The 43,121-nt window shown below is 64.4% G+C and carries 39 protein-coding genes; 23 read left to right on the plus strand and 16 right to left on the minus strand.

Going from position 1 to position 43,121, the window contains the following annotated elements; genetic code table 11:
- Positions 1–25 precede the first annotated feature (25 nt).
- Positions 26–1,351: an MFS transporter gene (locus AWB65_RS04470; RefSeq protein ID WP_087665981.1), complete on the plus strand. Its 1,326-nt coding sequence runs from the start codon at positions 26–28 to the stop codon at positions 1,349–1,351.
- A gap of 9 nt (positions 1,352–1,360) precedes the next feature.
- Here AWB65_RS04470 and AWB65_RS04475 read toward each other — a convergent pair whose 3' ends face one another.
- Positions 1,361–2,344, minus strand: a complete 984-nt coding sequence (locus AWB65_RS04475; protein ID WP_087665982.1) for a GGDEF domain-containing protein — start codon at positions 2,342–2,344, stop codon at positions 1,361–1,363.
- A 239-nt stretch (positions 2,345–2,583) separates the two neighbouring features.
- Here AWB65_RS04475 and AWB65_RS04480 point away from each other — a divergent pair, with 239 nt between their 5' ends.
- Complete coding sequence (locus AWB65_RS04480; RefSeq protein WP_087665983.1) at positions 2,584–3,669, plus strand: calcium:cation antiporter; 1,086 nt, start codon at positions 2,584–2,586, stop codon at positions 3,667–3,669.
- A 50-nt stretch (positions 3,670–3,719) separates the two neighbouring features.
- Here the strand turns inward: AWB65_RS04480 and AWB65_RS04485 are convergent, their stop codons facing one another.
- On the minus strand, positions 3,720–4,898 hold the full coding sequence (locus AWB65_RS04485; RefSeq protein ID WP_087665984.1) for a fumarylacetoacetate hydrolase family protein: 1,179 nt from the start codon (positions 4,896–4,898) through the stop codon (positions 3,720–3,722).
- Between the two features lie 246 nt (positions 4,899–5,144).
- The gene (locus AWB65_RS04490; RefSeq protein WP_087665985.1) at positions 5,145–5,915 is read right to left on the minus strand and encodes an IclR family transcriptional regulator domain-containing protein; all 771 of its coding nucleotides are present in this window, start codon (positions 5,913–5,915) and stop codon (positions 5,145–5,147) included.
- A 141-nt stretch (positions 5,916–6,056) separates the two neighbouring features.
- Here AWB65_RS04490 and AWB65_RS04495 point away from each other — a divergent pair, with 141 nt between their 5' ends.
- A complete protein-coding gene (locus AWB65_RS04495; protein WP_087665986.1) occupies positions 6,057–6,944 on the plus strand; it encodes a shikimate dehydrogenase family protein in 888 nt (295 codons plus the stop codon).
- Between the two features lie 261 nt (positions 6,945–7,205).
- A complete protein-coding gene (locus AWB65_RS04500) occupies positions 7,206–8,615 on the plus strand; it encodes an MFS transporter (protein ID WP_087665987.1) in 1,410 nt (469 codons plus the stop codon).
- Between the two features lie 77 nt (positions 8,616–8,692).
- Here the strand turns inward: AWB65_RS04500 and AWB65_RS04505 are convergent, their stop codons facing one another.
- Positions 8,693–8,932: a hypothetical protein gene (locus tag AWB65_RS04505; RefSeq protein WP_181505537.1), complete on the minus strand. Its 240-nt coding sequence runs from the start codon at positions 8,930–8,932 to the stop codon at positions 8,693–8,695.
- Positions 8,933–9,040: 108 nt separating this feature from the next.
- Complete coding sequence (locus AWB65_RS04510) at positions 9,041–9,871, minus strand: shikimate dehydrogenase family protein (protein ID WP_087665988.1); 831 nt, start codon at positions 9,869–9,871, stop codon at positions 9,041–9,043.
- Between the two features lie 220 nt (positions 9,872–10,091).
- Here AWB65_RS04510 and AWB65_RS04515 point away from each other — a divergent pair, with 220 nt between their 5' ends.
- The 4 genes from AWB65_RS04515 to AWB65_RS04530 all read left to right on the plus strand — a co-directional run bounded on the left by AWB65_RS04515 (position 10,092) and on the right by AWB65_RS04530 (position 14,864).
- The gene (locus tag AWB65_RS04515; protein ID WP_087665989.1) at positions 10,092–11,846 is read left to right on the plus strand and encodes an FAD-dependent oxidoreductase; all 1,755 of its coding nucleotides are present in this window, start codon (positions 10,092–10,094) and stop codon (positions 11,844–11,846) included.
- Between the two features lie 272 nt (positions 11,847–12,118).
- The gene (locus AWB65_RS04520; RefSeq protein ID WP_087665990.1) at positions 12,119–12,481 is read left to right on the plus strand and encodes a response regulator transcription factor; all 363 of its coding nucleotides are present in this window, start codon (positions 12,119–12,121) and stop codon (positions 12,479–12,481) included.
- Between the two features lie 222 nt (positions 12,482–12,703).
- Positions 12,704–14,206 carry a sensor histidine kinase gene (locus AWB65_RS04525; protein ID WP_087665991.1) on the plus strand — a complete coding sequence of 501 codons (1,503 nt, stop codon included), beginning with the start codon at positions 12,704–12,706 and terminating at the stop codon, positions 14,204–14,206.
- The gene (locus tag AWB65_RS04530) at positions 14,196–14,864 is read left to right on the plus strand and encodes a response regulator transcription factor (protein WP_087665992.1); all 669 of its coding nucleotides are present in this window, start codon (positions 14,196–14,198) and stop codon (positions 14,862–14,864) included. Before AWB65_RS04525 ends, AWB65_RS04530 begins: the two co-directional genes overlap by 11 nt.
- A gap of 90 nt (positions 14,865–14,954) precedes the next feature.
- Here AWB65_RS04530 and AWB65_RS04535 read toward each other — a convergent pair whose 3' ends face one another.
- Positions 14,955–15,275 carry a DUF4148 domain-containing protein gene (locus tag AWB65_RS04535; RefSeq protein ID WP_087665993.1) on the minus strand — a complete coding sequence of 107 codons (321 nt, stop codon included), beginning with the start codon at positions 15,273–15,275 and terminating at the stop codon, positions 14,955–14,957.
- A gap of 265 nt (positions 15,276–15,540) precedes the next feature.
- Positions 15,541–16,374, minus strand: a complete 834-nt coding sequence (locus AWB65_RS04540) for an NAD-dependent epimerase/dehydratase family protein (RefSeq protein ID WP_087665994.1) — start codon at positions 16,372–16,374, stop codon at positions 15,541–15,543.
- A gap of 167 nt (positions 16,375–16,541) precedes the next feature.
- Between AWB65_RS04540 and AWB65_RS04545 the strand changes: the two genes are divergently transcribed.
- Complete coding sequence (locus AWB65_RS04545; protein ID WP_087665995.1) at positions 16,542–17,537, plus strand: LacI family DNA-binding transcriptional regulator; 996 nt, start codon at positions 16,542–16,544, stop codon at positions 17,535–17,537.
- Between the two features lie 16 nt (positions 17,538–17,553).
- Here AWB65_RS04545 and AWB65_RS04550 read toward each other — a convergent pair whose 3' ends face one another.
- Both AWB65_RS04550 and AWB65_RS04555 read right to left on the minus strand, forming a co-directional pair.
- Entirely contained in the window at positions 17,554–18,843 is a 1,290-nt protein-coding gene (locus tag AWB65_RS04550) for an MFS transporter (RefSeq protein ID WP_087665996.1), read from the minus strand.
- Between the two features lie 291 nt (positions 18,844–19,134).
- Positions 19,135–19,434 (minus strand): hypothetical protein, encoded by a 300-nt coding sequence (locus tag AWB65_RS04555; RefSeq protein WP_087665997.1) that lies wholly within the window; start codon positions 19,432–19,434, stop codon positions 19,135–19,137.
- Positions 19,435–19,587: 153 nt separating this feature from the next.
- Here AWB65_RS04555 and AWB65_RS04560 point away from each other — a divergent pair, with 153 nt between their 5' ends.
- Entirely contained in the window at positions 19,588–20,436 is an 849-nt protein-coding gene (locus AWB65_RS04560) for an IclR family transcriptional regulator (RefSeq protein WP_087665998.1), read from the plus strand.
- Positions 20,437–20,439: 3 nt separating this feature from the next.
- Here the strand turns inward: AWB65_RS04560 and AWB65_RS04565 are convergent, their stop codons facing one another.
- Entirely contained in the window at positions 20,440–21,054 is a 615-nt protein-coding gene (locus AWB65_RS04565; RefSeq protein WP_087665999.1) for a helix-turn-helix domain-containing protein, read from the minus strand.
- A 199-nt stretch (positions 21,055–21,253) separates the two neighbouring features.
- On the opposite strand from AWB65_RS04565, the gene amaB reads away from it, so the two are divergent.
- The 7 genes from amaB to AWB65_RS04600 all read left to right on the plus strand — a co-directional run bounded on the left by amaB (position 21,254) and on the right by AWB65_RS04600 (position 27,424).
- Positions 21,254–22,753: an L-piperidine-6-carboxylate dehydrogenase gene (gene amaB, locus AWB65_RS04570; protein ID WP_087666000.1), complete on the plus strand. Its 1,500-nt coding sequence runs from the start codon at positions 21,254–21,256 to the stop codon at positions 22,751–22,753.
- 24 nt (positions 22,754–22,777) lie between these two features.
- A complete protein-coding gene (locus AWB65_RS04575) occupies positions 22,778–23,950 on the plus strand; it encodes an NAD(P)/FAD-dependent oxidoreductase (RefSeq protein WP_087666001.1) in 1,173 nt (390 codons plus the stop codon).
- Positions 23,951–24,199: 249 nt separating this feature from the next.
- Complete coding sequence (locus AWB65_RS04580; RefSeq protein WP_087666002.1) at positions 24,200–24,394, plus strand: hypothetical protein; 195 nt, start codon at positions 24,200–24,202, stop codon at positions 24,392–24,394.
- 230 nt (positions 24,395–24,624) lie between these two features.
- Positions 24,625–25,047: a ribbon-helix-helix domain-containing protein gene (locus AWB65_RS04585; RefSeq protein WP_087666003.1), complete on the plus strand. Its 423-nt coding sequence runs from the start codon at positions 24,625–24,627 to the stop codon at positions 25,045–25,047.
- Between the two features lie 42 nt (positions 25,048–25,089).
- Positions 25,090–26,172 (plus strand): extracellular catalytic domain type 1 short-chain-length polyhydroxyalkanoate depolymerase, encoded by a 1,083-nt coding sequence (locus tag AWB65_RS04590; protein WP_087666004.1) that lies wholly within the window; start codon positions 25,090–25,092, stop codon positions 26,170–26,172.
- A gap of 289 nt (positions 26,173–26,461) precedes the next feature.
- Complete coding sequence (locus AWB65_RS04595) at positions 26,462–26,926, plus strand: hypothetical protein (protein ID WP_125474067.1); 465 nt, start codon at positions 26,462–26,464, stop codon at positions 26,924–26,926.
- A gap of 195 nt (positions 26,927–27,121) precedes the next feature.
- Entirely contained in the window at positions 27,122–27,424 is a 303-nt protein-coding gene (locus AWB65_RS04600) for a DUF4148 domain-containing protein (protein WP_087654192.1), read from the plus strand.
- 46 nt (positions 27,425–27,470) lie between these two features.
- Here the strand turns inward: AWB65_RS04600 and AWB65_RS04605 are convergent, their stop codons facing one another.
- Positions 27,471–28,187 (minus strand): GDSL-type esterase/lipase family protein, encoded by a 717-nt coding sequence (locus AWB65_RS04605; protein ID WP_200821660.1) that lies wholly within the window; start codon positions 28,185–28,187, stop codon positions 27,471–27,473.
- A gap of 180 nt (positions 28,188–28,367) precedes the next feature.
- Between AWB65_RS04605 and AWB65_RS04610 the strand changes: the two genes are divergently transcribed.
- Positions 28,368–28,757, plus strand: coding sequence for a PaaI family thioesterase (locus tag AWB65_RS04610; RefSeq protein WP_087666006.1), 390 nt, complete (start codon positions 28,368–28,370; stop codon positions 28,755–28,757).
- Here AWB65_RS04610 and AWB65_RS04615 read toward each other — a convergent pair.
- Positions 28,738–29,622 carry a nucleotidyl transferase AbiEii/AbiGii toxin family protein gene (locus AWB65_RS04615; RefSeq protein ID WP_235007500.1) on the minus strand — a complete coding sequence of 295 codons (885 nt, stop codon included), beginning with the start codon at positions 29,620–29,622 and terminating at the stop codon, positions 28,738–28,740. The genes AWB65_RS04610 and AWB65_RS04615 overlap by 20 nt on opposite strands.
- Positions 29,603–30,616 (minus strand): type IV toxin-antitoxin system AbiEi family antitoxin, encoded by a 1,014-nt coding sequence (locus AWB65_RS04620; RefSeq protein ID WP_087666007.1) that lies wholly within the window; start codon positions 30,614–30,616, stop codon positions 29,603–29,605. Before AWB65_RS04620 ends, AWB65_RS04615 begins: the two co-directional genes overlap by 20 nt.
- A 115-nt stretch (positions 30,617–30,731) precedes the next feature.
- Between AWB65_RS04620 and AWB65_RS04625 the strand changes: the two genes are divergently transcribed.
- From AWB65_RS04625 to AWB65_RS04640, 4 genes are all read left to right on the plus strand, one after another.
- The gene (locus AWB65_RS04625) at positions 30,732–31,652 is read left to right on the plus strand and encodes a LysR family transcriptional regulator (RefSeq protein ID WP_087666008.1); all 921 of its coding nucleotides are present in this window, start codon (positions 30,732–30,734) and stop codon (positions 31,650–31,652) included.
- Positions 31,653–31,759: 107 nt separating this feature from the next.
- The gene (locus AWB65_RS04630; protein WP_087666009.1) at positions 31,760–32,953 is read left to right on the plus strand and encodes a CaiB/BaiF CoA transferase family protein; all 1,194 of its coding nucleotides are present in this window, start codon (positions 31,760–31,762) and stop codon (positions 32,951–32,953) included.
- Positions 32,950–33,891 (plus strand): hydroxymethylglutaryl-CoA lyase, encoded by a 942-nt coding sequence (locus AWB65_RS04635; RefSeq protein ID WP_087666010.1) that lies wholly within the window; start codon positions 32,950–32,952, stop codon positions 33,889–33,891. The genes AWB65_RS04630 and AWB65_RS04635 overlap by 4 nt, the downstream gene beginning before the upstream one ends.
- A 68-nt stretch (positions 33,892–33,959) precedes the next feature.
- Positions 33,960–35,291, plus strand: coding sequence for an MFS transporter (locus AWB65_RS04640; RefSeq protein ID WP_087666011.1), 1,332 nt, complete (start codon positions 33,960–33,962; stop codon positions 35,289–35,291).
- 30 nt (positions 35,292–35,321) lie between these two features.
- Here AWB65_RS04640 and AWB65_RS04645 read toward each other — a convergent pair whose 3' ends face one another.
- The gene (locus AWB65_RS04645; protein WP_087666048.1) at positions 35,322–37,703 is read right to left on the minus strand and encodes a phosphoketolase family protein; all 2,382 of its coding nucleotides are present in this window, start codon (positions 37,701–37,703) and stop codon (positions 35,322–35,324) included.
- Between the two features lie 215 nt (positions 37,704–37,918).
- On the opposite strand from AWB65_RS04645, the gene AWB65_RS04650 reads away from it, so the two are divergent.
- Positions 37,919–42,256 (plus strand): Lhr family helicase, encoded by a 4,338-nt coding sequence (locus AWB65_RS04650; RefSeq protein WP_087666012.1) that lies wholly within the window; start codon positions 37,919–37,921, stop codon positions 42,254–42,256.
- 75 nt (positions 42,257–42,331) lie between these two features.
- Here the strand turns inward: AWB65_RS04650 and AWB65_RS04655 are convergent, their stop codons facing one another.
- Positions 42,332–42,550 (minus strand): hypothetical protein, encoded by a 219-nt coding sequence (locus AWB65_RS04655; RefSeq protein ID WP_087666013.1) that lies wholly within the window; start codon positions 42,548–42,550, stop codon positions 42,332–42,334.
- Positions 42,551–42,735: 185 nt separating this feature from the next.
- Entirely contained in the window at positions 42,736–43,005 is a 270-nt protein-coding gene (locus tag AWB65_RS04660; protein ID WP_087666014.1) for a hypothetical protein, read from the minus strand.
- Between the last annotated feature and the right edge of the window lie 116 nt (positions 43,006–43,121).

Raw genomic sequence — 43,121 nt, forward strand, 5'->3', positions numbered from 1 at the left:
GGCCGCAACATAGGAGACAAAGAAAGTGGAAACCATATCGCCCGCCGCACCGCACGCGGCCCTCGCGCACGACGACGCCCAGCTCTACCGCAAGGTGTTCTGGCGCTTCGTGCCGCTATTCGTGGCCTGTTTCGTGTTCTCGTACCTCGACCGCATCAACATCAGCTTCGCGAAGCTGCAGATGCAAAGCGAGCTCGGCTTCAGCGATGCTGTCTACGGCTTCGGCGCAAGCGTGTTCTTCGTCGGGTACTTCCTCTTCGAGGTACCGAGTAACATTGTCCTGCATCGCGTCGGCGCGAAACGCTGGATCGCGCGGATCATGATCACGTGGGGCATCGCCTCCGCGGCGATGATGTTCGTGAAAAGCGATACATGGTTCTACTTGCTGCGCTTTCTCATCGGCGCACTCGAAGCGGGTTTCGTGCCGGGCGCACTCTACTTCTTCACGAAGTGGTTTCCATCGTCGCGGCGGGGGCGCATCAACTCGTTCTTCATGGCATCGATTGCGTTGTGCGGGATCATCGGGAGCCCGCTGTCGGGCGCGATCATGAAGTTCTGCGACGGTCTCAACGGCCTCGCTGGCTGGCAATGGCTCTTCCTGCTCGAAGGCATTCCGTCGGTCGTACTCGGGATCATCGTTCTGTTCATGGTCGACGACAAGATCGACGACGCCAAATGGCTCGATGCCGCTGAGAAGCGCGCACTCGCCGAGCAGCTCGCGCGCGATCCGAAGGTCGGCGAAGTGCATTCGCTGAAGGCCGCGTTCAAGGAGCCGGTCACGCTCGTGATGGCCGTGATCTACCTGTTCCTCGCGATGGGCATCTACGGCCTCGTCTTCTGGATGCCGCAGCTCGTGAAGACCGCCGGCACCACCGATACCTTCGCGATCGGCTTGATCTCGATGCTGCCTTACGCGGTGGCGGGCATCGGCATGATCCTGATCGGCAAGCACTCCGACCGCACCGGCGAGCGGCGCTGGCACCTTGGCGCGTGCGCATTCGCGGGCGCGGTTGGTTACGTGTTGTGCGGGTTCTTTCCGGGCAATACGGTGATGCTCGTGATCGGCCTGACGATCGCCGCGACCGGGATCATCACGTCGCTCGGCCTCTTCTGGATCCTGCCGACGCGCTTCCTCTCCGGCATCGCGGCGGCGAGCGGGATCGCGCTGATCAACTCGGTCGGGCAGTTCGGCGGGATCATCAGCCCTTACATGGTCGGCAAGGTGAAGATGATCACCGGCAGCGCAACGCCCGGCCTCTACGCGATCGCAGTGGCGTGCCTGCTGGGCGCCGTGCTGATCGTGTGGGGTTTGCCGAAGCGCCTGTACTTCCGCGAAGGCGCAAGCGACTAACGCGCGTTCTCAATGCCGCGCGTTGCCGCGCGCGGACTTCTGCGACTGCTTGTGCTCGTACATCCTGCGGTCGCTCGCTTCGAGCAGATCGGCGATCGACGCATGGCGCTGCGGATCGAAGTCCGTATGTCCGACGCTGAAGCGGATGTCGTAGCCGCGCTGCGCCTCCGCGTTGTTCTCGTCGAGCGCCTGTTGAAGGCGCTCGATCACCTTCTGCGTTTCGGCCGGCTGCGCGTCGGTCAGCAGCGCAACGAATTCGTCCCCTCCGATCCGGCCGATCACATCGCTCTCGCGCAACGCATTGCGTAGTACATCGGCGAAGGTTGCGAGCGCGCGATCGCCTTCGGCATGGCCGTAGGTATCGTTGATCGGCTTGAAATCGTTGAGGTCGAAGAAAAGCAGCGACGCGTGCTTGTCGAGCCGCTTGCACACGTTCAGCGCGTGCTGCGCGAGCGCCTCGAAGCCGCGCCGGTTCGACAGCATCGTGAGCTCGTCCATCGTTGCGAGATGGACGGCCGCGATCTCCTGCTCGGCCATGCGCGCGAGATCGTGCAGGAGCGCGCGGTCTTCGTCGTCGAGTTCGCGCGGACGCACGTCGATCAGGCACAGCGTGCCGAGTTTCGCGCCGTTCGGCACGGTGAGCGGACAGCCCGCGTAGAAGCGGATGCCCGGCTCGTGGGTGACGAGCGGGTTGTCGTGAAAGCGTTCATCGGCGCGGGCGTCGGGGATCATCAGGATGTCGTCGTGCGCGATCGCATGCGCGCAGAAAGACACGTCGCGCGGCGTCTCCGTCGCGTCCAGTCCGACGCACGACTTGAACCACTGGCGGTTCTCGTCGACGAGACTGACGACCGCGATCGGCACGCCGAAGAGGCGCTTCGCGAGACGCGTTAGACGGTCGAAGCGCTCTTCGGGCGCGGTGTCGAGGATGTTGAGCGAACGCAGCGTCGCAAGACGTGCGCTCTCGTTTTGAAGTTTTGGCGGGACGAGCATGCGTTTCCTTGGGTGTCTGGCTCGCGACGAGCCTTGGCGCCTTCTTGTTCCGAATGCAGGAATACAGCAGTAATTTCATCAGACTGTATCGAGTCGGATCGATGATAGGGCAAAAAGTGCCCGCGATTCTTTCGATTGGGCTCGCGTCGCTGTGTCGCGTGCGGGAAATGCGTGCGTATTGGTTATGATGCCCCGGTGTCCATGCGATCAACAGACAACAATCACGCCCGGGAGCGCCGATGAAATTCAAGCTGGACTGGACCGCTTTCTCGCCGATCGTCGCCATTGCGGTGCTCGGTCTCTCGCTCGTCGTGTCGGGGGGCATTCTGCTGGTGCTCGCGGCGGTCGCGCTCGCATTCGCCGTGTTCGCGGCCGTCCACCATGCAGAAGTGATCGCGCATCGCGTCGGGGAGCCGTTCGGCACACTGGTGCTCGCGGTCGCGGTGACAGTGATCGAAGTCGCGCTGATCGTGTCGGTGATGCTGACGGGCGGACCCGACAAAGCCGCGCTGCCTCGCGATACGGTTTTCGCCGCGATCATGATCGTATGCAACGGAATCGTCGGGTTGTGTCTCCTGGTCGGGGGATTGCGGCATCATGTGCAGGACTTTCAGTTGCAGGGCGCGAGTGCATCGCTTGCAATTCTTTGCGCGCTTTCGGTCCTCACGATGGTGTTGCCGAATTTCACGAGCACGGTGACCGGGCCGGAGTTATCCATTTCGCAACTGGTGTTCGTCGGCGTGATTTCGCTCGTGCTTTACGTGGTGTTCGTGTTCGTGCAGACCGTGCGCCATCGCGATTATTTTCTGCCGTTCGTGCCGGCGCGCGATCCCAACGCCGAAGACGAAGTGCATGCGCCGCCGCCGACTGCGGCCCATGCGTGGTCGGCGGTCGGGTTGTTGTTGCTGTCGCTCGTGGCGGTGGTCGGGCTCGCGAAGCTGCTGTCGCCGGCGGTCGAGGCGGGTGTCGCGAAGGCCGGGGCCCCGGAGGCTGTCGTCGGCGTGGTGATTGCGGCGCTCGTGTTGCTGCCTGAAGGGCTTGCTGCGTTGCGCGCGGCGCGGCTCAATCGCTTGCAGACCAGCTTGAACCTTGCACTCGGTTCGGCGCTCGCCAGTATCGGGCTAACGATTCCTGCGGTCGCGATCGTATCGATTGCCATCGGGCAGCCGATTTCGCTCGGCCTTGAGCCAAAAGAAATCGTCATGCTTGCTTTGACGCTTATCGTCAGCGTCATTACGCTTGGCACCGGCCGGTCGACGGTGCTGCAAGGCGTCGTGCACCTCGTGATCTTTGCGTCGTTTTTGTTTTTGTCCGTGGTGCCTTAAGGCGCCTTGATGCGCTTAGGAGCCTAGGCGCATCAAGCATCAAATAAGGCTCAGCCCTTCAACATCCCGCGCCGCGCAAGACTCGCATAAAGCGCGCGCACGCCAAAGTCCCAGGCCGGAATCTCGGTCGACTGCGCGACCGGATTGACGAGCGCGCCGATCGCCGGCGTAGCAATCGTCACCACATCTCCCGCGTGATGCGTGAACCCGCCACCCGGCGCATCGCGGTCCTTGATCGGCGAGAACATCGTGCCGAGGAACAGCATGAAGCCATCAGGATATTGATGGTGCGCGCCATGCGTCTGCCCGACGAGATCCGCCGGATCGCGGCTGATCTCGCGCATGTGGCTCACGCCATCGAGCACGAAACCATCGGTGCCGGCAATCTCGAGACTCACGCTCGACTCACGCACGGTATCCAGCGTGAAGCGCTCATCGAAGAGCCGCACGAACGGGCCAATCGCGCAGGAACCGTTGTTGTCCTTCGCCTTGCCGAGCAAGAGCGCACTGCGCCCTTCGATATCGCGCAGGTTCACGTCATTGCCGAGCGTCGCCCCGACGATCTCGCCGCGCGCGTTCACCGCCAGCACGATCTCCGGCTCCGGATTGTTCCACTCAGACATCGGATGCAACCCGACGCTCGCGCCGAACCCCACCGACGACATCGGTTGCGACTTCGTGAACACCTCCGCATCCGGCCCAATGCCGACCTCCATGTATTGCGACCACGCGCCGCGCCGTTCGAGCTCGGCCTTGAGCGCCGCCGCTGCATCCGAGCCCGGCTTGATCTGCGATAGATCCGCGCCGATCAGCTTGTGGATCGTCGCGCGCACTTCCTCGGCCTTGCTGGCGTCGCCGCCGGCCTGCTCCTCGATCACGCGCTCCAGCAGGCTCACGGCGAACGTGACGCCGCACGCCTTGATCGCTTGCACGTCGCACGGTGCGAGCAATTGCACCGCCGATGAAGACGCACCCTTCAACGCGCCTTCGATCAGCGCCTCCACGCGTCCGAGCGATTCGCCCGGCGCGTTACGCGCGATGTCGAGCATGTCGGCGCGATCGAAGAGGTCGGCGGTGGTGGGCGCGCTCGACGTGATGTCGAACACTTCGCCCCGGCGCACGGCCACGACCGAAGGGCCGTCGACGGGTGCCGCGCGCCACACTCGGCCGATCAGGAGCGCGTCGTCGAGGTCGCGGGGCAGGCAGGCGGAAGGGGCAATCGAAGCCATGTGGTGAAGTCTCCGTGATGTTTTGGGTTTTCGCATTGTGCCTTGATCGGGCAATCGATGAAACCGGTTCCGCGATCGTGTTTTGCGGCCCCACGTGGGTTTTTTTTTGCTAGGGGCGCGCCGAGCGAGCGCCTCTTTCTGTGATATTCGCAGCAAGTATCGAAGAAGGATGTTTCGCCAAAGGCGATCCCCGTCATTGCTCGCCGCGCGCGGGCGACCTGTTGGAGCCTTGAAGAAGCGAGCCGCCTAGATCACGTTCAGCATCGCGAGCGCGGTCTCCTGCAGCGGATGCAACACGCGCGCGAGCGCCGCCTCGGTCGTCTCCTTGCCGATCACCATGTTCGTGCTCAGCGCCGCCACCACTTGGCCGTGCCGGTCCTTCATCGGCACCGCGATGCCCCGTACTCCGATCTGCAATTGTTCCTCGATCACGGCGAAGCCATCCGCGCGCGCCTGACGGATCTTCTCGTGCAGCTTCGTCTTGTTGGTCATCGTGTGCGGCGTGAACGGCTTGAGTTCAGTGCCGTCCAGCCATTGCCGCACGGCGTCCTCATCGGGCTTGTACGCGAGCAGCACGACGCCCGGCGACGTCAGCGGCGCCGGCACGCGCGCGCCGAGCACGAAGCCCGTCGTCATGACGCGCGAGGTGCCGTTGCGCGCGATGAAGACCAGCTCCCCCTCGTCGAGCACGCTCACGTAGACCGATTCGTTGAGCGTCGCGCTCAGTTGCTGCAGATACGGCTGGACCGTGCGCGGCAGCCGCGCCGAATCGAAATACGACCAGCCGACGCGCAGCACGCGCGGCGTCAGCCCGAAGAGCTTCCCGTCCGTCTGCACATAGCCGAGATGTTCGAGCGTCAGCAGATAACGGCGCGCGGCGGTGCGCGTCATGCCGGTGCGCATCGCGGCTTGCGTCGGCGTCATGCGGGCGTGCTGGTCGTCGAATGCTTCGAGGATCGCGAGCCCTTTCTCCAGGCCGGCGATCCAGTCACGCTTGTCGAGCGGTGGCTTTGTCATCGGGAGTAACCCTCATTTCGTGCGATGAGCGATACAGTATGCGCGATTATCGATCGCGTTGCCGAGGTTCGCGTTGTCCGGGCGATGGCGCGGCTCCTATGCTTCGCACCATCCGACCCGACCCCACTGGACCCCGACATCATGCACATCACCGGCACGACCCGACTCTTCTTTTGCATCGCCGATCCGATCGATCAGGTGCGCGCGCCCGAAGTCTTCAACTCGATTTTCGCGCGCCACGGCATCGATGCCGCGATGGTGCCGTTGCGCGTGCCCGCCGCACGGCTCGAAGCGACACTGCGTGCGTTGCTCGAATCGCCGACGGTCGGCGGCGTCTCGCTTTCGATTCCGCACAAGGCGGCGGCGACGGCCATCGTCGATCGTCCGTCGGCCGCGGCGCGCGCGGCGAACGCGGTGAACGCCGTGCGGCGTAACGCGGCGGGTGAATTCGAAGGCGAACTCTTCGACGGCCTGGGCTTCATGCGCTCGCTTGATCGCGCGGGCATCGCCTACGCGGGGCGGCGCGTGCTCGTGATCGGCGCGGGCGGCGCGGCATCGGCGGTGACGACGGCGCTGGCCGCGTCGGGCGTCGGCGAAATCGCGCTCTTCGATCCGGATCGCGAAAAGGCGCGGCAACTCGCGGCGCTTTTACGGCGCGACTTCGGCATCGCCGCGAGCGATGCGCCGTCGAACGATCCGGCCGGATTCGACGTGATCGTGAACGCGTCGCCGCTAGGGCTCAAATCGACTGATCCGCTGCCAGTGGACGTCGCGCGCATCGCGGATCACGCCGCGCTCTGCGACATCCTGATGAAGAACCAGCCAACGCCGCTCCTGCGCGCTGCACGCTCCCGTGGCCTGGTCGCGGAACCGGGCTTCGACATGCTGATCCTGCAGACGCCGCTTTATCTCGACTTCTTCGGCTACCCGGAGCTGGCGGAGTCCGTCCGCGCCGAAGATTCGTACTTGCGCGCCTTGCTCGTGCCGCAAGCGCTGCGTGCAGAAACCGCCAGCGACCTGCCGGGTTAGTGCTAACCCGAAAAGCGATCGTTAATCGGACATGTGCGTTCGATAATCGCGCAATATTTTACAAACAGCATTGTGCGCCGCAACGCCGTCTCATATTCTCCACTCACCCCGACGCGACCCATTCACGAAGCACCGGAAAGCGTCGCCGGATGAGGCAATCGAAGTCCCGTCCGGCCCGTCTTGCCGTGTCGCTGGCGCGCCGTTCTGCCGCAGATCAAGCAAGTCAGGATTCAACCCGATTCATCAAAACTGGAGACAAACATGGCTGGTTCCATGGACCACGAAGAGCACGGCGGCCGTCAGGCGAAGAAGGCAACCGCGAGCGGCTGGATCGGCTCGGCGCTCGAGTACTACGACTTCTTCATCTACGCGCAGGCTGCCGCGCTGATCTTCCCGCAGTTGTTCTTCCCGTCGGGCGACCCGAAGATCGCGATCGTCGCGTCGCTCGCAACGTATGGCGTTGGCTACGTGGCGCGTCCGATCGGCGCGTTCGTCCTCGGCCACTGGGGCGATACGCACGGCCGTAAGAACGTGCTGCTGATCTGTATGTTCCTGATGGGCGCATCGACGATGGCAGTCGGCCTCCTGCCGACGTATCACCAGATCGGCATGCTTGCTCCGGCGCTGCTCGTGATCCTGCGCCTGGCACAGGGCTTCGCGGTCGCCGGCGAAATCTCCGGCGCCAGTTCGATGATTCTCGAACACGCGCCTTTCGGCCGACGCGGCTATTACGCGAGCTTTACGCTGCAGGGCGTGCAGGCCGGCCAGATTCTGGCGGCTGCGATCTTCCTGCCGCTCGCGTACTTCTTGCCGGAAGACATGTTCAATTCGTGGGGCTGGCGCATTCCGTTCCTGCTGTCCGCTGGCGTGCTGTTCGCGGGCTACATCATCCGCCGTGAAGTCGACGAAACCCCGGCCTTCGCGAAGGAAGCGGTTGCAGCGGAAGTGCCGAAGTCGCCGATCGCGGAAGCGTTCAAGTACAGCTCGAAGGACATGTTCCGCGTCGTCTGCATGGCGCTGATGAACGTGATCCCGGTCGTCACGACGATCTTCGGTGCGGCTTACGCGGTACAGGCTTCGTATGGCATCGGCTTCCACAAGAGCGTGTACCTGTGGATTCCGGTCGCCGGCAACATTCTCGCCGTGCTCGTGATTCCGTACATCGGCGACTTGTCGGACCGCATCGGCCGCCGGATCCCAGTGGTCGTCGGCGCGATCGGCTCGGGGCTGCTCTCGTTTGGGTATCTCTACGCGATCAGCATTCACAACATGCCGCTCGCGATCGTGATGTCGCTCCTGATGTGGGGCATCGTGTATCAGGGCTATAACGCGATCTTCCCGAGCTTCTACCCGGAACTGTTCCCGACCCGCTCCCGCGTCTCGGCGATGGCGATCTCGCAGAACGTCGGCACGCTGATCACGGCTCTGTTGCCCGCGCTCTTCGCACTGGTGGCGCCGCCCGGATCGACGAACATCCCGCTGACGGTCGGTTCGATCACCCTGGCTGTCACGATCATTGCGGCGCTCGCCGCCTGGAGCGCACGGGAAACGTATCGCGTGCCGATGAGCCAGCTCGGCGAACCCGACGCCGTTCCGCTCGACAAGGCCGAATACGACCGCCTGCGCGGACAGACGGTCGCCGGGGAAAAGCTGGCGAAGGCGTCTGCCTGATAGAAAAGTAATGTTGTAAATGCGAAGGCCACGCTTGATGCGTGGCCTTTTCTATTGGAGCCTCGCGTCGCGCGTGGCTATTTTCCCGCTGCTTCCTGATTCGGACCTGGAGGCGGCAACCCGTCGACGGTTGCCTTGCCGTATTCGATCGCGAAAGAACACGCGGCCGCGGCCGATCCAAACTTCCCGAGGGGACCCATCGCGCGCCGGATGCCGTTCGGTTTTTCCACGAGCAGCACGACGAGGAAGGCGTCTGGTGTGCGGGAGACGATGGGAGTGAGTCCCCATCCCTTGTATTCGACTGGAGTTCCGTCCATCGCTTGTCTCCTTGCCGCTTGCGGCACATTCGGGAGTCACAAATCTAGTCTTCCGAACGAACGTGCGAAACCCCGCATTAGCAGGTAGCCCAAAGCGATGGGTCGGTCTTATGCCTCGGTCAAAAACTCCACGATGCGATCGCACACGCGCCCGAACATCTGCGTGCCAGTGACGGTCGCGCAGCCGCGCGCGCGGGCCGCTTCGATGAACGGCGTGAGCGGCGGCTTGGTCACCACGTCGCCGACGAAGGTCGTCGCCGCGAGCCGCGAGACATCGACCGGCAAAGGATCGTCGGCGCGCATGCCCATCGGCGACGCGTTCACGACGACGTCGTAGGTTTCCGCGCGCACATCGCCGTCAGCGATGCTCACGCTTCCCAGCTTCAGCGCGTTCAGCCGCGCAACGAGCGCGTCGGTGCGCTCCGCGTCGTTGTCGCGTACTGCGAGCGAGGCCACGCCCTGGTTGACGAGCGCGTGGCCGATCGCCGAGCCCGCGCCGCCCGCGCCGACTAACAGCGCGCGCTTGGCCGGCAGGTTGCAGCCCGCATCGCCGAGTGCGGTCACGAAACCCGTGCCGTCGCACATTGTTCCGTGCCAGGTGCCGTCCGTGTTGCGGCGCAGCGTGTTGACCGCGCCAAGGAACGCCGCTTGATCACTGAACGAAGCGCAGAACTGCGCCGCGCTGAACTTGTGCGGCACGGTGATGATCACGCCGTCGACGTTGCGCATCGCCGTCACGGCCGCGAAGAACGCGGGGAGGTCTTCCGGCGCGACGTGCGCGGGAACGACGATCGCGTCGCGGCCGGCCGCGCGCAACGCCGCGGTCACGCCGGCGGGCGAGCGCACCTGCGCGATTGGATCGCCGACGATGAAATACAGGCGCGTTGCGCCGCTCAGGCCCGCATCGAGCGATGCGTTAAAAGCGTTGTCTTCGGTCATGTGTATTGCCTCCAGGATTTGTATTGAGACGAACTCTAGTCGAAATTGGAATTGTGTTCAACAATTTGATTTGACGAGTCGTCTGCCGTCTTCCGGCGATGACTTAAAAAGGACGTTTTCGCCGCGTGAAAGTTGCAAATTCAAGATAACTGGAATAGGATTCCAAAAACAAACATAAATCCAGAGACATCGAAAAGTCAACCGAAGGGCAGAACAGGCAATGAAACTCGAACCGATCCTCGAATGCGACGTGCTGGTGCTCGGCTCCGGCGCGGGTGGACTCTCCACCGCCGTGACTGCCGCCACGCGCGGCCTGCGCGTCATGGTCGCGGAAAAGGAAGATGTGTTCGGCGGCACGACCGCGTGGTCGGGCGGTTGGATGTGGATTCCGCGCAATCCTCTCGCGACGCGGGCCGGCATCGTCGAGGAGATCGAGGCGCCGCGCACCTATCTGCAGAACGAGCTCGGCGCGCAGTTCGACGCCGATAAGGTCGATGCGCTGCTCGAACACGGTCCGGAGATGATCGAGTTCTTCGAGCGCAACACGTCGATGCGTTTCGTCGACGGCAACCGCGTTCCCGACTTCCACACGTCGAACGGCGCGGCGAAGGGCGGCCGCTCGGTGTGCGCGATGCCGTTCGATGGCCGCGAGCTTGGATCGCTGATCGACAAGCTGCGTCCGCCGCTTGCGGAAGTGACGATCAAGGGTATGGCGATCGGCTCGGGACAGGACCTCGCCCATTTCTTCAACGCGACGCGTTCGCTGCGTTCGGCGTGGCACGTGACGCGGCGTCTTGCAGCGTTCGCGGGGCACAAGCTGCGCTACGGCCGCTCGATGCATCTCGTCAACGGCAACGCGCTCGTCGCGCGGCTGCTGAAATCGGCGGCGGATCGCGGCGTCGATTTGCGCACGCGGGCGAAGGCCGTCGAGATTCTGCGCAATGGCGATCGCGTGACGGGTGCGCGCGTCGAGATCGAAGGCGTGCTGCATGAAGTGCGCGCGGCGCGCGGCGTGGTGCTCGCGTGCGGCGGCTATCCGCACGACGCGGCGCGGCGCGCGCAGACGTTCGCTTACACGCCGACGGGGCGCGAGCACTGGTCAGCGGCGCCGCGCGCGAATACCGGCGACGGGATTCGCATGGGCGAAGCGATCGGCGCGCATTTCGACGACTCGCTCGATACGCCCGCCGCGTGGGCGCCGGTGTCGCTCGTGCCGAAGGGCAAGGGGCAGCCGGAAGCCGCGTTCCCGCATCTGATCGAGCGCGCGAAGCCGGGCGTGATCGCCGTGACGCGCGGTGGGCGCCGCTTCGTCAACGAGGCGTCGTCGTATCACGACTTCATGGGCGCGCTCATCGGCACGACGCAGCCGGGCGAGGAAGTGTGCGCGTGGCTCGTCTGCGATCATCGTTTTCAGCGGCGCTACGGACTCGGGTTTTCGAAGCCGTTTCCGTTTCCCGTCGGTCCGTACCGGCGTTCCGGCTATTTGAAGCAGGCGAACACGCTGCGCGAACTCGCGACGCAATGCGGCATCGATCCGCAAGGGCTCGTGGAAACGGTTGCGGCGTACAACGGCTACGCCAAGGACGGCTTCGATCCGCAATTCCACAAGGGCTCGACGCCCTACAACCGCGTGCAGGGCGACGCGCAGCACGGGCCGAACCCGTGCGTCGCGCCGATTGTCGATGGGCCGTTCTATGCGGTCAAACTGCTGCCCGGCAGTCTCGGCACCTTCGCGGGCCTTTCGACCGATGCGCAATCGCGCGTGCTCGACGAAGCGCATACGCCGATTCGCGGCCTCTACGCCGTCGGCAACGACGCGGCGAGCATGATGGGCGGCTGTTATCCGAGCGGTGGCATCACGCTTGGGCCCGCAATGACGTTCGGCTATCTCGCGGGGATCGCCCTTGCCAAGGCGCGAGAGGATGAAACGGTCGCGGAGGTTTCCGCCATGAACCGCGCCAGAACGTTGCAGTGACAGGGGCTACACATTCACGCCCGACGCCACTTCGCGCGGGCGGTCAGGTCTGATGTCCGCTGCGTCCCGCATGCGATGGACTGGCTACAATGCGCCTAACGCGGCAGCCGTCGAAGGCCACCTCAAGCACCGCGCCCACAGCGACCACCGGTTGCCCACCTATACCCACATATGATTTCCCCGCGTGCCCTTTGCCCCTAACATGGGGTTAACCGAGCGGTGAGCCAGCCCTTTACACCCGCCCACATTTACGTACGGTCGAGGACACGCGCTTGCATACCCGTTCAATAGTTTCCGTGGTCGATGATGACGAATCCGTTCGCGTCGCGACTTCCAGTCTGCTCCGGTCGCTTGGCTGGGACGTCTGTATTTATGCGTCCGCCGAATCCTTTCTGGAATCGGGCCGGCTGGACGAAGTGGCCTGCGTCATCTCCGACATCCAGATGCCCGGCATGACCGGCCTGCAAATGCAGCAGCGGTTGCGCGAGATGGGTCATGCGCTGCCGATCGTTTTCATCACGGCGTTCGCGTCGGAATCGGTGCGCAGGCAGGCGCTGGAAGGCGGCGCCGTGTGCCTGCTCAGCAAGCCGGTGGATGGCGCCGTCGTATCCCAATGTCTGGAGAAACTGCGCTAACGATCGAGGTTTCAGGAAAAATCAGTACCCGGGCCAAGCAGGATCGCGCATAGTTTCAGGCATTTGAAAGCATCGGCCGCCGCTGCTCGAATCTTGTCTGCGATGACGGCGATTCCGGCGAACAGGCGTCCGGTATTCGTCTAACCAACGTCTTCCAACCGCCTATGTCCGCAACCCATCGTGCCATCGTTCTCCGCTAGACGACTCGCTGAAGCGATCGTGATGAAAGATCGCCCACCCGCCGCCCGCGCGGTGCATCGTGACGTCCGCGTGCTGTTCGGGCTCGCCGCCGTGATCGCGCTCGTGGTGTTCGTGATCGACTCGCTGCCCACGCTCGACATCGCGATCGCGGTGTTTTACGTCGTCGTGGTGCTGCTGGTTGCGTCTACGGGCAGCCGTCGCGCGACGATCGCCGTCGCGTGGGGATGCATCGCCTTGACGCTCATCGGCTTCGTGTTGTCGCACGACGTGCATTACACGAACGGCGCGCTCGCGCGCTGCGGCGTCAGCCTGCTCGCGATCGTGACGACCGCCATCCTTTCGTTGCGCAACCTCGCCGCGACCGCGACGCTGCACGAGCAGGTCGAGGAGAGGAAGCAGGCGGAATACGCGCTCGAACGCAGCGAGGCGTTCCTGCTCGATGCGCAGCGCCTGAGCCGCACCGGCAGCATCGCGACGAGCCTGCCGAGCGGCGTGATGTGGTGGTCCGACGAGGCGTATCGCATCTTCGACTACGGGCGCGACGTCGTGCCGTCGATCGAGGCGATCCTCGCGCGCGCCCATCCCGACGATATGGCCCTCGTGCGCGGCGCCCATGAACAGGCGCTGGCCGGTGCGCCGCTCGTCGAGGTCGAGCACCGGCTTCTGATGGCGGACGGCAGCGTCAAGAACGTGCATTACGTCGCGCATCTCGCGTCGCCGCAAGCGGGCGGGCTCGAATATGTCGGCGCGTTGATGGACGTCACCGAGACCAAATGCGCGCAGGAAGCGCTCGCCCGCTCGACCGCCGAACTCGCGCACGTCACGCGTATCACGATGCTGGGCGAACTGGCCGCCTCGATCGCGCACGAAGTCACGCAGCCGATCGCGGCGATCGTCACGTGCGGCGATGCGTCGCTGCGCTGGCTGAACCGTCCGACGCCCGATCTCGTGGAGGCGAAGCAGTCGATCGCGCAGATGATCCGCGACGCGAAGCGCGCAAGCGACGTGATCAAGCAGATCCGGTCGATGGCGAAAAAGCGCGACCCGCTTCCGGCTAAACTCGATTTGAACGAGATCGTGGTGGAGTCGATCGAACTCGTGCGGCGCGAACTGGAGCGGCATCGCGTGGAGGTGAGGATCGAGCTGACGTCGCCGTCGCCGACGGTAAGCTGCGATCGCGTGCAACTGCAGCAGGTGCTGATCAACCTTGTTATGAACGGCGTGCAGGCGATGGCGGACGTTGCCGGCCCTCGCCGCGTGCGGATCGTGACGCGCCGTTTCGACGCAGGCAACGCGCAGGTCATGGTGCAGGACTCGGGCGCCGGCATCAGCCAGGACAACGTGAGCCGCCTCTTCAACGCATTTTTTACGACCAAAGCCGAGGGCATGGGCATGGGACTATCGATTTGCCGTTCGATCGTCGAGGCGCACGGCGGCCGTATCTGGGCCGAGTCGCCGGAAGAGGGCGGCGCGGTGCTGCAGTTCATTCTGCCTGTCGAGGAGGGGGAAAGTCATGAGCATTGACCTCGTGGGCAATGCGGGCAACGCCATCGTCTACGTCGTGGACGACGACGAATCGATGCGCCAGGCCGTCAGCACGCTGCTGCGTTCCGTGGGCCTGAGCGTCGAGACGTTCGCCTCGGCGCAGGAGTTCCTCGCGTTCGACATGCCGGACATGCCGAGTTGCCTGATCCTCGACGTGCGGCTGAAGGGGCAGAGCGGCCTTGCCGTGCAGGAACAGATCGCGGCGAGCCAGCTCGGCCTGCCGATCGTCTTCATGACGGCGCACGGCGACATTGCGATGACGGTGAAGGCGATGAAGGCCGGAGCGAAGGATTTTCTGGCCAAGCCGTTTCGCGATCAGGACATGCTCGATGCCGTCGCGCACGCGCTGAAGAGCGACGAGGACCGGCGCGAAGCGAACCGGTCGGTGGCCGATTTGCGGCGTTGCTACGAGTCGCTGACGCCACGCGAACGCGAAGTGATGGCGTTCGTCGCATCGGGGCTGATGAACAAGCAGATCGCGGGCGAATTGAACCTGAGCGAAATCACCGTGAAGATTCATCGCGGACAGGCAATGAGGAAGATGGGCGCGCGCTCGCTTGCTGATTTTGTGAAGAAGGCCGAAGCGCTCGGCGTGCGGTTGCCGGTGGACTCGGGGCCGCGTGCGTCTCGTGCCTGAAGGCTTTCAAACGCTCGCAACTGGCTCACACATAACAACGCCCCAAACCGTCATACGGTTTGGGGCGTTTTACATGGGTAACCCGGGCGATTACGAGTGGCTGTAGTCCACCGGATTTACCGCGCCGAAACCGCGCGCCGATCCGTTGCCCGAGGCCGAGCTTCCTTCGACCGACGCACCATACGACGATGCAGCCACGCCATTCTGCGCATCGACACGGCGTTGAGCCGCTTGCAGGTTCGCGGGGTACGTGACGCGATCGCTTGCCGGACTATAGCCCGCGCGTTCAAGCTGGATCAGTTCCGCCTTGACCTGCGCGCGCGTCACGGGACCGTTGTCCTGTGCGTTCGCGAACGTGGGAGCGGCGAGTGCGGTAGCGAGCACGACTGCGGGGATGAGTGCCTTGAACATGATGAACCTCCGAATATTTGTGTGAGAACGGAGCGTCGGATCGTCTTGCATGTGTTCCGTTGCTGCGTCGATGGAGGCAAGTCTAGGCGTCGCGCGGCTCGGTATAAACCCTCATCGGATGGAATCACAATTCGCCAAATCGCACTAATCGCATGGCTCGCGCGACGCTGTGTGCCGCGCGAGCAGGCGATGGCCGAATACGTCGCGCGCGTCATCAAGCTCAAGGCCACGCGAGGAGCGGACGGCCTGAGCGGCGCGCAGAAAGTCAGCGATTGTTTTCCATCGGCTCGCCGATCACGAACGCGCCGCCTTGAAAGCGCTGCGCGGGATCGTCACGATCCGCATTCGGCGCGGACGGCGGGAAGCGGTCCGCGAACTGCACGGAACTGTCTTGCGGATTGAAGCCGAGGAAGCCCGCCTTCGAGTTGTCCCACCACTTGACCGGATTGTCCGACGCGCCGTACACCACCGCGTGGCCGACCACGTTCGTGAACAGCGAACAGCGCACGAGTTCGATGAAATCGCGAAAGCTCAGAAACGTGACGAGCATCCGCGGGTTCTTGGGTTCCTCGAACGACGAACCGATCCGCAGACACACCGTCTCGATCCCGAAGCGGTCGTAGTAATAGCGCGACAGCGCTTCGCCGAAGCATTTCGTCACGCCGTAGAGGCTGTCCGGGCGTTGCGGCGCGTCGGTGTCGAGTACCTCGGTGACCGGGTGAAAACCGATCGCGTGATTCGAGCTCGCGAACACAACGCGCCGCACGCCGTGCCTGCGTGCCGCTTCGTACACGTTGTAGGTGCCGAGGATGTTCGCGCCGAGCAGGTCGTCGAACGGTGCGTCGATCGAGATGCCGCCGAGATGCACGATCGCATCGACGCCTTCGACCAGATGCATCACGGCCTGCCGGTCGGCGAGATCGGCGACCACCGTTTCCTCATGCGGCGCCGGTTCGCCCAGTTTGGCGATGTCGCTGACACGCACGACGTCGGCCCAGTCGGCGAGCGCGCTGCGCAACTGGCGGCCCAGGTTGCCGGCCGCGCCGGTCAAAAGCAGTCGCCGGAACGGTTTCTTCGACGTGGCTGTTGGCTGGTTCATCTAAAACTCCTCGAACAATATTTTGAGGTAAACGTTTTCCAACTATATCGATGGACGCAGGGCGCCGTCAATGGCGGCGCGACGACCTGAGCGGGACAGAGCACTGCTCCGTCGCAGCTTGTTTTCTGCGACAATCGGTTAACAAAAGAGAAAACGTTACCTGACGAATGAAAAAAAATTCCCCGACGATTCGCGACGTCGCCGCCGCTGCGGGCGTGTCGGTCGCGACCGTGTCCAAATACATCAACGGCGCGCAGCGCTTCTCGGCACCGGTCGAGGCCAAGCTCAAGGTTGCGATCGAGGAGCTCGGCTATCGCTCGAACCCGCTCGCGCGCTCCATGATCACCGGCCGCACGCGCACCATCGGGCTGACCATTCTCGACATCAGCAATCCGCACTTCACGAACGTCGTGAAGGGCGCGAACCGCGTCGCGCTGAGGCACGACTACACGCTGCTGCTCGTCGATACCGACGAAAACCAGGCGCGTGAGCGGCCGCTGATTGAAGCGCTCGCGCAACGCGTCGACGGCCTGATCGTCAGCTCGCGCATGCCCGACGAAGAAACGCACTGGATGCTCGACCTCAACAAGCCGCTCGTCCTTCTGCGGCGTAGCGAAACGCTGCCGATTCCGAGCGTTGGCATCGACAACCGGCTCACCACCTACATGCTCGCGCGGCATCTGCTGAACCTCGGCCACCGGCAGATCGCCTACCTCGGCTTCGGCCAGGCGCCGCGCATCAACGACGAACGTATTCGCGGGGCGCGCGAGTGTCTCGAAGAAGCGGGGCTCACGCTCGACGTCTACGATGCCCACGCGCCGACTTCGCACGCCGGCGAGCACGCGTGCTCGCGGGTGATGCTCGGCCCGCGCAGGCCGCAGGCGGTGATCTGCTACAACGACCTGATCGCGCTCGGCTTCATGAAGGAGGCGGCGTCGCTCGGGCTCAGGCTGCCGCAGGACGTCTCGGTGACGGGCATCGACAACGTTCCGTACGGCGAATTCGCGTCCCCGGCGCTCACTACCGTCGATATCCAGAGCGAGAAGATGGGCGAGCTCGCGATGCAGAAACTCATCGACGCGCTCGCCGGCCATCCGGATACCGAACATTCGATGTTCGAGCCGCGGCTCATCGTCCGTGAATCGACGGCGGCCGGCGGCTGAACCAAGGTTGCCTGGTTTATGCGTCGAGCTTAGCGGGCGTCATGCGCGGCGAGAGCAGATGCATTACACCGAACGCGACGAGGTAAGCCAGCGCGCCGATCGCGAACAGCACCCAGTAGTGACCGGTACGCTGCAACACTTGCCCGATCACTTCCGAGAACAGCACGCCGCCGATCGAACCCGCCATCCCGCCGATCCCGACCACCGCGCCCAGCGCACGCTTCGGGAACAGATCCGATGCGGTCGTGAAAAGGTTCGCCGACCAGCCCTGATGCGCCGCCGCCGCCAGACCGACGATCGCCACCGCGCCCCACAGGTTGTCCACTTGCGAGACGAACGCGATCGGCAGCACGCAGCAGGCGCAGATCAGCATCGCGGTCTTGCGCGCGCGGTTCACGCTCCAGCCGGCACGCAAGAGCGCCGAAGAAAGCCATCCGCCGCCGATACTGCCGACCGTCGTCATCGCGTAGATCACGACGAGCGGCAGGCCGATGTGCTGCATGTCCATGCCGCGCGATTCGTTCAGCCACTTCGGCAGCCAGAACAGGTAGAACCACCACACCGGATCGGTCAGGAACTTGCCGATCAGGAACGCCCACGTCTGACGCTTGCGGATCAGCACGCCCCAGCCGGGTGCGCGTGCGTTGACGTTCGCGGCGTCCATCGCTTCGACTTCGTCCTGCGCGTCTTCCAGTTCCTCGTCACGCGATTTCGGATCGCGCGACTTGTAGAGCGCGAACCACACCGCCAGCCACACGATCCCGATCGCGCCGATGATCACGAACGCCGCGCGCCACCCGAAGGCGATCGCGAGCGGCGGGATGATCGCCGGGGCGAACACCGCGCCGATATTCGCGCCGGAGTTGAAGATGCCGGTTGCGAGCGCGCGTTCACGGCGCGGGAACCATTCGGCCGTCGTCTTGATGGCGGCGGGGAAGTTGCCGCCCTCGCCGATGCCGAGCAGCGCGCGCACCATCGCGAAGCCCATCACCGAGCCGACCATCGCGTGCATCATGGCGGCGATACTCCAGATCAGCATCGCGAGCGCGTAGGAGACGCGGGTGCCGAGCCAGTCGACGACGCGGCCGAAGCACAGCAGGCCGACAGCGTAGAACGCCGAGAACGCGATCACGATGCGGCCGTACTGGATCTGGCTCCAGCCGATGTCTTTCTGAAGCAGGGGGGCGAGCAGACCGAGGATCTGCCGGTCCATGTAGTTGATGACGGTCGCGAAAAAGAGCAGCGCGCAGACCGTCCAGCGGTAGCGGCTGGCCGCGCGCACGACGCCGACGACAGCAGTTTGCATGAATGTCTCCGATACGCAGCTTCGCTCGTCGCGCTGCGCTTGTTTGTTCGTGGATGGCGACGAGCGCCGGGGCGGCCTGGCGTCCTGCGCGGCAACTTCGCTGCGCTGACGATCGACCTGGTTTGGAAAACGTTTTCCTATCTTAATAAAACTAGGGCGGCTTTTCCATCCCAAATTCTTAGGGGATTCCACGTATACGACCTGCGGAGCGAAGCGATGCTGGTGAAAATTTAGTTAATCGTTTTCCAGATTGTTTGCGTCGAGGGAAATAATGCGATAACGCGTTCTGGATCAGGCGAAGAGGGAAGCGACCACCGCGAGCCACATCGCGGTGACGCCCGCGAGGAATGCGTGGCGCGCGAGACGCAGCATGCGCTGGTCGTCGGCGTGCTCGATCGGGGCGGTGGCGAGCCACGGCACGGCGCCGAGGCAGATGAAGCCCGCAAGCGCGAGCACGGCGACAAGGACGTCGCCCGCGTGCCAACGGGCGGACTCGTGGACACCCCAGTAGCCGAGAAACACGATGCCGATGGAAAACACCGTCGATGAAGCCGAACTCAGAGCTGGCACCGAACCTGTCGGAAGTTGCATGGCGACCTCGTTATAGGCGTGTGATCTGAATCATAAAAGACGTAGACGGCGCTCGCGCACCAAATAAACAGCGTTACTGTCCCACTGAGCTATTGAGTTCCGCGCTGGAATCGTGTTCTCATCGAGAATCGACACTTTCTGCGGAACACCACGATGGCAGGGAATCTGGAACGCGCGCTGGGTATCATCGAGTTGCTGGCGAAAAACGGCGGACGCATGCAACTCGCGCAAATCGCCGACACGCTCAATATTCCGCGCAGCGGAACGCATCGTCTGCTGTCGATGCTGATCGACGAAGGCTATGTGCGCCAGGACGAAGAGCACGGCGAATATCTGCTCGCGCTCAAGCTGGTGTCGCTGGCGCTGATCTATCTCTCGACCGGCGGGGTGCTCGATGTCTCGCAGCCGGTGCTCGACCGGCTTGCAGCGGCGTCGGGGGAACTGGCGCGGCTCGGTGTCGTGGAGGGCGATCACATTACGTTCGTCGGCAAGGCGCAGGGCGCGAAGTCGGGCCTGCGCTACGACCCCGACATGGGCAGCCAGCCGCCGCTGCATTGCACGGCGAGCGGACAGGCGTGGCTTGCGTCGATGTCGGATGAGGAGGCGCTCGAACTCGTCTCGAAGCAGGGCGGTCTCGGCAAGGCGGGACAAAGCGGACCGAAGGCGCCGAAGACGATCCAGCAATTCCTGCAGGACATCGAGGGCGCGCGCCAGCGCGGCTACGGCATCGCGATCGAGACCTATGAGCCTGGCATGACGTCGATGGCGGCGCCGATTCACCATCCGATGACGGGTGTCGTGGTGGGCGTGGTGAGTCTCGCCGGGCCCACGAGCCGATTGCCCGAGTCGCGCCTCTCGGAACTGGCGCCGGCGCTGCTCGAAGCGGCATCGGACATGGCCGCGGCGACTTTGAGCTCGCCGTACTTCAAGGCGAAGCCGGCGGCCGTCGCGCCGGTCGCGAGCCTGCCTGCCGCGAAGAAACAGCGCCAGAAGGTAAGCTGAAGTTCAGCCGGGCGGTGACGGCACGTCGCCGCCTGTCGCCATCCAGAGGACTTCCGCGTCCTCCTCGCTCGTCGATACCGCCGCGTGCCCCGTGCGGCTGTCGAAATAGAGGCTGTCGCCGGCGTTCAGATGCGTCGGCGTGTAGAGCTCCGAATACAGGCACACGCTGCCGCTGATCACATACAAAAATTCCTCGCCTTCGTGACGGCCCCAGTCGTCGAAGGCGTCGAGCGTGTGCGCCGAAATGCGGATGCGAAACGGCAGCATCGCCTTGTGCGCGAGATCGGTGGCGAGCAGTTCCATCTGATAGCCGCGATACGCGTGGCGCTGCCCCTGGTCGCGGCGCGTGAGCGAGCGCCGGCCGCTCGCGCCAGGGGCGGGGGTCGAGCCGAACAGCGCGCCGAGGTCGATTTCGAGCGCGCGCACGATCTTTTGCAGCACGTCGAACGTCGGCGACATCAAGCCGTTTTCTATTTTCGAGAGCGCCGAACGCGAGACGCCGCACAGGCGGCTCGCGGTTTCGAGCGTCATGTCCTTCGCGAGCCGGGCGGCCTTGACGCGGCGTCCAAGGTCGGAGGTTTCCGCTTCGGCTGGGGGAATGGTGGTCTTCGTGGCCATATCGCGGGCGTCGTTTTGGGTTTCTTGTTTCCGATAGTAACATCGACGACAAGGCGAACGCGCGCGGCGCACGAATGTCCTATAACAAAGCGTCGTTGTGGTTTTCACCTAAACCGCGAGTTTGGATTTGGACTCTCGATGCGCTCGTGTATAGTCGCCTCAATGTTAAAGTTTCGTATCGGAAATAAAAGGAGTCACTGTGGACGCTAATTCGATTCTTGCTGAACTCGGCATCGCGAAGCTCGCCGACGGCGGCGACATGGATGTGGCCTCGCCGATCACCGGCGCCGTCATCGGCCGGGTGAAAACGCACGGCGAAAAGGACGTCGATGCCGCGCTTGCCCGCGCGCGCACGGCCTTCGCGCAGTGGCGCGACGTGCCCGCGCCGCGACGTGGCGAACTCGTGCGCCTCCTCGGCAACCGCCTGCGCGAGAAGAAAGACGCGCTCGGCCGCCTCGTATCGCTCGAAGCCGGGAAGATCCTGCAGGAAGGACTCGGCGAAGTGCAGGAAATGATCGATATCTGCGATTTCGCCGTCGGTTTGTCGCGCCAGCTCTACGGCCTGACGATCGCCTCGGAGCGCCCCGGCCACCGGATGGCGGAATCATGGCATCCGGTCGGCGTCTGCACGGTGATTTCCGCGTTCAACTTTCCGGTCGCCGTATGGTCGTGGAACGCGGCGCTCGCGCTCGTGTGCGGCAATGCGGTCGTGTGGAAGCCGTCGGAGAAAACGCCACTCACGGCACTCGCCGTCGATCGCATCATGCAGGACGCGATCGCTGAATTCGGCTCGGCGCCGGCGGGACTCACGTCGCTGATCATCGGCGGACGGGAAGCGGGCGCGCAGCTCGTCGCCGATCCGCGCTCGGACATCGTCAGCGCGACCGGGAGCACGGCGATGGGCCGCGCGGTCGGCGTGGAAGTCGCGCGGCGCTTCGGGCGCTCGATCCTGGAACTCGGCGGGAATAACGCGGGCATTGTCTCGAAGAGCGCCGATCCGGAACTCGCGCTGCGCGGCATCCTGTTCTCGGCGGTCGGCACGGCGGGACAGCGCTGCACGTCGCTGCGGCGGCTGTTCGTGCATGAGAGCGTCTACGACGATACCGTCGCGCGTCTCAAAACCTTTTATGCAAAGGTGCCGATCGGCAATCCGCTCGAAAAAGGCACGCTGATGGGCCCGCTGATCGACGCGCAGGCGTTTTCGCGCATGCAGCAAGCGCTGCAGCAGGCGAAGGACGAAGGCGGCACGGTGACGGGCGGCGAGCGCGTCGAGGTGAAGGGTTGCGAGCAGGGGTTCTACGTGCGCCCGGCGCTCGTGGAAATGCCCGCGCAGACGCCGGTCGTGCTCACGGAAACCTTCGCGCCGATCCTCTACGTGCTGCGCTACAGCGACTTCGACGACGCCATCGCGGCGAACAACGCGGCGTCGCACGGGTTGTCGTCGTGTGCGTTCACCAACGATTTGCGCGAGGCCGAGCGTTTCCTGTCGGCGGCGGGCAGCGACTGCGGCATCGCGAACGTGAACATCGGGCCGAGCGGCGCGGAGATCGGCGGCGCGTTCGGCGGCGAGAAGGAAACCGGCGGCGGCCGCGAATCGGGCTCGGACGCGTGGAAAGGCTACATGCGCCGCGCGACGAACACGGTCAACTATTCGTCGGAACTGCCGCTCGCGCAGGGCATCGACTTTTCGATCGGCTGATACTGCGCGCGAGGAGACCGGAACGTGGCTTCGAAGGTGGTGATCGTCGGCGGCGGGGTGATTGGCAGTTCGGTGGCTTACTTTCTTCGCGCGTCCGATCCGGGCGTGCAGGTGACGGTGATCGAGCGCGATCCGACTTACGCGCGTTCGTCGTCGGCGCTGTCGGCGGCATCGATCCGGCAGCAGTTTTCCACGCCGCTGTCCGTGCAGATGTCGCTCTACGGGATCGAATTCCTGCGCTCGATCGGCGAGCGGCTGGAAGTGGACGGCACACAGCCGTCGATCGATCTGCACGAAGGCGGTTATCTCTTCCTCGCGACGCCGGCGGGCGTCGCGACCTTGCGCGAGAACCACGCGCTGCAAACGAAGCTCGGCGCCGACATCAGCCTGCTCGATCAGGCGTCATTGCAGCAGCGTTTCGGGTGGCTGAACACCGGCGATCTCGCGGCGGGCGCGTTCGGCGAAACCGGTGAAGGCTGGTTCGACGGCTACGGTCTCGTGCAGGCATTGCGCAAGAAGGCGCAGTCGCTTGGGGCGCGCTATGTGGCGGCGGAAGTCGTCGGAATGACGCTCGACGGGCCTTGCGTGAGGGAAGTGCTCACGTCGAACGGCGAGAAGCACGCGTGCGACATGCTGGTGAACGCCGCTGGCGCGTGGTCGCGCAATATCGCGCGGATGCTCGGCATCGATATTCCGGTGTACGCGCGGCGGCGCAGTATCTTCAATGTGTCGTCGCCCGCGCGGCTTGCGGCGTGTCCGCTTGTCATCGATCCGTGCGGCGTCTACTTCCGGCCGGAAGGGCGCACTTATATCTGCGGAACGTCGCCGTCGCCGGACAACGATCCCGACGACCTTCCGCTCGACCAGGTCGATCACACGCTCTTCGACGATGTCATCTGGCCCGCGCTCGCGCATCGCGTGCCGGGGTTCGAGGCGCTGCGCGTCGAGAATTGCTGGTCGGGCTATTACGAGTACAACGTGCTCGACCAGAACGCGATCATCGGCGCGCATCCTGACGTCGATAACTGCCTCTTCGCGAACGGCTTCAGCGGACACGGCCTGCAACAGGGACCCGCGACCGGACGCGGCGTAAGCGAACTGATCCTCCACGGCCGCTACACGACGCTCGATCTATCGACGCTCGGCTGGCAGCGCGTGCTGGAGAATCGGCCGATCGTCGAAAAGAATGTCGTTTGATGCGGCGCAACTTAAGGAATCCTTTGGCGGTAAGCGTTTGCCCGGCTTCGGCCGGGCTTTTTTTTGCTCAAATAAAGTATCGACTTGTGTGTTTCGGGCAACACTTAACCTGCCGCGAGCGGCAAATGACCGAAATGCAAGCGTTATGAAATCGTCCATCGATGAAATCCACTAGAGCGTTCGTGCTTTTCTGCGCGCACTCTAAAGGTGAAAGCCAACAGCTTCCATCACTTCCACGAGGAGTAAAAAATGGATATCCACACGCGTGCGCACATCGCAACGTGGCTGGACGACGCCGACACCGCCGGCAACGAACAACCGATTTCCCATCATTCGAGCCAGGTTTGCGCCGAGCCGGAATATGTCGCCGAAGTCTGCGGACGTTTCGCGGGCGAAAACGCCGAGGAAGGACAGACGACCTGCGTCGTGCGCGGCTACAACTGATTCACTGATCGACCCATCTCCCGCTTTTTTCTAGCGAATCGCTCGCAGTGTGCATTCGGCAGCCATGACGGCCTGCCGGGCACCGCGCAGCGTCGTTTTCAGGCCGTCCGGCCGCTCTCTCCCGCCCCGATTTCGCCTCCGAAGCACGCGTTTTCACGCGTAAGCACACTTGACTCACGTCAGAAACCAGCCTATAACCATCCCATTGGATGTTATTTGGATGGTTTGAGATGACGAAAGCCCTGGTAGAAGCGCCGCGCCCGAAAGGCGGCGAGAGCGAAAAAATCACGATCAATCTCGGTCCTGTCGATCTGGGACAGATCGACTTGCTCGTGGAAGAGGGCTTTTACTCAAACCGGACCGACCTGATCCGCACGGCGATCCGCAATCAGCTTGCGATCCACGCGCAGGTGGTCAACGAGACGGTGATTCGCCGCGAACTCGTGCTCGGTCTGCAGCATTTTTCGAAGCGCGATCTCGAAGCGGCACTCGCGGCGAACGAACGCCTGAACATTCAGGTGCTCGGACTCGCCAGCATCGCCGCCGATGTCTCCGCGGAACTCGCATCGGCGACGATCGAATCGATCGTCGTGCTCGGAGCGTTTCACGCTTCGCCCGCGGTCAAGGCTGCGCTGGCCGGACGTATCGGCTAAGGCCAGCCGCCTGGCCGCCTAAACGTACAACTGGGAACAACAATGAATATGAACGAAGGCTTTATGAAGTCGATGCACAAGGTGATGGCACTCTTGCGCGACGGCAACCCCACCGAAGCAACCGACGCGATCCAGCGTGCGTTGCGCGGCGAGGAAATCGACGATGTCGTGAACGGTGCGGCTGCGGAGGTGCGCACGGCATCCACGCCCGCACCGGCTGCAAAGGCATTCAAGCGCGCGCCGGCTCCGGCCCAAACCGACGTCGAAGATCGCGGACACTTCACCACGCATTCCTACGCGAACGCCGCGGGCATGCGCGACTATCGGCTGTATGTGCCGGCGGGGTATCGGAACGAACCGCTGCCGCTCGTCGTGATGCTGCATGGCTGCACGCAGGACGCGAACGATTTCGCTGCGGGCACGCAGATGAACGCGCTCGCCGAGCGGCACAACTGCATCGTGGTGTATCCGATTCAGCCGCAGCACGCGAATCCGTCGAAATGCTGGAACTGGTTCAAGCCGGACGACCAGGAACCGGGCAAGGGCGAGCCGTCCTTGATCGCGGGCATCACGCGCGACGTGATGGCGAGCCATCGCGTGGACCCGGATCGCGTGTACGTTGCGGGGTTGTCGGCGGGCGGGGCGATGGCGGCGATCATGATCCGCGCCTACCCGGAGCTGTACGCGGCAGCCGGCGTGCATTCCGGCCTCGCGGATCGCAGCGCGCACGACTTGCCGTCGGCGCTCGCGGCGATGCGCGGCGGCAAGGGACGCGGCGCGAAAGCGCGTCGAGGTGCGATGCCGGATACGCCGAAGCGTCCGCTAATCGTTTTTCACGGCGATGCGGATCACACGGTGAATCTCTCGAACGCGATGAACGTCGTACGCGGTTTCAACGCCGAAACGACGCCGGGCCACGCGCCTGAGTCGCAAGCCGGACGCCGCTCGTGCACGGTCAAGCGGCTGAAGTCGGAACGTGGCGTCGATGCCGAACTGTGGACGATCCACGGCGCCTCGCACGCATGGGCGGGCGGTAGCGCACGCGGCACTTACACCGATCCCGCCGGCCCCGACGCCAGCGCCGAAATGATGCGCTTCTTTCTTGCTCATCCGCGCACGCACTGACCGCGTCGCTCTTCCAGTCTCTGTCCACCAAACGCGTGTCGCTTAACTGCGACACGCGTTTTCTCTTATTGCGGCGCGCGCTCCACGCACCCGCGCGTTCGCCAAGGATCACGAAGCGACGCATCGCTCGCGAACCGAGCTTTGCCGGATGGAGTTCGCTTTTTTGGTCACCTACGCTGGGTTCAACAACGGGGGGAACGCAAATGACAAACATGACAACGACCGGCTTCGATCAACGCAGCGCATGCACGTGGGGCGCTGCCGTACTCGCCCGCCGCAAGGCCCGACGATGAACCCTCTCACTCCCGACGACGATCGGCCCATCGGCCACGTCGGTGCGTTCGCGCGCAAGCGTGCGTTAGTCGATTTGCCGCTCGATGCGGGTCGGCTCGGGCGTTGCGTCGCGGTATCGGCGTGTTTTGTCGTCGCGTGGTCGCTGATCGAAGTGCCGTGGGAAATCGATCTCGCCGGCAGCGCCACCGGCGCCGCGATGACGAGCGGCGAGGAAATTGCCGCCGTGCTCGCATCGAAGACGCTGCTCTTCGTCACCGTCGGACTCGCGCTGACGGGACGGCGCGCCGCGAAATACGTGCTGCTCTTCATCTGCCTGATGAGCGTGCTCGCGATGGCGCCGGAGATTCCCGTCGAATACGGACATTCGCCGTGGCTCGCGATGCTCTCGGGCGTCGAATGCATCGGCAAGCTCGCGACGTTCGCGTTCCTCGCGCTTGATCTGCGGCTGAAACGCGACTGACATTCGCAAGGGTTGCGCAGCGTCGAAAGCCAAAGCGCGTTATCTTCACGTACCGGACGCGCCGATTCCGTTCAAGAACGATGCGCGACGGCCAAAACACGCCGAACCCACGGAGCGCATGACATGCGCGCAGCGCGAGTCATGCGTCGGTATCGGCGAATCGAAAACAACGCGGTCTTCCTTGGAGAGTTCGTCATGTCCCACATTCGCGTCGTTACAGCAGCTTTCGCATTGTCGATTGGCGTCGGTCTGGCATGGGCGCCCGTCGCGATGGCGCAAACCGCGGCGCCCGATGTCGCCGCGTCCACGTCGAAGGAAGCGCGCAAGGCCCAGCGCAAGGCCGCGCGGGCGAAGAAGAACGCTGAGCTGAAGGAACTCGAAAAGCAGGGCTATCAGCCGGGCGGCGATCAGCAAAATTATCCGCAGAACATCCAGGACGCGCAACGCAAGGTCGATGCGCAGAAGGCGGCGAAGGGCGCGGCGGCATCGGCGCCTTGAGTCTTCATCGTGGCTGATGTGCGAGACCCGCTGCGTGCGGGTCTTTTTATTGCGCCATCGCTCTTACTTTTTCAGCGAGCGCGCGGCCGAGCTTCTGTTGCGTCGCGCCGCTGAGATGCACGCCGTCGACGCCATCGGTCTGGATGACGGTGCCCGCATCGAAGAATTCGACATGCTGCTCCTTCGCGATCGCGGCGTACGCGCTCGCGAGTTCCCTCGATTTGTCGTCGGCGGTGGACCACGGATTTTCCGCGAGCGGCGGTGGAGCGACGACCAGCACCTTCGGGCTTTCACCGAGCGTGCTGATACCGCCGTGCATGTCCCGCACCATCCGCACGAGCTTGCCCATGCCTTCCGCGATGCGAGCGGGCGTGCGGTCGTATTGGGGATTGACGTCGTTGCTGCCGAGCATGATCACGACGACATCGAACGGCTGGCCGCGCGCGAGAATGCCGGGGAGCGCTTCGCTGCCATCGAGCGACGGCTGCTGCGCAGGGGCGTTGGGGATATCGATCGTGCGGCCGTTCAAGCCTTCCTCGGTCACGACGTAGCCTTTGCCGAGCGCCGTCTGCATCGCGATGGGCCAGCGCTCGACGGCGGGCAGGCGCTTGAGCTTGCCTTGCTTCGTTGGCTGCGCGCCCCACGTAAGCGAGTCGCCGAACGCGAGCACGCGCTTCAGTTCGTCGGCGTGCGCGGTGGCCGTGACGCCAACGGTCGCGACGAGCAGGATCATTGCAAGCGCGTGGCGCAGTAGCCTCGACATGTTGTTCTCCGTTTTCGCGCGCCATGAGGCGGTGTGTCGATGTAAGGGCGGTGAAGGCAACGGCCGCTGCGAAGTCCGCCGACAGTATGACCGACGGCCGGTTTCGCCGCCAGTCGATGGGCGTTCTGGCGGGTATTGGGAAACTGATGGAACATCGCGGTTTGCACATCGGAGAAGAACATGGCGCATCTCGATCTCGACAACCCGTTCCTCGAATCGCTCGGCGCGACGCTCACCGGCTGGCGCGCGGGCTACGCCGAGTTCACGATGCCGGTGCTCGCCGCGCATCTGAACCGGCAGCGCACGCTGCAAGGCGGCGCGATCGCCACGCTGCTCGATGCGGCGTGCGGATATGCGGGGCTGCATACCGAAGGCGACACGCCGTTGCATGCGTTCACGCTGTCGCTGACGGTGAATTACCTCGATCGCGGATTGGGGGAGAAGGTCGTCGCGAAGGGGTTCCTCGAACGGCAGGGACGGTCGATCTACTTTTGCCGTGGGGAGGCGTGGATCGATGACAGGCTGCTCATCGCGAGCGCGCAAGGGACGTTCAAGTATGCGCGGGGGTAGGCATCACGGAAACGAACCCGCGCCGGAAAGCGTTGAAGAGCAGTTGCTTGCGGCCTGGGGTGTCGTCGGCGAGGAAGAGCGCGCCTGGCTCGAGCATATGCCTGAAGATGAGCGGCGCGTTGGTGGCGGGCGCGAGCGCTTCGAGTAGCTGTACGCGCGTGGCATCGACGGCGACGGCGGCGGTGTCGCGGCCGAGCAGCGCGGATGCGGCGAGCGTGGCGTCGTAGTCGTAATGCTCCATGACTTCGATCCCCTCTTCATACATGCGATCCTGATTGCCGGCCTCGAAGTACCAGCGCATCAAAACGAAGAGGTCGGTCGCATCCTTTCTCGACTCATGATGACGGTCGCGCCAGGCAAGAATCTTCAGCATCGCGAGCGACGGGAGCGATGCCACCGGCACCGTAAAGTCCTTTTCGATTTCGACATGCAACGCCGCATGCAACGCCTCGGGAAAACCGGACACGTTCAGGCGGATGGCATCGTCGGGCGGCCAGGCGATTTCGTTGGCAGCGTTCTGGATGCCGCCAAATGGCACCATGTCGAGATACATCTGCTCCGTGCCGCTTTCCCTGTAGTAAAGTCGGTGCGGCTGGTCGCGACGTTCACTGAAAACGCCCGTCGCGATCAACCGTTCCCGCAACGCCGCGTGATTTGCCCACGCCTCGATGCTCACACCGATATCGATATCGACCGTCGCGCGCTCGGGATCGATTCCGTGCACATGCGTCAGCACGATGTCCCGCGCGGTCGCGCCGCCGATGAACCAGTCGAGCGAGCCATCGCGCGCGGCGTCGTTCACGTGGCGGAGCGGGGACACCGCGAGCGGGTCGAGCGGACGGTCGTTACGGATTTTGAGCGGCAAGATACTGGTCCCGTATGAGGCGCGCGGTTTCGATGTTGCGCGAGTCGCCGCTCGCCATCAGTTCGGCGTACACGAGCAGCGGATGAACGACGTCGGGCGGGATGCCCTCCGGTGCCGGAATATCGGCGAACGCTGCGACGAACTCGATCGGTCCCGCATCGTCCTTCCTCAGCCTGCCTTGCGCAATGAGGCTTTTAGGCACGGCGCCGTGGCAATGGATCGTCGCGGTCGCGGGCTTCAGGTAGCCGGTCAGCTTCGCCGCCGCGATCTCGCCACCCCATTGGCAGCCGGAATGACGAATGTCGATCGTCTTCCACCACTCCGGATTCGCCGCGCTGAAACGCCCGAGCGAATGACGCAGCCGGGCGGGATAGAGCATCGTCCACTCGTCGATCAGGCGATCGGGTGAGACGAGCGTGAGATGAAGGTCGTCGAGCCGCACGGCCATGCCGCGCGCGATCAGGTCGCTCACCACCTGCTGGACCGTGCCGAGACTGACCTTCGACGCCTCGGCGATGGATCGGTACGTGGCCTGCAGCAGACGCGTGTCGGCGAGCAGGGCGAATACGACCTGCAGGCCCTTCGCGGTCCACGCCTTCGCCTTGTGGCGGCCTTTCGCCTGTGCCCGGGTACGCGGATGGCCGCTGATGAACACAATCCCGCCGCCTCCTTTGACATAGGCGTTGCCGGACAGATCCATCGCGGCGATGCCAAGTTCGCGGCAACGGCCTAGCATTTCGGCTGAGAGATAAGTCGACACGAGCAGCACTTCCTTGTCTTGCGCGACCGGGTCGAGGCGGCTGTGCCGGTCTATGGTCGGTACAACCGCCACAGGCAATCGCAGCGATGCCCCGCCCGGAAAATCGATTTGCATGCTGACGTCTTGCGGTCCACCCGGGCCGGGATGAACGATGGCGCTCACGCCCGCGCCCGCGCTTTCGGTAAAGGCCTGCGCCGCCTGCTGGATGATCGGATCGATGGTCGCCGCTGGCATGGCCGATATTGGCTTCGCGCTTAGCTTGTTCAGTATCTTCGTAGTGTATACGTTACGTGAACACGGCGCAAATCGTATACACCGCCGCTCACCGCATTCGAGTCACAATAGCCGCATGGCCGCCAAAAACCTCCTTCGCCGCCTCGATCTCACCACACTGCAACTTTTCCTCGCGATCTTCGAGGAAGGCACCCTCACACGCGCAGCCGAGCGCGAGGCGATCGCGGTCTCCGCAGCGAGCAAGCGGCTGCTCGAACTCGAACAGGCCGTCGGCGCGGTCCTCTTCGAGCGCAAGGCGCGCGGCATGGACCTCACGCCCGCCGGCGAAACGCTCCTGCACCACGCACGCCGCGTGTTGCGCGATATCGAGAACATCGGCATCGAACTGGCCGAGCACGCGACCGGCGTGCGCGGCTACGTGCGGATGATGGCGAACCTCTCGGCGATCGTCGAGTTCCTGCCGGAAGACCTGCGCGCGTTCCTCTCGGTCCACGACCAGATCAAGATCGATCTGGAGGAGCGGCCGAGCGGCGGCATCATCGAGGCGGTGGCGGACAGTCTCGCGGACCTCGGCATCTGTTCCGGCGATGCCGACACGCGCGGCCTTCAGGCGACCCACTATCGCCACGACCGCCTCGTGATCGTGATGCGCAGCGACCACGCGCTCGCGAACCGCGAACGCATTCGCTTCGCGGAAACGCTCGACAGCGACCACGTCGGCCTGCATTCCGCGAGCTCGATCAACATGCGCACGCATCTCGCCGCGCGGCAGGCTGGCCGTGCGCTCCGGCTGCGCATCCACGTGCCCGGCTTCGATGCCGTCTGCCGCATGGTGCAGGCCGGCATGGGCGTCGGCGTCCTGCCGTTCGACGTATTTCGGGCGCTCGGCCGCCCGCTCGGCCTCACCGCCGTGACGCTCGACGAAGACTGGGCCGAGCGCAGCCTCATCATCGTCGTGCGCGACGAAAGTGCGCTCTCGCCCGTGAGCCGCCTGCTGTTCGATCACCTGCGCACGGTCGAAGCGAACGGCGTCTGACACGAGCGTTCGCCATCCGCGAACGGTCCTTGCCGAAATGCGGTTGGACACTGCCGCGCACCGCTCTTAATCTGCTCCCATACCAGACCAACACGGAGACAGGCACCATGAGCGGACCCCTTCAGGGCATCAAGGTCATCGAGATCGGAACGCTGATCGCCGCACCGTTCGCCGCGCGCATGCTCGCGGAATTCGGCGCGGAAGTCATCAAGATCGAAGCGCCCAAAACAGGCGATCCCCTTCGCAAATGGCGAAAGCTGCATGAAGGGACGTCGCTCTGGTGGTATCTCCAGTCGCGCAACAAGAAGTCGGTGTGCGTGAACCTGAAGTCGCCCGATGGCATCGATGTCGTGAAGAAACTCGCAGCGGATGCCGACATCGTCATCGAAAACCTGCGGCCTGGCGCGCTGGAAAAGCTCGGGATCGGCTGGGACGTGCTGCACGCGATCAACCCGAAGCTCACGATGGTCCGCATCTCCGGCTACGGCCAGTCGGGTCCGTATCGCGACCGGCCGGGCTTCGGCGCGATCGGAGAGGCGATGGGCGGCATCCGCTACACGACGGGCGACGAAGAAGGCCTGCCGGCGCGCGTCGGCGTGAGTCTCGGCGATTCGCTCGCGTCGCTGCACGGCGTGATCGGCGCGCTGATGTCGGTGCTGCGCGTGAAGACCGGGCAGGGCGAGGGACAAGTGGTCGATGTGTCGCTCGTCGAGAGCGTCTTCAACCTGATGGAAAGCCTCGTGCCCGAATACGATCTGCTCGGCCATGTGCGAGAAAGGAGCGGCGGCGCGCTGCCGGGCATCGCGCCTTCGAACACGTATCGCACGGAGGACGGCGGCTTCGTCGTGATCGCGGGCAACAGCGATCCGATCTACAAGCGCCTGATGCACGTGATCGGCCGCGCCGATCTCGCCGACGATCCCGCGCTCGCCCACAACGACGGCCGCGCACTGCAAAGCGCGATGCTCGACGAAGCGATCACCGCGTGGACCTCGCACCATTCGATCGACGACGTGCTCGCCATTCTCGAACGCGAGGAAGTGCCATCCGGGCGCATTTATTCGGTGGCGGACATCGTCGCCGATCCGCACTACCAGGCGCGCGAGATGCTGCTGAACGCGAGCCTGCCGGGCGGCGCGTCGGTGAAGATGCCGGGCATCGTGCCGAAGCTCTCCGATACTCCGGGCGAAGTCCACTGGCAAGGCCCGACGCTCGGCGAACACACGAGCGACGTGCTGGCTTCGCTCGGCTTCGATGCAACCGACGTCGAGCGCCTGCGCGCCGAAGGAGCGGTGCAATGAACCGCGACTATTCGCATCGACTGATCGTTCAGGAAGTGGCGCCGCGCGATGGCTTGCAGATCGAACCGACGTGGGTCCAGACCAACGACAAGATCGCGCTGATCGACAACCTCTCCGCGTGCGGCTTCACGCGCATCGAAGCGGGTTCGTTCGTGTCGCCCAAGGCGATCCCCGCGTTGCGCGACGGCGACGAAGTCTTCAACCGCATCGGCCGCCGTCCGGGCGTGATCTACGTCGCGCTGATCCCGAACGCGAAGGGCGCCGAGCGCGCGCTCGCCGCTCACGCCGACGAACTCAACCTCGTGATGTCCGCGAGCCAGACGCACAACCGCGCGAACATGCGCATGAGCTGCGAGGCATCGCTCGCGGGCTTCGGCGACATCGTGCGGCTTGTGAAAGGCACTACGGTCCGCCTCAATGCGACCGTCGCGACGGCGTTCGGCTGCCCGTTCGAAGGACGCATCGACGAGGCGCGCGTGCTCGATATCGTCGATACGTATCGCGAGATGGGCATGCAGGGCATCACGCTCGCCGACACGACCGGCATGGCGAATCCGCGTCAGGTGGAGCGGCTCGTTTCACGCGTGCTCGAACGTGTGAGTGCCGATGCGCTCACGCTGCACTTTCACAACACGCGCGGACTGGGTCTCGCGAACGTGCTCGCCGCCTACGATGCCGGCGCGCGACGCTTCGACGCGGCGCTCGGCGGCCTCGGCGGATGTCCGTTCGCGCCGGGTGCATCGGGCAACATCTGCACCGAAGACCTCGTGAACCTGTGCGACGAGATGAGCATTCCGAACGGCATCGATCTGCCGAAGCTGATCGACCTGTCGCGCGCGTTGCCCGCGCTCGTCGGCCACGACGTGCCCGGCCAGCTCGCCAAGGCGGGACGCAATTGCGACCTGCATGCGGCACCGGACTACGTCCGCACCATCTGACATTTTTCAAACCTCATCAACACACATTCGACCGGACGGCTCAGGGCCAGTCCGGCGTGGAGACGATCATGAGCGATCTGGGCGCAGTATCGGCGGCGAGTCATCCGCTAACCAAGGAGAACACGGCCGACATCATCCGCAAGGTGGCGTGGCGGCTGATGCCGCTCATCATGCTTTGCTATCTGTTCGCATTCTTCGACCGCATCAACATCAGCTTCGCGAAGTTCCAGCTGCAAAGCGATCTCGGTTTCAGCGATACCGCCTATGGTCTCGGCGCGAGTCTCTTCGTGATCGGCTATGTGATCTTCGAGGTTCCGAGCAACCTGATGCTCTACAAGGTCGGCGCGCGCAAGTGGATCGCGCGCATCATGATTTCGTGGGGACTTGCCACGACGATGATGGTCTTCGTCAATAACGAATGGCAGTTCTACGGGCTGCGTTTCATCATCGGCGCGATGGAGGCGGGGTTTGCGCCGGGCGTGCTGTATTACCTCACGCTGTGGTTCCCGGCGAGTTATCGCGGACGTATCACGTCGCTCCTGTTTCTCGCGTCGGCGTTCTCGGGGCTGGTTGGCGCGCCGCTGTCGGGTCTCGTGCTCGGGCATATGAACGGTGTGCTCGGCATGCCGGGATGGCACTGGCTCTTTCTGCTCGGCGGCTTGCCCTGCGTGGCGCTCGGGATTCTCGTGCTGAAGGTGCTCAAGGATCGCATCGACGATGCGGGCTGGCTCAGTGCATCGGAGAAGACGTATCTGAAGAGCCAGATCGCATCGCAAAGCAAGCCGGCGCCCGGCGGACATTCGCTCTTCGGCGCGATCAAGACGCCCGGCTTTCTTACGCTCGGATTGATCTACTTCCTGATTCAGGTCGCGTCGTATGGGCTCAACTTCTGGGCACCGCATTTGATCCGCACCGCAGGCACGAACAATCCGACGATCATCGGTCTTCTCACCGCCGTGCCGTACGTGTGCGGGGCGATCTGCATGGTCGTGGTCGGTCGCATGTCGGATAACTCCGGCGAGCGTCGCAAGTTCGTGTGCGGTTTGCTGCTGATGGCGGCGGTCGGCTTCTTCGCGGCAGGCCTCTTCGACAAGCAGACGACGTTGCTCATCGTTGCGCTGGGCGTGATGGGCGCGGGTGTCGTTGCCGCGATCCCGGCGTTCTGGGCGTTGCCGCCGAAGCTCCTGACGGGCGCGGGCGCTGCGGGCGGTATCGCGTTGATCAACACGCTCGGGCAGCTCGGCGGCATCGTGAGCCCGGTGATGGTGGGACGTATTCGCGACCTCACGGGCAGCACGACACCCGCGCTCTATGCGATCGGTTGCATGAGCGTGGTGTGTGCGCTGATCCTGATGTTCGGCTTGCCGCAGTCGCTCAGGCAGAAGGAACGCGCGGAGTGATCGAGAACGCCCCGCGCGAGATGCGGGGCGTTACGCTTTCCACGTCCAGTCCCGAATCTCGTCGCGATCGATGCCTTCCGCATGCGCATATCCAACGCTCTCGATCACCTGATCGTGCAGCCAGTTCTTCGCATGCGCGCCGGTGTCGCGCAGACGCGGCACGCGATCGATCACGTCGATGGCGAGCGTATAGCGGTCCACGCCATTGATGATCGCGAGTTCGAACGGGGTGTTGATGTTGCCCCGCTCGCGATAGCCGTGAACGTGGATGTTCTCGTGATTCGTGCGGTTGTACGTGAGCTTGTGTACGAGCGTCGGATACGAGTGGAAGTTGAAAATGACCGGCTTGTCGCGCGTGAAGAGCGAATCGAAATCGCGCTCTGACAGACCGTGCGGATGGTCAGTATCCGGCATCAGCCGGAAGATATCGACCACGTTCACGAAGCGGATCTTCAGATCAGGGAACTGCGCCTTGAGTATCTCGACGGCTGCAAGCGATTCCATCGTTGCGATGTCGCCGGCGCAGGCCATCACGACATCCGGCTCGTGGCCTTCATCGGTCGATGCCCAGTCCCAGATGCCGATGCCCTTCGTGCAATGCACGATCGCGTCCTGCATGTTCAGGTATTGCAGATGCGGCTGCTTGTCCGCGACGATCACGTTCACGTAGTCCTGCGAGCGCAGGCAGTGATCGGCCACGCTCAACAAGCAGTTCGCATCGGGCGGCAAGTAAATACGCACCACCTCGGGACTCTTGTTCGTCACGACATCGAGAAAGCCCGGGTCCTGATGCGTGAAGCCGTTGTGATCCTGCCGCCACACGAGCGACGTGATCAGCAGGTTGATCGACGGAACCGGCGCGCGCCAGTCGAGTTCCTGTTTCGCTTTTTCGAGCCACTTCGCGTGCTGGTTGAACATCGAATCGATCACGTGCACGAACGCTTCGTAGGTCGCGAGGAGGCCATGTCGGCCGGTTAAAACGTAGCCTTCGAACCAGCCTTCCAGCGTGTGTTCGGAAAGCATTTCCATCACGCGGCCGTCGGGCGCGAGCGCGCCGCCGTCGCTGTCTTCGGGCTTCGTCTCCGCGATCCAGCGCTTGCCCGACGCCTCGTACACGCCATCGAGCTTGTTGCTCGCGGTCTCGTCGGGGCCGAAGAGCTTGAAGTTCGTCATGTTGTTGCGGATCACGTCGCGCAGGAACTTTGCGAGCACCGCAGTCGGCGATTGATACGTCGCGGCCGGGTTCTTCACCTCGAACGCGTAGTCGCGGATGTCCGGCAGGTGCAGCGCGCGACGCAGACGCCCGCCGTTCGCATGCGGATTCGCGCTGATGCGGCGCTCGCCTTTGGGCGCGATCTCGCGAAGTTCGCCGATCAACCGGCCGTCGGCATCGAAAAGTTCTTCGGGCTTGTAGCCGCGCATCCAGCTTTCGAGTACCTGCAGGCTCTTGCGATTGGTCGCCGGGTCGAGCACGGGCACCTGATGCGAGCGCCAGAAGTCCTCGACCTTGTGGCCGTCGACTTCCTTCGGCCCCGTCCAGCCTTTCGGCGAGCGCAGCACGATCATCGGCCAGCGCGGACGCGTGGTGTCGTTGCTCGCGCGCGCATGCTGCTGGATTGCACGGATCTCGCCGATGCAGCGTTCGAGCGTCGCGGCCATCTTCTGATGCATTTCCTGCGGATCGTGCCCTTCGACGAAATACGGCTTGTACCCGTAGCCGATGAAAAGCGCTTCGAGTTCCTCATGCGGGATGCGCGCGAGGATCGTCGGATTGGCGATCTTGTAGCCGTTCAGATGGAGGATCGGCAGCACGGCTCCATCCTGCACCGGGTTCAGGAACTTGTTTGAATGCCAGGACGTGGCGAGCGGTCCGGTTTCCGCTTCGCCGTCGCCGACCATCGTCGCGACGATCAGGTCCGGGTTGTCGAACGCGGCGCCGAACGCATGCGAGAGGCTGTAACCCAGTTCGCCGCCTTCGTGGATCGAGCCGGGCGTTTCGGGCGTGCAGTGCGAGCCGATCCCGCCCGGCGACGAAAAGAGCCGGAAAAGCCGGAGCATGCCGGTTTCGTCGTTGCTGCGATCGGGGTAGACCTCGGAGTAATAGCCTTCGAGATACGAGTTCGAAAGCGTCGCGGGCGCGCCGTGACCGGGGCCGGAGACGAACATGACGTTGAGATCGTCGCGGATGATCAGGCGGTTCAGGTGGACCCACGTGAACGATTGGCCGGGGTCCGATCCCCAGTGGCCGAGCAGGCGCCGCTTGATGTGCTCGGGCTTGAGCGGCTCGCGCAGGAGCGGATTCGCGCGCAGGTAGATCATGCCGACCGAAAGGTAGTTGCACGCGCGCCAGTAGGCGTCGAGCTTGCGTAAATCGTCGGCGGAAAGCGGGGCTTGCGATGCGTCGTCGTTCAATTGCCTCTCCGGTGGGTTGAGGATCGCCACGGACGTCGCGGCGATCGCCGGCTTCAATGTGCGGTTGATTATGTGCCCAACGGCCTCACCTCTGCAGATATGACCGGCGGGGCTTGCCGCATCAGCATCGCTCAAACGACGCGTCGGTTTCATGACAACGCGCAAGACCGCTGCGTGCGCCGCACGCGAATTCCGTCCGCCTCTTAAAATATGTCATGACCGACAATCCGCCATTCGCCGAGGCGCTCGCGGGCTTTCATCCCGCCCTCGTCAACTGGTTCGGCCGCACGTTCCCCGGCGTGACTGGTGCGCAGGCGCGCGCGTGGCCGCTGATCCGCGCGCGCCGCTCGACGCTCGTCGCGGCGCCGACCGGCTCCGGCAAGACGCTGACCGCGTTCCTCGCGGCGATCGACGAACTCGTGCGCGAAGGCATCGAGCGCGGCGGCGCACTGCCCGACGAAACGCACATCCTCTACATTTCGCCGTTGAAGGCGCTTTCGAACGATATCCGCGTGAACCTGCAGGAACCGCTCGCGGGCATTTCGGGCGAACTCGCGCAACTCGGCCTGCCTCCGCTCGAAATCCGCGCCGCCGTGCGCACCGGCGACACCACGCAGCAGGAGCGCGCCGCCGTGCGCAAGCGCGCGCCGCATATTCTCGTGACGACGCCGGAATCGCTCTACGTGCTGCTGGGTTCGGATTCGGGCCGCGCGATGTTGTCCACGACGCGCACCGTGATCGTCGACGAGATTCACGCCGTGGCCGGCACCAAGCGCGGCGCGCATCTTTCGCTGAGTCTCGAACGGCTCGACGCGCTCTGCGCCGCGCCGCCGGTGCGCATCGGCTTGTCGGCGACGCAGAAACCGATCGAACTCGTCGCGCAGTTTCTCGCGGGCGTGGGCAATTCGTGCGAAATCGTCGATGTCGGGCACGTCCGCGCGCGCGATCTCGCGCTCGACCTCCCGCCGATGCCGCTCGAAGCGATCATGTCGAACGACATGTGGGAGCGCGTCTACGACCGCCTCGCCGATCTCGTCGCGCAGCATCGCACGACGCTCGTCTTCGTCAACACGCGGCGCATGGCCGAGCGCGCCGCGCGCCATCTGACCGATCGCCTGGGCAAGAGCGCAGTGGCGGCGCACCACGGCAGTCTCGCGCGCGAGCATCGGCTGGACGCGGAGCAGCGGCTCAAGCGCGGCGAACTGCGCGTGCTGATCGCGACGGCTTCGCTGGAGCTCGGCATCGATATCGGCGATGTGGAACTCGTCTGCCAGATCGGCTCGCCGGGATCGATCGGCGGATTTTTGCAGCGCGTCGGGCGCTCGGGGCATCACGTCGGCGGCATGCCGAAAGGGCGGCTTTTTCCCACGTCACGCGACGATCTGATCGAATGCGCGGCGCTTCTCGACTGCGTGCGGCGCGGCGAACTCGACGCGTTGCACGTCCCGCGCGCGCCGCTTGACGTGCTCGCGCAGCAGATCACGGCGGAAGTCTCGTGCCGCGAATGGAGCGAGGACGCGCTCTACGAACGCTTTCGCCGCGCGTTTCCGTACGCGACGCTCGCGCGTGAGAAGTTCGATGCTGTCGTCCGCACGCTCGCCGAGGGCTTTACCAGCCGCCACGGTCCGCGCGGCGCGTACGTGCATCGCGACGCGGTCAGCCGGACTTTGCGCGGACGGCGCGGCGGCAAGCTCACGGCGGTGACATCCGGCGGCGCGATTCCCGACAACGCCGACTTTGCCGTGCTGCTTGAGCCGCAGGGTTTGCAGATCGGCACGGTCAACGAGGACTTCGCGGTCGAAAGCCTCGCGGGCGACATCTTTCAGTTGGGCAATACGTCGTACCGGATTCAGCGGATCGAAGGTGGGCGCGTGCGCGTGGAGAACGCGAACGGCCAGCCGCCGAACATCCCGTTCTGGCTTGGCGAGGCGCCGGGTCGCAGCGACGAGCTTTCCTACGCGATCGCCCGGATGCGCGGGCAGATCGACGCCTCGCTCGGCGCGCGGCACGACACGCACGCGGCAACCCGCGCGCTTGCGCTCGAAACCGGCATCGACGACGAAGCCGCGCGGCAGATCGTCGACTATCTGGCGCGCGCTCGCGCGGCGCTGACCGTGCTCCCGACGCAGGACACGCTCGTGATGGAGCGCTTCTTCGATGAATCCGGCGGCACGCAACTCGTCATTCACGCGCCGTTCGGTAGTCGCGTGAATCGCGCGTGGGGCCTCGCGCTGCGCAAGCGTTTTTGCCGCACGTTCAACTTCGAACTGCAGGCGGCGGCGACCGAGGACGCCATCGTTTTGTCCTTGACGAGCGCGCACAGCTTCGAACTCGATGAAGTGTGGCGCTACCTGCGCTCGAACACCGCCGAGCACGTGCTGATCCAGGCGCTGCTCGACGCGCCGCTCTTCGGCGTGCGCTGGCGCTGGAACGCGACCAACGCGCTCGCGCTGCCGCGCTACGCGGGCGGGCGCAAGGTCGCGCCGCAGTTGCAGCGCATGAAAAGCGAAGACCTGCTCGCGACGATCTTTCCGGATCAGGTCGCGTGTCTGGAGAACGTCGTGGGCGAGCGCGACGTGCCGCAGCATCCGCTGGTCGAGCAAACCATCGACGATTGTCTGCATGACGCGATGGACAGCGAGCAATGGCTCGCGGTGCTGCGGCGCATCGAGCGCGGCGAACTGCGGCTCGTGACGCGCGACCTGCCGGCGCCGTCGCCGCTCGCGGCGGAGATTCTGTCGGCGCGTCCGTACGCGTTTCTCGACGATGCGCCGCTCGAAGAACGCCGCACGCAGGCGGTGCTCGCGCGCCGCTTCCGCGATCCCGAATCCGCCGACGATCTCGGCGCGCTCGACGCCGGCGCCATCGACGGTGTGCGCGAGGAGGCGTGGCCCGCCGTGCGCGGACCGGACGAGATGCACGAAGCGCTGATGAGCCTCGCGTGCTTGAGCGCCGCCGAGGCAGAGGCGAACGACGGCTGGCCCGCGTGGCTCGATGCGCTCGCCCAGTCCGGCCGCGCGACGCGCTTGCAGATCGCGCAAAACGACGCGTTGTGGGTGCCGGTCGAGCGCCTGATGTGGGTGCGCGCCGTCTATCCGCGGGCGCCGATGCATCCGACGCTCACGCCGCCCGCCGGTTTCACCGATGCATGGACCGAGGACGACGCCTTGGTCGAAATCGTCCGCGCGCGGCTTTCGGGATTCGGCCCGCTGACGGTGCCGGTGATCGCGCGGGCGCTGGCGCTGCCGGCGTCGTCCGTGGCGCTGGCGCTGACGCGGCTCGAAGCGGAAGGCTACGTGATGCGCGGCCGCTTCTCACCCGGCGCCACCGACGACGAATGGTGCGAGCGGCATCTGCTCGCGCGCATCCATCGATACACCGTACGGCGCCTGCGGCGCGAGATCGAGCCGGTCGAGCGGCAGGATTTCATGCGTTTTCTGTTCGAATGGCAGCACCTCGCCGCCGATACGCGCGCGGAAGGTCGCGACGCGCTGATGTCGGTCGTCGAGCAACTCGAAGGTTTCGAGGCGCCCGCGGTCGCGTGGGAGGAGGAAATCCTGCCCGCGCGCGTCGCGGATTATTCAGGCTATTGGCTCGACGAAGCCTCGCGCTCGGGAAAGATCGTCTGGAGCCGGCCGGGCGGACGCTCGCGCGCGGCGGGCGGCCCGGTGCGCGGCACGCCGATCGTCCTCTTGCCGCGCCGCAACCTCGCCGCGTGGAGCGCGCTGATGCGGCCGGACGAGGCGCCGGAGATGTCGTCGCGGGCGCAAGTCGTCCACGACGCGCTTAAAACCCACGGCGCGATGTTCTTCGACGAACTGCTCGCCGACGCGCGCTTATTGCGCACCGAGCTGGAAACGGCGCTCGGCGAACTGGTCGCGCTCGGGCTGGTCAACGCAGACAGTTTCGCGGGCCTGCGCGCGCTGCTCGCGCCGGCGGCGAAGCGCAACGCGTTCAGCCGGCGGCCGCGACGGGGCGGCATGTTCATCGGCGGAATGGACGATGCGGGGCGCTGGGCGCTGCTGCGGCGGGTTCAGCCTCAAGGCGCGGAAGCCGCTTCAGACCCCGTCGAACATGCGGCGATGGTGCTGCTGCGCCGCTATGGCGTCGTGTTCTGGCGGCTGCTCGAACGCGAAGCCGGCTGGCTGCCGCCGTGGCGTGACTTGCTGCGGGTATTTCATCGGCTGGAAGCCCGCGGCGAGATTCGTGGCGGACGCTTCGTCGCGGGGCTCGCGGGCGAGCAGTTCGCGCTGCCGGAAGCCGTGCCGCTGTTACGCGAGATGCGCAAGCGTCCGCTCGACGGGACATTCGTCGCGGTGAGCGCTGTCGATCCGCTGAATCTCGTCGGCACGCTTTTGCCGGGGGAGAAGGTGCCCGCGCTGCCCGGAAATCGCGTGCTGTTCCGCGATGGCGTGCCCGTCGGCGCGGTGGTCGCGGGAAAGACGCGCTATCTGCTGGGCCTCGAAGGGGAGGCGCGCGAAGTGGTGCGGACGAAGCTCGTGAAGCGCAGCGCGCGGTCGATCGGCGGGCTGGCGGGGGTGTCGGTGGTGTAACACCAAAAGGCGGCTCAAGGCGCATCCTTTCAGATGCTCCTGACACCGCCACAGTCCTGCCTGACTAACTAGCGATTACTTCGAAACCAGTTTCTTTCGAAACGGCCCGGGACGCTCGGTCTGAATTGCCGGCACGGAGACACCCGGGTAATTGAACAGCCTGTTTCCGCTCGCGTGCGGGCGGGCGCGAAATCCCGGATGCGCGCCCGTTCTCGAACCGCCGACGATTGCGGTCATTGCTTCCCTGTCGAGGACCAGACTGTCCGCAAGATCCTTGATGACGATGACGGCCATGACGTTTTCCTGAAGGTACGGAGTCGAAACGCGTGACGGCGCGTCACGCGGCTAAGCGGACGGACGTCGACACTTTACGCACCCAGTATAGGCAATCCGTCCGCGATTGTGACCGGCGCGACCCCACGTCCGGTCACAATGCGAGGGCGCGATGGACGCGCGCGGCGTCCATCGCTCAGGCGCTCTTAAAGCCGGATGGCGGCGCTCGCGTCGGCGAACTGCTGCGGGCTGACATCGAATCGCGGCGCGACGAATCCCGGTCCGATGATGCTGTTGTTCAGCGCGCTGACCTGAACATTCTGGAATTGCTGGATGTTCTGGTTGACGTTGACGTTGACATTCGCGAACGGGCCGAAGCCGCCTTGCGTAAGCGACGCCCCGCCGTGAACCGACGACATCGCGTGACGGTCGAGTTCCTTGCTGTGGGCGAGGTCCTGGATCATGATTGACGACATGGTGGTGCTCCTTGCGTTTATGGTGTGGATGGTTTTAGTCAGCTCAGAACACGTTGATCGTGTTGGAGTTGTTGGCCTTTTGAATCGGCTTGACCTTCGAGTCGATGTCGGTGGCG

It is taken from the genome of Caballeronia humi (genome assembly GCF_001544475.1).
Taxonomy (GTDB): Bacteria; Pseudomonadota; Gammaproteobacteria; order Burkholderiales; family Burkholderiaceae; genus Caballeronia; species Caballeronia humi.

What these genes read in the sequence shown, in the direction of transcription:
- AWB65_RS04650 (WP_087666012.1), top strand. Translation starts at nt 37,919, where the DNA reads ATGACCGACAATCCGCCATTCGCCGAGGCGCTCGCGGGCTTTCATCCC.
- AWB65_RS04630 (WP_087666009.1), top strand. Translation starts at nt 31,760, where the DNA reads ATGAGCGGACCCCTTCAGGGCATCAAGGTCATCGAGATCGGAACGCTG.
- AWB65_RS04625 (WP_087666008.1), top strand. Translation starts at nt 30,732, where the DNA reads ATGGCCGCCAAAAACCTCCTTCGCCGCCTCGATCTCACCACACTGCAA.
- AWB65_RS04620 (WP_087666007.1), bottom strand. Translation starts at nt 30,616, where the DNA reads ATGCCAGCGGCGACCATCGATCCGATCATCCAGCAGGCGGCGCAGGCC.
- AWB65_RS04530 (WP_087665992.1), top strand. Translation starts at nt 14,196, where the DNA reads ATGAGCATTGACCTCGTGGGCAATGCGGGCAACGCCATCGTCTACGTC.
- AWB65_RS04535 (WP_087665993.1), bottom strand. Translation starts at nt 15,275, where the DNA reads ATGTTCAAGGCACTCATCCCCGCAGTCGTGCTCGCTACCGCACTCGCC.
- AWB65_RS04490 (WP_087665985.1), bottom strand. Translation starts at nt 5,915, where the DNA reads ATGACAAAGCCACCGCTCGACAAGCGTGACTGGATCGCCGGCCTGGAG.
- AWB65_RS04550 (WP_087665996.1), bottom strand. Translation starts at nt 18,843, where the DNA reads ATGCAAACTGCTGTCGTCGGCGTCGTGCGCGCGGCCAGCCGCTACCGC.
- AWB65_RS04590 (WP_087666004.1), top strand. Translation starts at nt 25,090, where the DNA reads ATGAATATGAACGAAGGCTTTATGAAGTCGATGCACAAGGTGATGGCA.
- AWB65_RS04605 (WP_200821660.1), bottom strand. Translation starts at nt 28,187, where the DNA reads ATGTCGAGGCTACTGCGCCACGCGCTTGCAATGATCCTGCTCGTCGCG.
- AWB65_RS04610 (WP_087666006.1), top strand. Translation starts at nt 28,368, where the DNA reads ATGGCGCATCTCGATCTCGACAACCCGTTCCTCGAATCGCTCGGCGCG.
- AWB65_RS04635 (WP_087666010.1), top strand. Translation starts at nt 32,950, where the DNA reads ATGAACCGCGACTATTCGCATCGACTGATCGTTCAGGAAGTGGCGCCG.
- AWB65_RS04495 (WP_087665986.1), top strand. Translation starts at nt 6,057, where the DNA reads ATGCACATCACCGGCACGACCCGACTCTTCTTTTGCATCGCCGATCCG.
- AWB65_RS04660 (WP_087666014.1), bottom strand. Translation starts at nt 43,005, where the DNA reads ATGTCGTCAATCATGATCCAGGACCTCGCCCACAGCAAGGAACTCGAC.
- AWB65_RS04655 (WP_087666013.1), bottom strand. Translation starts at nt 42,550, where the DNA reads ATGGCCGTCATCGTCATCAAGGATCTTGCGGACAGTCTGGTCCTCGAC.
- AWB65_RS04600 (WP_087654192.1), top strand. Translation starts at nt 27,122, where the DNA reads ATGTCCCACATTCGCGTCGTTACAGCAGCTTTCGCATTGTCGATTGGC.
- AWB65_RS04540 (WP_087665994.1), bottom strand. Translation starts at nt 16,374, where the DNA reads ATGAACCAGCCAACAGCCACGTCGAAGAAACCGTTCCGGCGACTGCTT.
- AWB65_RS04525 (WP_087665991.1), top strand. Translation starts at nt 12,704, where the DNA reads ATGAAAGATCGCCCACCCGCCGCCCGCGCGGTGCATCGTGACGTCCGC.
- AWB65_RS04515 (WP_087665989.1), top strand. Translation starts at nt 10,092, where the DNA reads ATGAAACTCGAACCGATCCTCGAATGCGACGTGCTGGTGCTCGGCTCC.
- AWB65_RS04565 (WP_087665999.1), bottom strand. Translation starts at nt 21,054, where the DNA reads ATGGCCACGAAGACCACCATTCCCCCAGCCGAAGCGGAAACCTCCGAC.
- AWB65_RS04485 (WP_087665984.1), bottom strand. Translation starts at nt 4,898, where the DNA reads ATGGCTTCGATTGCCCCTTCCGCCTGCCTGCCCCGCGACCTCGACGAC.
- AWB65_RS04480 (WP_087665983.1), top strand. Translation starts at nt 2,584, where the DNA reads ATGAAATTCAAGCTGGACTGGACCGCTTTCTCGCCGATCGTCGCCATT.
- AWB65_RS04560 (WP_087665998.1), top strand. Translation starts at nt 19,588, where the DNA reads ATGGCAGGGAATCTGGAACGCGCGCTGGGTATCATCGAGTTGCTGGCG.
- AWB65_RS04545 (WP_087665995.1), top strand. Translation starts at nt 16,542, where the DNA reads ATGAAAAAAAATTCCCCGACGATTCGCGACGTCGCCGCCGCTGCGGGC.
- AWB65_RS04475 (WP_087665982.1), bottom strand. Translation starts at nt 2,344, where the DNA reads ATGCTCGTCCCGCCAAAACTTCAAAACGAGAGCGCACGTCTTGCGACG.
- AWB65_RS04510 (WP_087665988.1), bottom strand. Translation starts at nt 9,871, where the DNA reads ATGACCGAAGACAACGCTTTTAACGCATCGCTCGATGCGGGCCTGAGC.
- AWB65_RS04505 (WP_181505537.1), bottom strand. Translation starts at nt 8,932, where the DNA reads ATGGACGGAACTCCAGTCGAATACAAGGGATGGGGACTCACTCCCATC.
- AWB65_RS04580 (WP_087666002.1), top strand. Translation starts at nt 24,200, where the DNA reads ATGGATATCCACACGCGTGCGCACATCGCAACGTGGCTGGACGACGCC.
- AWB65_RS04500 (WP_087665987.1), top strand. Translation starts at nt 7,206, where the DNA reads ATGGCTGGTTCCATGGACCACGAAGAGCACGGCGGCCGTCAGGCGAAG.
- AWB65_RS04640 (WP_087666011.1), top strand. Translation starts at nt 33,960, where the DNA reads ATGAGCGATCTGGGCGCAGTATCGGCGGCGAGTCATCCGCTAACCAAG.
- AWB65_RS04585 (WP_087666003.1), top strand. Translation starts at nt 24,625, where the DNA reads ATGACGAAAGCCCTGGTAGAAGCGCCGCGCCCGAAAGGCGGCGAGAGC.
- AWB65_RS04595 (WP_125474067.1), top strand. Translation starts at nt 26,462, where the DNA reads ATGAACCCTCTCACTCCCGACGACGATCGGCCCATCGGCCACGTCGGT.
- AWB65_RS04555 (WP_087665997.1), bottom strand. Translation starts at nt 19,434, where the DNA reads ATGCAACTTCCGACAGGTTCGGTGCCAGCTCTGAGTTCGGCTTCATCG.